The following is a 55,046-nucleotide window of genomic DNA, read 5'->3' as shown; positions in this document are numbered from 1 at the left end:
AGCGGTGTGGTCTACTTCTGGACCTCGGGCGACTGGCCGCTTGCCGTCATCGTGTTCATTGCCAGCATCATGGTGCCGATGCTCAAGCTGAGTGTGCTCGTGCTGCTGACCATTACCGCGCAGCGCCGCTCGAAGTGGCGACCGGACCAGCGCACGAAGCTCTACCGGATCGTCGAGCGCATTGGTCGCTGGTCGATGCTCGACGTGTTCGTCGTGACGCTGACCGTCGCGCTCGTCCGGTTCAACTCGCTCGCGGTGATTACCGCCGGCCCGGGTGCGCTCGCGTTCGGCTCCGTCGTGATCCTCACCATGCTCGCCTCAATGCAGTTCGATCCGCGCCTCATCTGGGATTACGTCGATGAGCGCAAAGACAGAAAAACCACAGGGATCAAACCATGAATAGCCCACAAGGACCGACTCCTCCCCAGGATCTGCCGGATCCCGATATCGAGCCGCCGCGCCGCAGCTGGCTGCCGTCGCTCGTCTGGGTGATTCCGCTGATCGCGGCGCTGATCGGCGTCGCGCTCGTCATCAAGTCGGTGTCCGGCAAGGGGCCGACGATCACGATCAGTTTCGTAAGCGCCGAAGGGCTCGAACCGGGCAAGACGAAGGTCAAGTACAAGGACGTCGATGTCGGCTCCGTGAAGACCATCACGCTCGCGAAGAATCATTCGCACGTGAGCGTCGAGGTGCAGCTCACCAAGGAAGCCGAAGACTTCGCAGTGAAGGGCTCGCGCTTCTGGGTCGTGAAGCCGCGCGTGGGCGCGAGCGGCGTGTCCGGATTGAGCACACTGCTGTCCGGCGCGTTTATCGGCGTCGACCCAGGACGCAACGAGGACACGCAGAAAGACTTCGTCGGGCTGGAGACGCCGCCGCCCATTACCGGCGACCAGAAAGGCCATCAATTCACGCTGCGCGGCGATTCGCTCGGCTCGATCGATATCGGTTCTCCCATCTTCTACCGGCGTGTGCAGGTGGGTCAGGTCGTGGGCTTTTCGCTCGACAAGGACGGCACCGGCGTGACGATGCAGGTCTTCGTCAGCGCGCCTTTCGACCAGTATGTCGGCACCAATACGCGCTGGTGGCACGCAAGCGGCGTCGACGTCCGGCTCGATTCGAGCGGCTTCAAGCTGAACACGCAGTCGCTGGCGACGCTGATCGTCGGCGGTCTTGCATTCCAGGGGCCACCAGGGCAGCCGCCCGGCGCACAGGCGCCGAACAACATGACGTTCCGCCTCGGCTCCGATCAGGCGGACGCGATGCGTGATCCGGACGGCGAACCGCTGCGCGTGGTGATGAACTTCAACCAGTCGCTGCGCGGGCTGGCGGTAGGCGCACCGATCGACTTCCGCGGCATCGTGCTCGGCGAGGTGACGGCCATTGGCATCGACTACGATCCGAAGGCGCGCAACTTCAAGATGCCGGTGACGATCAACATCTATCCGGGACGCCTGTCGCGGCGCGCGCGCGGCCCTGTGCCGGAACCGGGCACAGCGGCAAGCCACGAGTTGCTGGAGCGGCTCGTCAAGCACGGTCTGCGCGGTCAGCTGCGTACGGGCAACCTGATCACGAGCCAGTTGTACATCGCACTCGACATCTTCCCGAAGGCCGCGCCCGCGACGATCGATATCAATCAGGATCCGATGGAACTGCCGACGATCCCGAACTCGCTCGACGAACTGCAGGTTCAGGTCGCGGATATCGCGAAGAAGCTGGACGCGGTGCCGTTCGACCAGATCGGCAACAACCTGAACTCCGCGCTGAAGAACGCCGACCAGCTGTTCAGGCGGCTTGACACGGAAGTCGTGCCGGAGGCGCGCGACACGCTGGCCGCCGCGAAGCAGACGTTCGGCTCCGCTGAAGCCACCTTGCAACAGGATTCGCCGCTGCAATCGGACGTGCATCAGGCGCTGCAGGAACTGACGCGCACGCTGCAGTCGCTCAACGCGCTGTCGGACTACCTCGAACGTCACCCGGAATCGCTGCTGCGCGGCAAACAAGGAGATAAACCATGATGTTCGCCCGGCTGTTGCATCCGGCGCGCGCCGTTAGCCGTGCGGCTGTCCGTACGTTTGAACGTGCGGGCGCGCCCTCATTGACGGCAGTGGCCGTAGCCGCCGGTGTGCTGGCGCTGGCGGGCTGTGCGTCGCCGATGAGCCGCTTCTACACGCTCAACGCCAGCGATGCGCCCGCGTCCACGCGTCCTGCCGGCAGTTCGTCGATGCTGATCGAGGTGCCGCCCGTCGACGTGCCGCCGCAGGTCGCGAAGTACCAGCTGGTGGTGCAGTCGGGACCGACGCAGGTTCAGGTGCTCGAACAGGAACGCTGGGCGTCGCTGCCTGGCGACGAGATCCGTCGCGCGCTGTCGTCGAACCTCACCAGCCAGCTTGGCGCTATCGACGTCTACGGCACGCCCTATCCGGACGGCGCGCCGGTTTATCGCGTGAGCGTGAACGTCCAGCGCTTCGAGTCCTGGCCGGGCTCGCATGCGCTGATCGACGCCGTCTGGAGCGTGCGCGCGGTGCGCACGCAGGCCGTACTGACGTGCCGCAGCGTCGTGAGCGAGCCGGTCGCGGGCGGTTACGACGCGCTTGCGGACGGTCATCGTCGCGCGGTGCAGGAAATCTCGACGGAAATCGCCACCGCCGTGCAGGCGCTCGCCAGCGCGCCGCAGACGCGGGCCGCGACGCCCGCAAAGGGCGCGTCGATGGCGACCGGTGCAGGTGCTGGCGCGATCAAGGTGCCGTGTCCGGCGCCAATGTCGCCGGCTGCGCCAGCGGCCTGAGGCGGCTGGCCGGACCTGGTCATTCGGGCTTCCGCGCCGGAAGCGTCCGCCCGCAGGAAGCGCCCGTCAGGCGCGACGCGCCGCCGTCTCGCGCCCACCCGCCGACGGCCAGACGCAGCGGTGCCGGTTGACCGGACCGGCACCGCAGCCCCGGGGGCGCCCGCCGACCGCGTACAATACGGGCTTCCCTCCAGGCCTTTCGGCAACCTCAATGTCCTTCGATTTTTTCGTCCCCTGCCCACGCGGCCTTGAAGCCGCGCTCGCGTCCGAACTCGCCGGGATCGGCGCGCGCCATCTGAACGGCGCCCCGTTCGCGCCCGGCGCACAGGTCCCGGGTGGCGTGCACTTCCGCGGAGGATGGGCTGCCGGCATGGCCGCCAACCTGCATTCGCGTATCGCAAGCCGCGTGCTGCTGAAGATCGCTCATCGCCCGTATCGCAGCGAGCAGGACGTCTACGCGCTCGCACTCGAACAGCGCTGGGAACAGTGGTTCTCGGCGAACGAAACGCTGCGCGTCGACGTGACGGCAATCAAGTCGCCGCTGCGCAGCCTCGAATTCGCGACGCTACGCGTCAAGGACGCGATCTGCGACCGTCTGCGCGAAAAGAGCGGCGCGCGTCCGAGCATCGATACGGCCGAGCCCGACGTGCGCGTGTTCGCGTTTCTCACCGCCACCGACTGCACGCTGTATCTCGACACGTCCGGCGATCCGCTCTTCAAGCGCGGCTGGCGGCTCGACAAGGGCGCCGCTCCGCTGCGCGAAAACCTCGCGGCCGGCATCCTGCGTCTGACGGGCTGGACCGCCGGCACGCCGCTCTATGACCCGATGTGCGGCAGCGGCACGTTCCTCGCCGAAGCGGCGCAGGTCGCGCTCAACATCGCGCCGGGCGTCGAGCGCCGGTTCGGCTTTGAACGCCTGAAGCAATACGACGCCAGCGCATGGCAGGCGCTGAAAGCCGCGGCCGTCGACGCGAAACGCGCCGCGCGTGGCTCGCGCGCCGACCTGCAGATCTTCGGCAGCGACATTTCCGGCGACATGCTCGACAAGGCGCGCGCCAACTTCGAGCGCGCCGGCCTTAACGTGCCGCTCAAGCAGGTCGACGCGCGCGGCATGACGCCGCCGGTTGGCACGCCCGGCATCCTCGTCGCGAATCCGCCGTATGGCGAGCGTATCGAGGTGCGCGGGCGCGGTCCGCGCGGCGAAGTGCGCGAAACCGGCCGTGAAAGTCGCGAAAACCGTGAAGACGAAGGCTTCAAACGCGTCCACACGGATGCGCCGGACAGCGAGTTCTTCAAGTCGTTCGGCGATGCGCTCAAGCAGCGGTTCACCGGCTGGCACGCGTTCGTCCTCACGTCGGACCGCAAGTTGCCCGGCCAGATGCGCCTGCGCGAATCGACCAAGACGCCGCTCTTCAACGGCGCGCTCGAATGCCGTCTGTTCCGCTTCGACCTGATCGCCGGCAGCGTGCGCCAGCGGCCGGCCGCCAGTGCCGCGGACCCGGCCGGTACGGCCGAAGGCCAGAGCTAGACTGCTTCCGCGCGCCTGCCATTCAGGCGCGCGCCAGGACAACGCGGCGGCGGGCACATGCCCCGTTCGCCGCGTTTTTTCGTCCGCAGTTATTCGCGGCCGCTTCAGGCTACTGACAGGACGATGTCAGTAGCCCGGCAGCACACTCCAGTCACGCCATCCGGCATCTCGCACGGAACGGCGAACTACCAAGGAGCGTGTCATGTCAGCAGCTGATTCCCGCGTTATCGCCTGGTTTGAAATTCCGTCGACCGACTTCGATCGCGCGGTGCGTTTCTATGAAACCGTTCTCGGCAACCCGATGCGCCGCGAAGACTTCGGCCAGCCGATCGCCGTGTTCGGCTATGGCGAGCAGGCGACGGGCGGTTGCGTGGTCGGCGGCACGTCGCTGAAGCCGTCCGCGGCCGGCACGATGGTGTACCTCAACGCCACGCCCGACGTGAACACCGTGCTCGCGCGCGTCGAGAAGGCCGGCGGCAAGGTGGAAGGCCCCGCGATCCAGCTGCCGGCCGACATCGGCTACATCGCGTTCATCACCGATACCGAGGGCAACCGCATCGGCCTGCATTCGCAGCACAACGGCTGAGCGAGCGCGGAACCGGGCGGGCCGCACAGCGCGTCCCGCCCGCAGACGAGCGGAGCAGGTCATGCGGCGCTATCATCGCGGGGGCGTTTCCGCCCTGTTACCTCCACGCAGGATCACCCCGATGACGCGTCGCGCCGACCGCCTTTTCCAGATCGCCGAACTGCTGCGTGGCCGCCGGCTCACCACCGCGCAGCAGCTCGCCGAATGGCTGAAGATCTCGCCGCGTACGGTGTATCGCGATGTGCGCGACCTGCAACTCTCCGGCGTGCCGATCGAAGGCGAGCCTGGCATCGGCTACCGGCTTGCCCGCTCGGCCAGCCTGCCGCCACTCACGTTCACCGCCGAGGAACTCGCCGCGCTCGCCGCCGGCGCGCGGATGCTCGAAACGTGGGGCGGCGCGAGTTTCGCGTCGGGCGCACGCGGGGCGCTTGCGAAGATCGCATCGGCGATGCCCGCGGACAAGCGCGCGACGCTCGAACGCGCACCGTTCTTCGCGCCATCGTTTCACGTCAAGGGTGCGTTCTCGGAGAAGGTCGACCAGCTGCATCGCGCCATCGACGACCATCGTGTGGTGAGCTTTGCCTACGTCGACCGCAACGAAGCCGCGACTGAGCGGCGCGTGTGGCCGCTCGGGCTCGTCTACTGGGGCGCGCGCTGGACGATCGGCGCGTGGTGTGAACTGCGTGAAGAGTTTCGCAACTTCGACGTCGAGCGCATGCAGGACGTCACGTTGCATGAAGCGTTTCCGGATATGGAAGGCCGCCGGCTCGCGGATTTCATGCGGCATGTGAAGGCAAAGCCGCGGTGAACCGGTTCGCGTCGCGGTTTCCGCGGTTTCCCTGAACCGCGACGCGAACCGTGACATCACACGGCTTACTCCACCGACTTGACCATATCCTCGATCACCTTCTTTGCATCGCCAAAGACCATCATCGTCTTGTCCATGTAGAAGAGATCGTTGTCGAGCCCGGCGTAACCCGCTGCCATCGAGCGCTTGTTCACGATGACCGTGCGCGCCTTGTAGGCTTCGATGATCGGCATGCCCGCAATCGGCGACTTCGGATCGTTCTTCGCCGCCGGGTTCACGACGTCGTTTGCGCCGAGCACGAGCACCACATCGACCTGGCCGAACTCGCCGTTGATATCGTCCATTTCGTAGACCATGTCGTACGGCACTTCCGCTTCGGCGAGCAGCACGTTCATGTGTCCCGGCATCCGGCCGGCCACCGGGTGAATCGCATACTTCACCACGATGCCCTTCTCGACGAGCTTGTCGGTCAGCTCCTTCAGCGCATGCTGCGCACGCGCCACTGCGAGGCCGTAACCCGGCACGATCACGATGGTTTCCGCGTTGCCCATCATGAACGACGCGTCTTCAGCCGAGCCCGACTTGACCGGGCGCTGTTCCGCCGATCCGCCCGCCGCCGCCGCGCCCGGTTCATTACCGAAGCCGCCCAGCAACACGTTGAAGAACGAGCGGTTCATCGCGCGACACATGATGTACGACAGGATCGCACCTGACGAACCCACCAGCGAACCCGCGATGATCAGCATCGGATTGTTCAGCGAGAAGCCAATACCCGCCGCCGCCCAGCCCGAGTACGAGTTGAGCATCGACACGACCACCGGCATGTCCGCGCCGCCAATCGGGATGATGATCAGCACGCCCAGCGCAAATGCAATCGCCGTCATGATGATGAACGGCAGCCACGACTGCGTGAGGAAGAAGATCACGCCGAAGCCGAGCATCGCAATCGCGAGCAGCAGGTTGATCAGATGCTGGCCCGGATACACAACCGGCGCGCCCTGAAAGAGCCGGAACTTGTATTTGCCCGAGAGCTTGCCGAACGCAATCACCGAACCGGAGAACGTGATTGCACCGACGAACGTGCCGATGAACAGTTCGACGCGATTGCCGTACGGCAGGAAGCCCGCGTACGGCGCATCTTCGACGCCGAGACCGAACGCGGCCGGCTCCGACACCACCGCATACGCGATACACACCGCAGCCAGACCGATCAGCGAGTGCATGGCGGCGACGAGTTCCGGCATCTTCGTCATCTCGACGCGCGCCGCGACGAACGCACCAATTGCACCACCCACGATCAACGCCGCGAACAGCAGCCCAAGACCGAGTGCGAGATTCGAGCCGAGTCCGGCGGCCTGCTTTGTGATCAGCGCGATGGTCGTGAGAATCGCAATGGCCATCCCGACCATGCCGAACAGATTGCCGGTGCGCGCGGTCTTCGGATTCGACAGCCCCTTGAGCGCCTGAATAAAGCACACCGACGCAACGAGATACAACAGCGTGACGACGTTAAGGCTCATTACGCGTTCTCCTTCGCGGTGTTGCCAGGCGCCGCGATTTTCTTCGGCTCTTTCTTGCGGAACATCTCGAGCATTCGTCTGGTGACGAGAAATCCGCCGAACACGTTCACCGCCGCAAGGCCAACGGCAAGCGTGCCGAAGAACTTGCCGGTCGTGCCGAGCGTGAGGCCAGCGGCAAGCATCGCGCCGACGATCACGATCGCGGAGATCGCGTTCGTCACCGCCATCAGCGGCGTGTGCAGCGCGGGCGTGACGTTCCAGACCACGTGGTAGCCGACGTAGATCGCCAGCACGAAGATGATCAGGTTGATCACCGTATGGTTGATGACTTCCATGGCGGACTCCGTTATGCCTTGCGTGTCACGGCGCCATCGCGGGCCAGCAGCGTGGCCGCGACGATATCGTCCGCAAGATCGATGTTCAATGCGCCTTCCTTTGTGATGACCAGCTTCAGGAAGTCGAGCAGATTGCGCGCGTAAAGCGACGACGCGTCGGACGGCACCATCGACGCCAGATTCGTATACCCCACGATCTGCACGCCGAACTTTGTGACGACCTTGTCCGCTTCGGTGAGCGGACAGTTTCCGCCGCGCTGTCCTTCGTACTCCGGACCACGGCCCGCGGCCAGGTCGATGAGCACGGAACCCGGCTTCATCGCCTGCACGGTTTCGACGGAGATGAGTGTCGGTGCGGGACGTCCCGGAATCAGCGCCGTGCTGATGACGATGTCGGCCTGCTTCGCGCGTTCGTGAACGAGCGCGGACTGACGCGTGAGCCACGAAGCGGGCATCGGACGCGCGTAGCCGCCGACGCCCTGCGCGGCGTCGCGCTCTTCGTCGGTTTCGTACGGCACGTCGAGAAACTTCGCACCGAGCGATTCGATCTGCTCTTTCACCGCCGGACGCACATCGGACGCCTCGATGACCGCGCCGAGACGTTTGGCAGTCGCAATCGCCTGCAAGCCCGCCACGCCCGCGCCGAGAATCAGCACGCGCGCCGCCTTCACGGTGCCCGCCGCCGTCATCAGCATCGGCATGAAGCGCGGATACAACGTTGCGCTGAGGAGCACCGCTTTATAGCCCGCAATGTTGGCTTGAGACGACAGTACGTCGAGACTTTGCGCGCGTGTCGTACGCGGCGCCGCTTCGAGCGCAAATGCAGTCACGCCAGCAGTGGCGAGCTTTGATGCGTTTTCTGAATTAAAGGGGTCCAGCATCCCGACGAGCGTTGCGCCGCGTTTGAGCATCGGCAGTTCGCTATCGGTGGGTGACTGGACCTTGAGAACGAGATCGGCGCCGAACGCGGTCTGCGCGTCGACAAGTTCTGCTCCGGCGGCCGCAAAGGCTTCATCAGTAAAGCTTGCGCCGGTACCGGCACCGCTTTGAACCGTGACTCTGTGACCTTGGGAAACGTACTTTTTGACCGTCTCGGGCGTCGCGGCAACGCGGGTTTCGTACGGCCGCGTTTCGGCTGGCACTCCGATGTGCATCGTTGAATCCTCCTCGACTTCCTGTTATTTCGTACAGTTCCGCCGACGGGACACGCCGGCGTTCGTATTGCATCGGCTAACTGCCTTCACTTTAACCGAAACTTTGCGACGGACAGAAATTAGGGACGATCCGGGTATCCAAACAGTTAATCTCCGGCGGGCGGGCCGCAGAATCGCTTCTGTGCACGCTCCCGGCAGCCCCGCGCCATAGACGGTAAAATGCCGTCCCATGAAACCGGAATCCTGGGCCCCACACGTCACGGTCGCAGCGATCGTCGAGCGCGACGGGCGCTTTCTCGTCGTCGAGGAACACACGGAAGACGGGTTGCGGCTGAACCAGCCAGCGGGCCATCTGGAAGCGGGCGAAACGCTCGTCGAGGCGGTGATCCGCGAGACGCTCGAAGAGACCGCGCATCCGTTCGCGCCCGCAGCACTCGTCGGCGTTTATATGACGCATTTCGCGCGACCCGAACGTGAGGGCGTCACCTATCTGCGCTTCACGTATTGCGGCAGCGGTGGCGACCCCGATAGGGCGCGCGCGCTCGATCCCGATATCGTGCGCACGCTGTGGATGAGCGCCGATGAACTGCGCGCGTGCCCCGAACGGCATCGCACGCCGCTCGTCATGCAATGTATCGACGATTACCTCGCAGGCCGGCGCATTCCGCTCGACTTCGTGCACACGCACTCGGTCGGGCCACCCCGGTCAGTTAGCACGTAGCAGTAGCAGGCAGACAATGAGCAAGCAGAAAGTAGTAGTAGGCATGTCGGGCGGCGTCGATTCGTCGGTGACGGCGTGGCTGCTGAAAGAACAGGGATACGACGTCGTCGGTCTTTTCATGAAGAACTGGGAAGACGACGACGACGGCGAGTACTGCTCGACGCGGCAGGACTGGATCGACGTCGTCTCGGTGGCCGACCTGATCGACATCGACGTCGAGGCGGTCAACTTCGCCGCCGAATACAAGGACCGCGTGTTCGCCGAATTCCTGCGCGAATATTCGGCCGGCCGCACGCCGAACCCGGACGTGCTGTGCAACGCCGAGATCAAGTTCAAGGCCTTCCTCGATCACGCGATGTCGCTCGGCGCGCAAACCATCGCGACGGGTCACTACGCGCGCGTGCGCGAACGCGATGGCCGTTTCGAACTGCTGAAGGCGTTCGACCACACGAAAGACCAGTCGTACTTCCTGCATCGCCTGAACCAGGCGCAGCTTTCGAAAACGCTCTTCCCGCTTGGCGAGATTCCGAAAACGAAAGTGCGCGAGATCGCTGAACAGATCGGTCTGCCGAACGCGAAGAAAAAAGATTCGACCGGTATCTGCTTTATCGGCGAGCGGCCGTTTCGCGACTTCCTGAACCGCTATCTGCCGACGAAACCCGGCCCCATGAAGACGACGGATGGCAAGGTCGTCGGCGAACATATTGGCCTTGCGTTCTATACGTATGGCCAGCGCAAGGGCATTGGTCTGGGCGGCAGCAAGGATGGCAGCGGCGAGCCGTGGTTTGCGGCGGGCAAGGACATTCCGTCGAATACGCTGTATGTTGCGCAGGGGCACGACCATCCGTGGCTGCTCAGCCATACGCTGAGCGCGGGGAACACGAGCTGGGTGGCAGGCGAGGCACCCACGGAAGACTTCGCGTGCGCAGCCAAGACGCGCTATCGCCAGGCGGATGCGGCATGTACGTTCAGCACGGCGGATCTCGCCGAAGGCCAGTTCGGCCTGCACTTTGCCGACGCCCAGTGGGCTGTCACACCGGGGCAATCGGCGGTGCTCTACGATGGCGACGTGTGCCTTGGCGGCGGCATTATCGAATACGCCGCGACGGCGCAGCCGGTTACACGTGCGCCGCAGACCGCGGCGTTGCTGGGCGCGCGGCACGCGACGGCGCGCCAGATGCGGTAGCGGCTTCGCGACGGGTAACGGGTGACGGGAGTTCGCCACCCTGTGACATGTGGTACCGGCGGTTTGCTTCAACATAAGTATCAGAAAGAAAGCAGTCGTTCGCTCAACCCGCAGAGAGGGCGCATGCGCGTCGACCCCAGGCGTTGCCGGCGCCACGCCTGCTGCGGCGACATTCACTGCAACGGAGTCCTCATGTTCTCTCGACGTTATGTGGCGATGTGGTGCGCGGTCGTGCTGCTGGCCGCCTGCGCATCGCTCGCCGCGCTGCATCACATCTCGTGGTTCTGGATCGTCGTGCCGCTCGCGCTCGTCGCGCTCGGCATCTTCGATCTGAAGCAGGAGCGTCACGCGATCCTGCGCAATTACCCGTTGTGGGGACACTTCCGTTTCCTGTTCGAATTCATTCGCCCGGAAATCCGCCAGTACTTCGTCGAAGGCGACACTGAAGAGCGTCCGTTCTCGCGCGCCCAGCGCAGCATTGTCTACCAGCGCGCGAAAAACGATGTCGACAGCCGGCCGTATGGCACTGAACTCGATGTGAAAGCGGTCGCGCACGAATGGATCAGCCATTCGCTCGCGCCGACGAAGCTCGATGGCCATGACTTTCGCATCGTCGTCGGACCGGAGCGCGCTCAGCCCTATTCACTGTCGATCTTCAACGTGTCTGCGATGAGCTTCGGCTCGCTGTCGGCGAACGCGATCATGGCGCTCAATCTCGGTGCGAAGAAAGGCAACTTCGCGCACGACACCGGCGAAGGCTCGATGTCGAAATATCACCGCGAGCACGGCGGCGACATCATCTGGGAAATCGCGTCGGGCTACTTCGGCTGCCGTAACGACGACGGCACGTTCAGCGCGGAAAAATTCGCGAAGCAGGCGAACGAGCCGCAAGTGAAGATGATCGAAATCAAGCTGTCGCAAGGCGCGAAGCCGGGACACGGCGGCGTGCTGCCCGCGGCGAAGATCACGCCGGAAATCGCCGAGACGCGCGGCGTGCCGATGGGCCGCGACTGCGTATCGCCCGCCACGCATTCCGAGTTCTCGACGCCGCGTGGCCTGCTCGAATTCGTCGAGCGCCTGCGCACGCTGTCGGGCGGCAAGCCGACGGGCTTCAAGCTGTGCATCGGCCATCCGTGGGAATTTTTCGGCATCGCGAAAGCGATGCTGGAGACAGGCATCGTGCCGGACTTTATCGTCGTCGACGGCGCGGAAGGCGGCACGGGTGCGGCGCCGCTGGAGTTCACCGATCACGTCGGCGTGCCGTTGCAGGAAGGGTTGCTGCTCGTGCATAACACGCTCACCGGCATTGGACTGCGCGACAAGGTTCGCGTGGGCGCGAGCGGCAAGATGATCACCGCGTTCGATATCGCGAAGACACTTGCGATCGGCGCCGACTGGGTCAACGCCGCACGCGGCTTCATGTTCGCGGTGGGCTGCATCCAGGCGCAGACGTGTCACACCGGCCGCTGCCCGACCGGCGTCGCGACACAGGACCCGGTTCGGCAACGCGCGCTCGTCGTGCCGGACAAGTCAGACCGCGTGTTCAACTTCCATCACAACACGCTGCATGCGTTGCAGGAACTCATCCAGGCTGCCGGCCTCGACCATCCGGCCGATCTGCGCGCCCATCACATCGTACGGCGCGTGTCGTCGCATGAAGTGCGGCTGATGTCGGAGCTGCTCAAATATCTGGAACCGAACGATCTCGTCAACGGCAACTATCGCTACTCGCTGTACGAACAGTGGTGGCCGATCGCGCGAAGCGATTCGTTTTCGCCGAAGCGCGTGCCACCGGTCAAGCAACCTGCGACAGCCCCGCAGACTGCATAAAACGAAAGCAGAAAAAAAGCGCGCGTTCCGAAACCGGAATGCGCGCTTTTTTATGCCGCACAGCCAGCGTGTGGCTGCGCGAAATCCGCTAAAGATCAGACCACCGCAGGCCGCCACTTCAGAAGACGCTGCTCGACGGCTGTCAGCAGATAGTCGGCCGCGAGCGCGACGACTGCCAGCACGATCATCGCCGCGAACACACCGCTTGCGTTGAACGCGCCCTGCGCGGTCGAGATCAAAAGGCCGATGCCCTGCTTGGAGCCGAGGAATTCTCCGACCACCGCACCGACCAGCGCGAAGCCGAAGCTCACGTGCAGGCTGGCGAGAATCCAGCTGAGCGCCGAAGGAATCACCACCGACGTCGTCACCTGACGGCGCGACGCACCCAGAATCTGTGCGTTCGCGATCATGTAGCGATCGGCTTCACGCACACCCTGGAACGCGTTGGCGAACACGACGAAAAACACCATCACCACCGCGAGCGCCACCTTCGAACCCATACCGAGGCCGAGCGCGATGACGAATACCGAACCTAGCACCACGCGCGGAATCGAGTTGGCGATCTTGATGTAGAGGCTGAACACGTCCGACAGCAGCTTGTTGCGGCCGAGCACGATGCCGCAGAACACACCCGCCACCGAGCCGATGATGAAGCCAAGGCCGGTTTCCTCCAACGTGACCCAGACCTGCGTGAGGAGCGGACCTTGCGACGTGCCGTTCACGAACCAGTCGACGATCTGGTCATAGATGGCCGTCGGCATCGAGAAGAAGAACGGGTCGATCCACTTCAGGCGCGCTGACAGTTCCCAGCCGCCGAGCACGACGACCAGCACGAGGATGCGCAGCGAAATCACGAGCGCCTGACGCTGGCGGATGCGCTTTTGCGCGACGCGCTCGACCTGCGCGAGCGAAGCCGCGTCGAGGCCTGAGGGCATCATCTGTTGAGGCGTTGTAGACATGTCTCTCGTTCCTTGATTAACCGATCTGCACTTCTTCGCGCAGGTCATGCCAGATATCGCGCGAGATCTCGATGAAGCGCGGGTCGTAGCGAATCTCCGACGTGACGCGCGGACGCGGCAGGTCGATCTCATACACTTTTTTCAACGTGGCCGGACGCGCGGTCAGCACGAACACGCGGTCGGCGAGCGCAATGGCTTCTTCGAGATCGTGCGTGACGAACACGACCGAACCCGTACCCGACCACAGCTGCAGCAGTTCGTCCTGCATCAACGTGCGGGTCTGCATGTCGAGCGCGGAGAACGGCTCGTCCATCAGCAGGATTTCCGGCTTGTTGATGAAGGTCTGCGCAAGCGCAACGCGCTTTCTCATCCCGCCCGACAGCTGATGCGGATAGTGCTTGCCGAATTTCTCGAGGCCGACGCGGCGCAGCCATTCGTTCGCTTCGTCATGCGCGGCCGATTTCGAACGGCCGCGATACAGCGGGCCGGCCGCCACGTTGTCGAGCACCGAGCGCCACGGGAACACGGCGTCCGCCTGGAAAACAAAGCCGATGCGCGGATCGATGCCGTCGACGGGCGCGCCCATCACGCGCACTTCACCCGTCGTCGGCTTCAGAAGACCGGTGATCATGCTGAGCGTGGTCGACTTGCCGCAGCCCGTCGGCCCGACGATGGCGACGAACTCGCCACGCGCCACCGACATGCTGAAATCGCGCAGCGCGACCGTCGCCTTGCCGTCCGGCGAAATGAAACGGCACGACACGTTGCGCAGCTCGATGGCCGGCGTGCCGCGTGACAATGGTTGATTCATCAGCTGGTGCCTCGTGTTTACCTGGCTATTGCATGACTGTTGCGGGAGGGACTGACGCGTCGCCGCCGGGCATGCCGGCTCGCGCCTGTCCGTCCTGTGTGCGGATTACTTCGAAGCCGTCTTGACCGCTGCCGACGAAACGAAATCGTTCGTGTACGTCTTCGCGAGATCGATATGCTTGCCCTTCACCGAAGGGTTGAACGCCGACAGCACCTTCAGCACCGTATCCGGACCGTCGGCCGGCATCTTGCCGTCCTTCGTGAACATCGGCAGCGACGCCTTCAGCGCGCCCACATACAGGTCCTTGTTATTGCCGTAGTAGTCCTTCGGCATCTTCGCGGCGATTTCCTCCGCGCTATGCGTCGCGATGAAGTTCAGCGTCTTCGCGAACGCACGCGACAGCTTCGTCGCTTCGTCCTTGTGCGACTCGGCCCACGCGCGCTGCACGTAGAAGCTCGATGCCGGGTACGTGCCGCCCAACGCGGCCTTCGTGCCTTCGAGCGTGCGCATGTCGACCAGCACCTTCGCGTCGCCGGTCTTCAGCAGTTGCGAGACAGTCGGCTCCGTCGTCATGCCCGCGTCGATACGGCTTTGCCTGATCGCCGCGATGAAGCTGTTGTCGGCGCCCACCGGCAGCAGCGTGTATTGCGTCGACGGCACGCCGGCGCGCTGTGCGAGGTATTGCGTGAGGAAGCTGGTCGACGAGCCGAGGCCCGTCACGCCGAGCGTCTTGCCCTTCACGTCAGCCATGCTCTTCAACGTATCGGCAGCCTTCGTCGACACCATTTCGACTTCGCCCGGCACCTGGCCGAAAATCACGAGCGCCTGAACTTCCTTGCCCTTGCTCTGCAGGTCGATCGTGTGATCGTAAAAGCCGACCACGCCCTGCACCGCGCCCGCGAGCAGTTCGTTTTCCGCGTCGACGCCGGCCGGTTGCGACAGCACTTCAACGTCGAGGCCTTCGTCCTTGAAGTAGCCGAGCTGCTCGGTCAGCTTTGCCGGCAGATAGATGATCTTGGTGGCGCCGCCAACCATGATCGTAAGTTTCTCGGCGTGAGCCGACGCCGTAACGGCAGCGAGAGCAAACGCAACACCGGACACGGCGGCAATCTGGCGCAAGGTACGCATGAAGCAGTCTCCTGAGGTCGGGTCGCCGCTCTGTCGCGCGGCGTTTTCTGGATGAATGTGGCGGATTATAAAAAGGGGAATCCTTCTGCAAGCTTTCGGGGTCGACAGCAAATCATGAGTGTTAACCCGACAACGCGCGGACTGCCGAAGCAAATCCTGAAGGAAGCGCGCAAGGCCCGTGTTTTACGGCACAATCGACGGCCTGATTTCCGCTGTACCTGCCATGAAGCTGCTGCTCATCGAAGACAATCCGACACTCGCGCACTGGCTCGCCAGGATGCTCGAACAGGAGTCGTTCGCGCTCGACGCCGTTCAGGACGGCGACGCGGCCGACCAGCTCCTGCGCACGAATCACTACGATGTCGTGCTGCTCGACCTGAATCTGCCGAAGCTGTCGGGCAAGAACGTGCTGCGCCGTCTGCGCCAGCGCGGCGACGCGACGCCCGTGCTGATCCTGACCGCGAGCGGCTCAATCGACGAGAAAGTGGAACTGCTCGGCGCCGGTGCCGACGACTACCTCGTCAAGCCGTTCGAAGTGCGCGAGCTGGTCGCGCGCATCAAGGTGCTGATCCGCCGGCAGACGCCATCGAAAGCGACAGAAGTGGTGTGCGGCGACCTCACGTTCGACATCGACACGCGCCAGTTCATGCTGCGGGGCGCGCCGCTCAACGTGACGCCGCGCGAACGCGCGGTGCTCGAAACGCTGATCCTGCGCCTCGGCAAGACGGTGTCGAAGCCGGCACTCGTCGACGCGATCTTCACGCTCTCCGACGAGCCAAGCGAGGATGCGGTCGAGATCTATATCTCGCGGCTGCGCAAGAAGCTCGACGGCAGCTCGGCGGCCATCGTCACGCTGCGCGGGCTCGGCTACCTGCTGCGCAAGAAAGAAGATGACCAATAGCCTGCGCATGCGCCTCTTGTGGTGGCTGCTCGTGCCGCTCGCGCTGTACGTGTTCGTCACCGGCAAGTCTGAGTTCGACAACGCGCGGCACACGGCCGATCTCGTGCAGGATAACCAGCTGGTTTCGTCGGCGCGGATGATCGCGGGCGAAGTGGAATGGGTGGATGGCTTTCTGCGCGTCGACGTGCCGCCGGCCGCGCTCGAAGTGTTCGTCTCGCCGTATCGCGACCAGGTGTTCTACAGCGTGACCGTCGAAGACGGCCAGCTGCTCGCCGGCACACCGGATTTTCCGGGCAGCCCGACGGCTGCGTCGGAAAGGCCGACGTTCTACGACGCCGGCCGTGACGGCGACGCGGTGCGCGCGGTTGCCTTCGTGCGGCAAATGTACGACAACGGCGCGACACGACGCGTGCTCGTATCGGTCGGCAAGACCGTGCGTTCGCGCGACGCGATGGCGCAGCAACTGTGGCAGCCGCAACTCGTGCGGCAGATCGAGATGATCGTGCTGGCGGTGGCGCTCGTGTGCATCGGCCTCACGTTCGAGTTACGACCGCTGATGAAAGTGAAGGAAGACGTCGCCGACCGCGATCCGATGCAGCTCGCGCCGATCCGCGTCGAGCGGCTGCATACGGAACTGCGGCCGATCGTCGACGCGATCAATCAATGCATCGCACGCCTTGGCGTGCAGGTGGCCGCGCAGCGTCGCTTCATCGCGGATGCCGCGCATCAGTTACGCACCCCGCTCACGCTGCTCGGAACCCAGTTGCAGTTCGCACGCCAGCACGGCGGCATCGAGCCCGGGCTCGCCGAAGCGCTCGCGGCGATGCACCGGAGCAACAGGTCGATGGTCGGCCTCACGAACAAGCTGCTGCTGCTCGCACAGGCCGAATCGGCCGACTACGCGCGGCTCGCCAGCGAACCTGCCGATCTGGCCGCGATTGCGAAAGAAGTCGCCGAAGATCTGGCGCTCCTCGCGCAGACGCGGGAAATCGATCTGGGCGCGGAACTCGATGGACCGGCGCCGGTGACCGGCCATCCGGGATTGCTGTCGGCACTGGTCGCGAACCTCGCTGAAAACGCGATCCGCTATACGCAGGCAGGCGGCCATGTGACGGTGGCCGTCCGCACCGGCGGCACGAAGGTCACGCTGGTTGTCACCGACGACGGCCCTGGCATTGCGCCCGAAGCGCGCAGCCGGGTGTTCGAGCCGTTCTATCGCGCCTCCGCCGATACCGAAGGCACCGGCCTTGGCCTTGCGATTGTCCGCGAGATCGTACAGGCGCACCGCGGCGAGATCACACTCGGGCCGGGCGCGGGCGGGCGCGGCGTGACCGCGACCGTGACGCTGGCGGCAGCGCGAAACCCGCTGCCTCCAGCGGCATAAACCGGAATGACCGGCATGCCGCGCGCGAACTCAGTCTGACGGCACGGTATCGATGAACGACTGGCGCAGCGACAGCTTCTGGAAGTGGCGGTCGAGATCGGGATACAGCTCGCGCCAGTTCAGGGCGGGCATGCGGAAATCCAGATAGCCGAGCGCGCAGCCCACCGCGATATCCGCGAGCGTGTAGTGATTGCCGGTGCACCACGTCTTGCTGCCGAGACCACGCGCCAGTGCCGCGAGACCGTCGTCGATCTTGTGCTGCTGCCGCGCAAGCCAGGCTTCGCTGCGATGCGCTTCCGTGCGCTGCGTGCTTTCGACGCGGATCAGCACGGCGGCTTCCAGCATGCCGTCCGCCAGCGCTTCCCAGCACCGCACCTCGATGCGCTCGCGGCCCGGCTGCGGAATCAGCTTGCCAACCGGCGAGAGTGTGTCGACGTACTCGCAGATCACGCGCGAATCGAACACCGCTTCGCCGTCGTCCATCACGAGGCACGGCACCTTGCCGAGCGGGTTGAAGGTGTGGATCGTGGTGTCCGGCGCCCAGACGTTCTCGAGCACCAGTTGATAGTCGATCTTCTTTTCGGCGAGCACGATCCGCGCCTTGCGGACAAACGGACTGGCGAACGAACCAATGAGTTTCATGACACTGCCCTGTTTGGAATCCGGCGGAAGTATAACGTTGCTTTGCATCGATCCCGACGCCACCCGGCGTCTTGTGATGCGTGCCGCACGGCGCTGTGGACGGATTGCAACATTGCGCCATCGGCGCGCCGGGGTCGAGCTGGCCGGATGGCTAACGTAGCGCCCGCGTGCCGGCCTGTGCGGGCATTGGGCGCTACAATCGCACGATGAACCCGCTGACCGAACCCCAGATTGCCGTCGACGTTTACCGCAAGCGCCGCGAGCGCGTGCTCGCCACGCTGCGCGCGAACGGTGGCGGCGTCGCTATCGTCCCCACTGCGCCGGAAACGCTGCGCAACCGTGACGCCGACTATCCGTACCGGCACGACAGCTATTTCTATTACCTGACAGGCTTCACGGAGCCGGAGGCGCTGCTCGTGCTGGACGCGAGCGCCGCGCCGGACGCGCCCGCGTCGATCCTCTTCTGTCGCGCGAAGAACGTCGAGCGCGAAACATGGGAGGGCTTTCGCTTCGGGCCCGAGGGCGCGCGTGAGGCGTTCGGTTTCGATGCGGCGTTCGCCTTCGACGAGGTCGATGCACAACTGCCGCGGCTGATCGCGAACAGGCCGGCACTGCATTACGCGCTCGGCGCTTCGGCAGCGCTGGACGGCCAGGTGCGCGGCTGGCTCGAAGCCGTTCGCGCCCAGGGCCGCAGCGGCGTGAGCGCGCCTGCGGCGATTCACGACTTGCTGCCCGTACTCGACGACATGCGTCTCTTCAAGGATGCACATGAGCTCGCGATCATGCGTCGCGCTGGCCAGATTTCCGCCGAAGCACACCGCCGGGCGATGGCTGCGTGCCGGCCCGGCGTGCGCGAGTACGAACTCGAAGCGGAGCTCCTCTACACGTTTCGCCGGCACGGCGCGCAGGCGCCGGCTTATGGCTCGATCGTTGCAGCCGGCCCGAACGCGTGCGTGCTGCACTACCCCGCCGGCAACGCGATCGCGCAGGAAGACGACCTGATCCTGATCGATGCCGCGTGCGAACTCGACGGCTATGCATCCGACATCACGCGCACGTTTCCCGCGAACGGGAAATTCACGCCCGCGCAGCGCGAGCTGTATGACATCGTGCTCGCCGCACAGGAGGCCGCGATCGAAGCCACGCGCCCGGGCGCAACGTTCGACGCGCCGCATCAGGCCGCCTTGCGCGTGCTTTCGCAAGGCCTGCTGGACACGGGCATCCTTGACCGCGGGCTGTACGCGGGCGTCGACGAAGTCATCGCCGAGCGCGCCTATGCGCCGTTCTACATGCACCGCACCGGTCACTGGCTCGGCATGGACGTGCACGATTGCGGCGACTACCGGGAACGCGGGGCGCCGCCAGACGAAACCGGCGCACTGCCGTGGCGCACCCTGAAGCCCTCAATGACGCTGACGATCGAACCGGGGCTCTACATCCGCGCATCGGACGAAGTGCCCGAGCGTTACTGGAACATCGGAATCCGCATCGAAGACGACGCGGTCGTCACTGAAACCGGCTGCGAGCTGTTGACGCGCGGGGTGCCGGTCAAGCCCGATGAAATCGAAGCGCTGATGCAGGCCGCGCGGGTCAGCGCGGCATAGGACCGACATGCAAGGAAGCGGCACGAAATGAATGAAGTAGCGCAACCATCGGCGCAACCGGCAGCGGAATCGCGGTTCGATTTCGACGTCACGATTGTCGGCGCTGGGCCGGTCGGTCTCGCGCTGGCCGGCTGGCTCGCGCGGCGCAGCGCAACGCGCGCGCTTTCCGTTGCGCTGATCGACGCACGCGACCCGGACGATGCCGTGTCCGATCCGCGCGCAATCGCGGTGTCGCAAGGCAGCCGGATGATCCTCGAGCCGCTGCGCTGGCCCGGCGACGCCACGACGATCCAGCGGATTCACGTGTCGCAGCGCGGCCACTTTGGCCGTACGGTCATCGATCACGCCGAGCACGGTCTGCCCGCACTCGGCTATGTACTGCGCTATGGCTCGATCGTGCACGCGCTCGCTGAAGCAGTGCGTGAAACGCCGGTGCACTGGCTGCGCTCCACGTCGGCGCTGCCATCCACGCAGGAACACGATGGCGTCACGTTGCCACTGGAAAGCGCCCACGTGAAACGCACCGTGCGCACGCGGATCCTTGTCAACGCGGAAGGCGGCCTCTATCACGAGCAGAAGAGCGGTAGCGGCGCCACACGTGACTACGGGCAAACGGCGCTGGTCGGCACGGTGACGGTGTCAGCGCCACAGCCGCACGTCGCGTGGGAACGCTTTACGCCGGGTGGCCCGATCGCGCTGCTGCCGATGGGTGGCGTGCGCGGCGCGGATTACGCGCTCGTCTGGTGCTGCTCGCCGGATGAAGCCGCCCGCCTCGCCCAACTCGACGACGCCGCGTTCCTGCACGCGCTCTGTGCAGCCTTCGGCGATCGGATGGGCGCGTTCACGCATATCAAGGGGCGCGCGTCATTCCCGCTCGGCCTGAATGCCGTCGATACGCTCGTGAAGGGCCGCGTCGTCGCGATCGGCAACGCCGCGCAGACGCTGCATCCGGTGGCGGGGCAAGGCCTGAATCTGGGCTTGCGCGACGCGCACGCGCTTGTCGACGCGCTCGCACAGCACGGCGCCACCCCGCTTGCGCTGGCGGCCTTCGCGGCACGCCGCGCGCTCGACCGGCGTCTGACGATCGGCGCCACCGACACGCTCGCGCGACTCTTCACCGTCGACTTCCCGCCGCTCGCCACGCTGCGCGGGCTCGCGCTGACCGCACTCGAATTCCTGCCGCCGGTCAAGACCGCCCTTGCACGGCAAATGATGTTCGGTCAGCGCCGCTGAGCGCCGGCGCGGTCCTCGCGCCCGTGGGCCGAAGCCGTGCGCCGGTCTATCGCCAAGGCGCTTTCATAGAAGATTTAATGGGTTACGTCTCGGGTAAGTCGTCTGTCAGGAACCGTTAACGGTAAAATAGACGTTTTCCTACGTACTTCGCCACCGCGCAGATCGGGCCCGATCGCGCGGAGACGCTCCCGTCATGCCCATTCTCGGCTCGCACAATCTGCGCAATAACCTGTTCGTCGCCCCGATGGCCGGCGTGACGGACCGGCCGTTCCGCCAGCTGTGCAAGCGGCTGGGCGCGGGTTATGCCGTCTCCGAGATGGTGGCGTCGAACGCGCAGTTGTGGAAAAGCGAGAAAACCATGCGCCGCGCGAACCACGCGGGCGAAGTCGAACCGATTGCCGTGCAGATCGCCGGCGCCGATCCGGCCATGATGGCCGAAGCCGCGCGCTACAACGTCGCGAACGGCGCGCAGATCATCGACATCAATATGGGTTGCCCGGCCAAGAAGGTGTGCAACGTCGCCGCCGGCTCCGCGCTGCTGCAGAACGAACCGCTGGTTCAGCAGATCGTCGAGGCCGTCGTGGGCGCGGTGGGCACCGGCCCCGATGCCGTGCCCGTCACGCTGAAAATCCGCACGGGCTGGAATCGCGACAACCGGAACGCGATCGCCATCGCGCGGCTCGCCGAAAACGCCGGCATCTCGATGCTGACTGTGCATGGCCGCACGCGCGCCGATCTGTATCACGGTGACGCCGAATACGAGACCATCGCCGCCGTGAAGGCCTCGGTGCGCATTCCGGTGGTCGCGAATGGCGACATCACCACGCCGCAAAAGGCCCGCGACGTGCTCGCCGCCACCGGCGCCGATGCCATCATGATCGGCCGTGCGGCGCAGGGTCGCCCGTGGCTCTTCCGTGAGATCGAACATTTCCTGAAGACGGGCGAACTGCTGCCGCCCCCACGCATTGACGAAATCCAGCTGGTGATGAACGAACACCTCGAAGATCACTACGCGTTCTATGGCGAATTCACCGGGGTACGCACTGCGCGCAAGCATATCGGCTGGTACACTCGCGGCCTTTCTGGCGCCAACGTGTTCCGGCACCGTATGAATACGCTGGACACCACGCGCGAACAACTGCTCGCCGTCAATGATTTTTTCGACGCGCAAAAGGCGGTTTCCGACCGCCTCATCTACGTTGAAGACACTGTCGGCGAGCCGGACAATAACGACCGACTGGCAGCATGAGCAGACATAACATCGAACAATGCGTCCGCGACAGCCTGGACATGTACTTTCAGGATCTCGACGGCTCGAACCCGCATGATATTTACGACATGGTCGTATCGTGCGTAGAAAAACCGATGCTCGAGGTGGTGCTCGAGCAGGCAGGCGGCAACCAGTCGCTGGCCGCCGAGTATCTCGGCATCAACCGCAATACGCTGCGCAAGAAGCTGCAACAGCACGGTTTGCTGTAGCAGGTTTGCCGTCACTTCACGCGCCCCGTCACGTCTCTCCCCGGCTTTCTCATCATGATCAAGCAAGCGCTCATCTCCGTTTCCGACAAGACCGGCATCGTCGATTTCGCCAAATCGCTGTCGGACCTCGGCGTCAGGATCCTGTCGACCGGCGGCACCGCGAAACTGCTCGCGGACGCGGGTCTCGCAGTGACCGAAGTCGCCGATTACACCGGCTTTCCGGAAATGCTCGACGGCCGCGTGAAAACGCTGCACCCGAAGGTTCACGGCGGCATCCTCGCGCGCCGCGACCTGCCGGAACACATGGCGGCGCTTGAGAAACACGACATCCCGACGATCGACCTGCTCGTCGTGAACCTGTATCCGTTTGTGCAGACGGTGTCGAAGAGCGAGTGCTCGCTGGAAGACGCGATCGAGAACATCGACATCGGCGGTCCGACGATGCTGCGCTCGGCCGCGAAGAACCATCGTGACGTGACGGTGGTGGTCGATCCGGCGGATTACGCGGTGGTGCTCGACGAAATGCGCGCCAACGCAAATTCGGTCGGCTACAAGACGAACTTCCGGCTGGCCACCAAGGTGTTCGCGCACACCGCGCAGTACGACGGCGCGATCACGAACTACCTGACGAGCCTGACCGAAGAGCTGCAACATGCGTCGCGCAACACGTATCCGGCCACGTTCAACCTCGCGTTCGACAAGGTTCAGGATCTGCGTTACGGCGAAAACCCGCACCAGAGTGCCGCGTTCTACCGCGACCTCGTGGTGCCGGCCGGCGCGCTTGCAAACTACAACCAGCTGCAGGGCAAGGAGCTGTCCTACAACAATATCGCGGACAGCGACGCGGCATGGGAATGCGTGAAGACGTTCGACGTGCCGGCGTGCGTGATCATCAAGCACGCGAACCCGTGCGGCGTGGCGATCGGCGCGGACGCGAACGAAGCGTACGCGAAGGCGTTCCAGACCGATCCGACCTCCGCCTTCGGCGGCATCATCGCGTTTAACCGCGAAGTCGACGAAGCGACGGCGCAGGCGGTGGCGAAGCAATTCGTCGAAGTACTGATTGCGCCGGCGTTCAGCACGGCTGCGCGTCAGGTGTTCGCGGCGAAGCAGAACGTGCGTCTGCTGGAAATCGCGCTCGGCGACGGTCACAACGCGTTCGACCTGAAGCGGGTGGGCGGCGGTCTGCTCGTACAGTCGCTCGATTCGCGCAACGTGCAGCCGCACGAACTGCGCGTCGTCACGAAGCGTCATCCGACGCCGAAGGAAATGGACGATCTGCTCTTCGCATGGCGCGTCGCGAAGTACGTGAAGTCGAACGCGATCGTGTTCTGCGGCAACGGCATGACGCTGGGCGTCGGCGCCGGCCAGATGAGCCGCGTCGATTCGGCGCGCATCGCGAGCATCAAAGCGCAGAACGCCGGGCTGACGCTGGCTGGTTCGGCGGTGGCGTCCGACGCATTCTTCCCGTTCCGTGACGGCCTCGACGTAGTCGTCGCGGCGGGCGCAACATGCGTGATCCAGCCAGGCGGCTCGATGCGCGACGACGAAGTAGTCGCCGCCGCCGACGAGCACAACATCGCGATGGTGCTGACGGGCGTGCGTCACTTCCGTCATTGACGCGACTTCCGGGCCGGAGGGTCCGGCGTGGATGGCCTGATACAGTCTCATACAAGCGGCCCGCCAGGATTTCCTGGCGGGCCGTCTTGTTTTGCACGCGTGCAGATGTGCCGCTGTGAACTTCTCGCCAGGCGTCATGCCGGCTGCTTTTTCGCATAGCCTTCGCGCACGTCGGGATGCGCGCTGATGTAGGTGCTCAGCCCGCGCCCTTTCAAGGCGAGGTCTTTCATCGCTGCAAGATGCCGGGCGCCAACGCTTGCACGTGTGTACCAATAGATATCGCCCGACGGCCGGAACTGGACGGCGATAAAGTCGTCGCCGATCTCGTACGCCGATACACCTGAGTCGCCGCTGCGGTTCAAATACGTTTCCACGTCGCTTAACCCCTCCCTGCGCGCCCTGCACATTTGTCAGCACGCCGCCTCTTCACTGCCCGCTGCACAGCCGGTTCGTTGTAGTATCGCAGGCACTTAATCCGCATCGCACCTCATGAGAATTCTCGGCATCGACCCCGGTCTGCGCGTCACCGGTTTTGGCGTGATCGACCAGACCGGCCAAAAGCTGACCTACGTCGCGAGCGGCGTCATCAAGACGGCCGATGCCGATCTGCCATCGCGTCTCGGCACGATCTTCGACGGCATCTCGACGCTGATCCGTCAGCACGCACCCGATCAATCCGCGATCGAAAAGGTGTTCGTCAACGTCAACCCGCAATCGACGCTCCTGCTCGGCCAGGCGCGCGGCGCCGCCATCTGCGGGCTCGTGGCGGGCGGCGTGCCGGTCTCCGAATACACCGCGCTGCAACTGAAGCAGGCCGTAGTCGGCTACGGGCGCGCCACCAAGGAACAGATGCAGCAGATGGTGGCACGGCTCCTGAATCTCTCCGGCGTGCCGGGCACCGACGCCGCCGATGCGCTCGGCATGGCGATCTGCCACGCGCACGGCGGCAGCACGCTGAGCACGCTGGGCGGCCTCGCACCTTCGCTCGCGAAGAAGGGGCTGCGCGTGCGGCGCGGACGGCTCGTTGGTTAATCCAACAGGCCGTCACGCTGCATGTTCGCCCCTGACGCAGGCAGTCGTATCAATGCCTTCACCGGACCTTCCCCGTAGCCGTCCTGCCTGCTGACGCGCTGCGCTACACTCGCGCTTTACTTCACCATCGAACTCACCATGATCGGTCGCATTGCCGGCGTCCTGCTGGAAAAGAATCCGCCGCATCTGCTCGTCGACTGCAACGGCGTCGGCTACGAAGTCGACGTACCGATGAGCACGTTCTACAACCTGCCGGCAACCGGCGAGCGCGTGGTGCTGCTCACGCAGATGATCGTGCGTGAAGACGCGCAGCTGTTGTACGGCTTCGGCACTGCCCAGGAACGCACGACGTTCCGCGAGCTGCTGAAGATCAGCGGCATTGGCGCCCGGATGGCGCTTGCGGTGCTCTCCGGCATGAGCGTTCACGAACTCGGCCAGGCCGTCACGCTGCAGGACGCTGCGCGCCTCACTCGCGTTCCTGGCATCGGCAAGAAGACAGCGGAGCGCCTGCTGCTCGAACTGAAGGGCAAGCTGGGCGCCGATCTGGGCGCGATGGCGGGCGCGGCTTCGGCGTCCGGTCATGCCAGCGATATCCTGAATGCATTACTTGCATTGGGTTACTCCGAAAAAGAAGGGTTGGCGGCCATCAAGAACGTGCCGGCCGGCACCGGCGTTTCCGATGGCATCAAGCTCGCGCTGAAGGCGCTGTCGAAGGGCTGAGCGCGGGTTGCGGGCGCGCGTGCAGCGTGACGACGGTTAGAGATTCGCACGTCGCCGCGCGCCTGGCACCCTGGCCGTTCGGCCAGCTTTCGCGGCGGGCGTCGCGCGGTACAATGTCCGCATGATCGAAACCGATAAACTCGCCGCCGAACGCATCATCGCCGCCACGCCTACGTCGTCGAACGAAGAAGCGTTCGAACGCGCGTTGCGCCCGCGCCAGCTAGACGAGTACGTCGGGCAGGAAAAGGTGCGCGGCCAGCTCGAAATCTTTATCGAAGCGGCAAGGCGCCGCTCCGAATCGCTCGATCACGTGCTGCTGTTCGGGCCGCCGGGGCTCGGCAAGACCACGCTCGCGCACATCATCGCGCGTGAAATGGGGGTCAATCTGCGGCAAACGTCGGGCCCCGTGCTCGAACGCGCGGGCGACCTCGCAGCGCTCCTGACCAATCTCGAAGCGAACGACGTACTGTTCATCGACGAAATCCACCGGCTCTCGCCGGTCGTCGAGGAAATCCTGTATCCGGCACTCGAGGACTATCAGATCGACATCATGATCGGCGAAGGTCCGGCCGCACGTAGCGTGAAGCTCGATCTTCAGCCGTTCACACTGGTGGGCGCCACGACGCGCGCCGGCATGCTGACGAACCCGCTGCGCGACCGTTTCGGTATCGTCGCGCGGCTGGAGTTCTACAACTCGGAAGAGCTTGCTCGCATCGTGAGCCGCTCGGCATCGCTGCTCGGCGCGCAGATACATCCTGATGGCGCGTTCGAAATCGCCAAACGCGCACGCGGCACGCCACGGATCGCGAACCGCCTGCTGCGTCGCGTGCGCGATTTCGCGGAAGTGAAGGCGGACGGCAACATCACCGCGAAGGTTGCCGACGCGGCACTCGCCATGCTCGATGTCGATCCAGTCGGCTTCGATCTGATGGACCGCAAGCTGCTCGAAGCGATTCTGCACAAATTCGACGGCGGCCCCGTGGGCGTCGACAACCTGGCCGCCGCAATCGGCGAAGAGCGCGATACGATCGAAGACGTGCTCGAGCCGTACCTGATCCAGCAGGGCTACCTGCAACGCACGCCTCGCGGCCGTGTCGCGACGTTGCTGACGTACCGGCATTTCGGTCTTGCCGCGCCGGAATCGTCGAGCCCGGTGCGCGACATCTGGGATTCGGGCACGTCCTGACCCTCAGGGCGCGCAGACAGTGTCCCGGGCAGGAGTTATCGGACGAATCGGACGATGTCAGATCAAGCCAGGCAGCCGGATAACCGCGCCAGTTTCGCCACGCTGGTGGCAAAACGTGTGCGCTCACGGCTTGCGGCAGGCGTTACCCATCTGACAAGCGGCGGCGGCCCGTCGCTCGACTACTCGTCGCCGCCCGGAGATCCTGGGCTCTTCGGCCCCGACGCGGTCTGCTGGAAAGTCCACGCGGACTTCACGTCGATGATGACGGGTGGCATCAGCGCCTTGTTGTTGCAGGCGCTGCATCCGCTAGCGCTTGCCGGCGTATGGGATCACTCGTCGTTTCGCACTGACATTCTCGGCCGCCTGCGCCGCACCGCGACGTTCATCGCGGGCACGACTTACGGCAATCAACGTGATGCGCTGGCGTTGATCGAGCGCGTGAAGCAGATCCATCTCGGTGTGAGCGGCACCGCGCCGGACGGCCGTCCGTATTGCGCAAGCGATCCCGCGCTGTTGACCTGGGTGCACGTCGCGGAAGTATCGAGCTTCCTCACCGCTCACCTGTATTACGTGAACCCGGCGTTGTCGGGCGAGGCGCAAGACCAGTATCTCGCCGAAACCGCACGCATCGCCGACATGCTCGGCGCTACTGGCATTCCCCGCTCGCGGGCCGAAATCGATGCGTATCTGATCGCGATGCAGCCCGAGCTCGAAGCGAGTTCCCGCACGCTTGAAGTCGTCAAAATCCTCATGAACGCCCGGCCACCGGGCGCGATGATGCGGCCAGCGGGAACGCTGATGCTCAACGCCGGTGTCGACCTCCTGCCGCCGTGGGCAAAATCGATGCTCGGGTTCGACACGTTCGCTGGCGTGCGCCGTGCGCTGGTGCGACCGGGCGTGAGACTCGTCGCGCCGGTGATGCGCTGGGCGCTGGTGAATGGTGTATCGAAGCGCGCTCGCCGGCGCGTCGCGACGCCACATGGATGAGCCTGCTTGCAAGCGGCGCGGTCAACTCCCGCACCCAAACGCGCGTTACAGCACCCGTCTGAAACCATCGTCGTCGCTATGGCCGCCGAGATGTTCTACGTCGGCCCACGATACGACCGTCGCCGCGCCGCCATCGAAGTCCACAACGTTCAGGCTCGTATTGAGCAGCGCATAGCTGCGCGGCGCATCGAGCGGCAGGCTGTTCGCGAACCGGTAGACGCAGTCAAGCACGCCGCCGTGCGCGACGCACGCGATGCGGCCATGGGGGTGCGCCGCGACAAGCGGTTCGATCGCGTGCACGACACGATGATAGAACATGCGCATCGATTCGCCGCGCGGCGGCGCGAAGCCGGGATCGCGGGTCTGCCAATGCGCGTATTCGTCCGGAAAACGCACGGCGATCTCATCGCTGTCGTGTCCCTGGAATGCGCCATACGAGCGCTCGCGCAAACTGTCGCGCAGTTCGATCTGCATGCCGAGCGCATCGGCGACCGGCTGCGCGGTTTGCTGCGCACGCATCAGGTCGCTCGAATAGATCGCGTCCAGTCGCGCACCCTGCGCTGCCTCGCGCGCAAGCCGCTGCGCCAGCTTCTGCGCCTGCTCGATACCACCCGCTGCCAGCGGAATGTCGATGTGCCCCTGGATGCGCTTGATGCGATTCCAGTCGGTCTCGCCGTGCCGGATGAAGAGAACCTGCGTGGTCATGGGATGCGCGCCTCGGTCGGATGCAGAAGGATCATTGTCGCAAAAAGCGACAACGCACGACGTCGCGCTGCGTTTTCAGGGACGCGTCTGAAGCCAGAATGTGACCGGCCCGTCGTTGACGAGCGACACCTGCATGTCGGCGCCAAACTCGCCCGTCTCGACGACCGGATGTCTGCCACGCGCTGCGGCGACAAAATAGTCGAAGAGACGCCGGCCTTCGTCGGGCGGCGCAGCGGGCGTGAAACTCGGGCGCAGGCCGCTGTTGGTATCGGCCGCGAGCGTGAACTGCGAGACGAGCAGCAGGCCGCCCGCGCCACCTGCTCCATCGATGTTCTGCACGGACAGATTCATCTTGCCGGCGGCATCGCTGAACACGCGGTAGCCGAGCAGCTTCGCGAGCAGCTTGTCCGCGACGGCATCGGTATCGCCGCGCTCCGCACAGACGAGCGCGAGCAGACCCGCGCCGATCTCACCCGTGACACGGTCGCCCACGCGCACGTCGGCGCGGCGCACGCGTTGAATCAGCGCAATCACGCCGGACCTGCCGGGTGTGCCGGCAAGGCCACCTGCGTGAACCCGGCCATGACGCGCAAATGCAAGAAGCTCATCAGGCCGTCAACGTCACGCGCGCAAAGCGGCGCTTGCCGACCTGCACGACGAATTCGCCTGCCTCGACCTTGAGGCCCTTGTCGGACACCGTCGTGCCGTCGATCTTCACGCCGCCCTGCTCGATGTTGCGCAGTGCCTCGCTCGTCGATGGCACAAGGCCTGCCTGCTTCAGCAACTGCCCGATCGCAAGCGGCGCGCCGGCGAGTGTGACCACGGGAATATCGTCGGGTACGCCGCCCTTCGCGCGATGATTGAAGTCTTCGAGCGCGCGTTCGGCATCGGCCGACGAATGAAAGCGGGCGACGATTTCCTGCGCGAGCATCACCTTGAAGTCGCGCGGGTTACGGCCGCCTTCGATCTCGCGTTTGAAGCCCGCGATTTCGTCCATCGGACGGAACGACAGCAATTCGAAGTAACGCCACATGAGCACATCGGAGATGCTCATGAGCTTGCCGAACATATCCGTCGGCTTTTCGCTGATGCCGACGTAGTTATGCTTCGACTTCGACATCTTCTCGACGCCGTCGAGGCCTTCGAGCAGCGGCATGGTCAGGATGCACTGCTGTTCCTGGCCGTATTGCTTCTGCAGCTCACGGCCGACGAGCAGGTTGAACTTCTGGTCCGTGCCGCCCAGTTCGAGGTCGGCGTTCAGCGCGACTGAGTCGTAACCCTGCATCAGCGGATACAGGAATTCGTGGATCGAGATGGGCACGCCGCCCTGGAAGCGCTTCGTGAAATCCTCGCGCTCCAGAATGCGCGCGACCGTGTAGCGCGACGCGAGCTTGATCATGCCGTCGGCGCCGAGCGGCATCGACCATTCGCTGTTGTAGCGGATCTCGGTCTTCTCGCGGTCGAGCACGAGCGCGGCCTGATCGAAATATGTCCGGGCGTTCGACTCGATCTGTTCGCGCGTGAGCGGCGGACGGGTGGCGTTGCGCCCCGACGGATCGCCGATCAGCGACGTGAAATCGCCGATCAGGAAAATCACCGTGTGCCCGAGATCCTGCAACTGGCGCATCTTGTTCAGCACGACCGTGTGGCCAATGTGGATGTCAGGCGCGGTCGGATCGAGGCCCAGCTTGATGCGCAGCGGCGTGCCCGTGGCCGCGCTCTTCGCGAGCTTTTGCGCGAACTCGTCTTCGATCAGCAGTTCGTCGACGCCGCGTTTGGTGACGGCGAGCGCGTGACGGACCTCGTCGGTGATCGGGAAGGCGGGAGTGGGCTTTGAAGTGGACTCGGAGCTCATGCTGGAACGTGACGTCGAAAAAGGAGATTGTCCCATAGTTGGCGCGGGCGGCCGGCGCCGGGACGGACACCGGATTTTACGTGATTCGCCCGCCACGGCCGATCTTTCGCGACACACGCGCCTTTCCTCGCGGCCCGTTGCGCTGTTAATCTGTCAAAACAGTTCGCAATAAACGGCAAGGAGCACAAGGTGGCGCGAGGCACGGCGGATGGCGTGTATATCGGATTGATGTCCGGCACGAGCATGGATGGCGTTGATGGCGTCGCGGTCGAATTCACCGAGGGCAAGCCGCCCGTGGTCAAGGCCGAAGCGTTCGTCGGCTTTTCGGAAGGCTTGCGCGACGCGCTCTTCGCCCTGCAACAACCCGGCGAAAACGAAATCGAGCGCGAAGCGCTGGCCGCCAACGCGCTCGCCACGCGCTACATGGTGTGCTGCCACGAGCTGATGCGCTGCGGCAACCTGTCGGCCAGCCAGATCCGCGCGGTCGGTGTGCATGGTCAAACGGTGCGGCATCGCCCGGAAAAAGGCTACACGCGCCAGATCAACAACCCGTCGCTGCTCGCGGAAATGACGCATGTGGACGTGGTTGCCGATTTCCGTTCGCGCGACGTCGCCGCCGGCGGCCAGGGCGCACCGCTCGTGCCGGCATTCCACGCCACGGTATTCGGCAAGAAAGGCGAGACGCGCGTCGTCTGTAATCTCGGCGGCATCAGCAACATCACGATTCTTGGCGCGGCAGGCGGCGTACGCGGCTTCGATTGCGGGCCAGCGAACGCGTTGCTCGACGAATGGGCGCACCGTCATCTCGGCAAGCCGTTCGACGAAGGCGGCGCGTTCGCCGCCAGCGGCCAGGTGCATCGGCCCCTCCTCAATGCGCTGCTCAATGAGCCGTTCTTCGAACAGCAACCGCCGAAGAGCACCGGACGCGACCTGTTCAACGCCGAATGGATGGACGCGAAGCTCGCGCCCTTCGCCGACGTGGCGCCGGCCGACGTGCAGGCGACGCTCACTGCGCTCACCGCAATCACGATTGCGCGCGAAATCGAACGCCATGCGTCCGATAGCCGGGCGGTTTATGTATGTGGCGGTGGAGCGCGCAATCCTGAGCTGCTGAAGGCCCTGCAGACGGCGCTGGAGGAAAGCGGTGTGAGCGGCGTACCGGTGATGACCACCGAGGCGCTCGGTGTGCCGCCCAACCAGGTGGAACCGCTGGCGTTCGCGTGGCTCGCGATGCGGTGTATCGCGCGCGAACCGGGCAACCTGCCGGCCGTCACGGGAGCAGCCAGCGAGCGTGTGCTCGGGGCAATCTATCCGCGTTGAGCGGCCTGCGCGCCGCGTTTGGCTGAAAAACTGAAAAACTGAAAGGCAACAAAAAACGGAGCTTTTCAGCCCCGTTTTTTGTCCATCTCCGGCGTAACGCCGATCGGCTATCAGACCGAGAACGACGAGCCGCAACCGCAGGTCGTCGACGCGTTCGGATTCTTGATCACGAACTGCGCGCCGTTGATGTCGTCCTTGTAATCGATCTCGGCGCCCACCAGGTACTGGTAGCTCATCGAGTCGATCAGCAGCTGGACGCCGCTCTTGTTCATCACGGTGTCGTCTTCGTTGACGGCTTCGTCGAACGTAAAGCCATACTGAAAGCCCGAGCAGCCGCCACCCTGCACGAATACGCGCAGCTTCAGCTCCGGGTTGCCTTCTTCGTCGATCAGCTGCTTGACCTTGTCAGCCGCTGCGTCGGTGAAAACGAAGGGGCTGGGCATCTCGGTCACGGGGGTGTCGGTGACTGCGTTCATTCGAACTCTCCAAATAAGCTTCTAGCCGCTATTGTAGGGCCGATCTCGATATCGTGCTGAAGCCCTGTGAAATCAAGGGCTTCGTGTAGGGGTATTCGTCGCGCCGGCTTCGCAACAGGCGGATTGCAGAACGCCCGCTTACGCACCTCAAACCCATGAAAAAAGCCGCCGACGCATACGCGAAAGCGGCTTTTTTGCAGCAGATTCGCCCGAGGGCGAACCTGACCCAAAGCGATTAACGCTTCGAGAATTGCTTCCTGCGGCGTGCCTTGTGGAAGCCGACCTTCTTACGTTCGACTTCACGTGCATCACGCGTCACGAAGCCAGCGCTCGACAGAGCCGGCTTCAGCGTTGCGTCGTAGTCCATCAGCGCGCGGGTGATGCCGTGGCGAACTGCACCGGCCTGACCCGTTTCACCGCCGCCCGACACGTTGACCTTGATGTCGAACGTGGTGGCGTGGCTCGTCAGTTCGAGCGGCTGGCGCACGATCATCAGCGACGTTTCGCGCGAGAAGTAATCGGCGATGGGCTTGCCGTTCACAATGATGTCGCCCTTGCCTGCCTTGATGAAGACACGTGCAACGGCGCTCTTGCGGCGGCCCGTACCGTAATTCCAGTTACCGATCATGTGGGCTCCCCTTAGATCTCGAGCGCTTTCGGCTGTTGTGCCGAATGCGGATGCGTTGCGTCAGCGTAGACCTTCAGCTTCTTGATCATCGCGTAGCCGAGCGGGCCCTTCGGCAGCATGCCTTTGACCGCTTTCTCGAGCGCGCGGCCCGGGAAGCGTTCCTGCATCTTGCCGAACGTCGTTTCATAGATACCGCCCGGGTAACCCGAGTGACGGTAGTACTTCTTGTCAGTAGCCTTGTTGCCCGTGACGCGAAGCTTGCCGGCGTTGATAACGATGATGAAATCACCGGTGTCGACGTGCGGAGTGAATTCAGGCTTGTGCTTGCCGCGAAGACGGTGTGCCACTTCGCTGGCGACACGCCCGAGAACCTTATCCGTCGCGTCAATCACGTACCATTCACGCGTAACCTCATGGGCTTTTGCGGAAAACGTCTTCATGATCGATCCAAAAAAATTGCTGCGCCCAATGTATTTTTTCCTGCTTGTAGTGTGCGCATCGAGGCGCGTGCAGGCTCTCCCTGGTTCTTCCTCCGCGGGCGCGGATGCGGAAAAGCCCTGAATTATAAAGGAAATTGGTACGCCGCGTCAAAGATTGCGGCAAAAATCAGAAGCGCGCGCCCCAAACAGGGAATGAACACGCAAGAGACAGGCGAAAAAAAGCCCGAACATTTGGCTCGGGCTTAATCCACCAAAGGAGGAGGTGGAGGAGACAGCGGAGATTGCCGGACTGCGACAACCAATGGAACAGATTATATAAGTCGACCTTGTGCGACGCAAGAATATTTGCATTGTGAAATCTGTTTTCATGATGTAAAACGACAACATCACTCGCCTTAATAGGTATAAACCCTTGATAATCGGCGCTCGTCGGCACAGCAGAACATCCACGTCGTGCGGCGTCTAGAGTAAAACCCCTAACTTGATCGGGGCATCCCGAAGCGGTGTGCCATGGCGCACCGCAACATGCAAGGCGTTTGCGCCGCCGTCCGGCGGCACCGACAGGCGCCAACATCCCTTGAACCGACGGGCTACAATGCCCATCTTGAATTCAAGCGGAACGCGCTGGAGCACGGGTATGGAATGCAAAGTAAGCTGGATGGGGCAGGACGGGATGGCTTTTGCGGCCGAAACGGGTAGCGGCCATCTGGCCATGATGGACGGCGCACCGGAGGGCGGTGGACGTAATCTGGCGCCGCGTCCGATGGAAATGGTGCTGCTCGGCACGGGCGGCTGCACGGCGTACGACGTCGTGATGATCCTGAAGAAGAGCCGTCAGGAAATCGCCGGTTGCTCGGTCACGCTGAAGGCGGAGCGCGCCAGCGAAGACCCGAAGGTGTTCACGAAGATCCACTTCCACTTCACCGTGACGGGCAAGAACCTGAATCCAGCGACCGTGGAACGTGCCATCAACCTGTCGCACGACAAGTATTGCTCGGCGTCGATCATGCTCGCCCGATCGGCCGAGTTGACGCATTCGTTCGATATCGTCGCGAGCTGATCCGGATTCAACGCAGTCAGCCGCACGTACCACGCGTGCCGCAAAAGCAAAATGCCGGCGTCGATCACTCGACGCCGGCATTTTTTGTTCAGGTCGCAAAGCAGGCCGATAAGCCGGATTCTGTGCACGCACGGCGCCCGAAGACGCAATGCGCGTGGCAGCCATTCCTCTAGACGCGCCATTGCTGACGCGCTCAAGCTTCCTACCCGCAGACGAGACGGGGGCCCCATCCTGCATCTCGAAGATGCGCGCCTGCCTACTTGGAATTGCTCCGGGTGGAGGTTACCGTGCCGGTCTGTGTCGCCACAGCCGCGGTGCGCTCTTACCGCACCGTTTCACCCTTACCTGATCCCGGCTTGCGCCGGGCCATCGGCGGTCTGTTCTCTGTTGCCCTGTTCCGCGTGTCACCACGGATGGCCGTTAGCCATCACCCTGCCCTGTGGAGTCCGGACTTTCCTCGCCCTCTCTGGTCGAAACCGCGGAGGCCGCGACTGCCTGGCCTGCTTTGCTGGCGCCGATTCTAACATCGTGCGGCAGGACGCCCGTTTATCGGGCGCGACGGCCGGATCGAAACACAGCGGTGTCGTCGTAGAACGTGGGGGTTTCGTTTGCCGGCCACCAGCCTGGAATGCCCAGCACCGGAAGCGGCGCGAATACGCGTCCGTTCAGTTCGCCCGCCGCCGAAAGCGCCTCGCTCACGGCGCCGTCCAGCCACGCGTCGCGCGCGGCGACGGTCCATGCGAACCAGTCGGCCGGTACGTCGACGATCCATGCATGGGCCGTGCACGCCTTATAGGGTGCAACCAGCTTCTCGAGCAGCGCGTGACCAAAGCATCGCACCTCGCACCTTGAGCCCCACGCCGCGCGATCCGCGACGAACAGCGTGCGCCAGTCAAACGCGCGTAACGCTGTGCCGAGCGATGGATCGGTGCACGCAAACAGCACTGCGTTTTCGTCGAAGAGCGTCAGCGCGTCGCGCGTGCCGCCGCGCGTCGGGCCGACGCCGAGCACGTCGATCGCGGCCGATTGCTTCGCGTTCAGCGTCGCCTTGATCCGCGGAAACTGGAACCAGATGAGCGCGTTGAAGAAGTCGTGAAGATTGTGCCGGGTCGGCACCCCGCCGGTGGACGCGATATGCGCTTCATATGCAGCGCCGGCCGGCAGATCGTCCTGCGCGATGAAGGCAAGCGGCTGGCCGCGGCCGGTCGTCTGTTGTGTGCTGCTGGCATCCGCATTCATCGCGGCGAGCAGCGCGCGTTCGCCGACTAGCGCGGCCTGCTGCCAACGCTCGCCACGCGCGACGAATTGCGCGAACCACGGCATGCGCCAGTCGATCCGCGGGAACGTTGAGTCCGCATTCAGAAGATGGTCAGGCAATGTCACGTCGGATACGGCGTTCACCGCTGGCACAACCTCGTTCGCCGCGTGGGTCGTGAGTGCCGTAGTACACGCCGGACCCAGCGCGGCCGAACGCCAGACGGCGTCCGCGCGCGTCACATCCGACTCACCTCGCCCCGAGCTCACCCGCCCTGCTCCCGCACCGCCAGCGCGACGCTCAGGCGAGACGCCAGCCGATCGATTCGCCGCCACGCAGCGGCACGACCGGTGTATCGCCCGCGACGACTTCAGCCGGCAGCGTCCACTGCTCGCGCTTTAGCGTCACCGTTTCGGCGCTTCGCGGCAGACCGTAAAAGTCCGCGCCAAAGAAGCTCGCGAAATCTTCGAGGCGATCGAGCGCGCCGGCGTTATCGAACGCCTCGGTATACAGCTCCAGCGCGTGAAGCGCCGTGTAGCAGCCCGCACAACCGCACGCATGTTCCTTCAGCCCCTTCGGATGCGGCGCGCTATCCGTGCCGAGGAAGAAGCGCGGATTGCCCGAAGTCGCGGCCTCGACGAGCGCGACGCGATGCGTCTCGCGCTTTAACACCGGCAGGCAGTAGTAATGCGGACGGATACCGCCCTGAAAGATCGCGTTGCGGTTGTACAGCAGATGGTGCGCCGTGATTGTCGCGCCGAGCAGGTCGGGTGCGGCGCCGGCATCGCGGATGTAGTCGACGGCGTCTTTCGTCGTGATGTGCTCGAACACCACCTTCAGCGCCGGAAACGCGCGACGCAGCGGCGTCATCACGCGATCGATGAACACCTTCTCGCGATCGAACAGATCGATCGACGCATCCGTCACCTCGCCGTGCACCAGCAGCGGCATGCCCGTTTCCTGCATGACTTCGAGCGTTTTCGCGCACTTCATGATGTCGGTGACGCCCGCGTCCGAGTTCGTCGTTGCGCCCGCCGGATAGAGCTTTACGCCATGCACGAAACCACTTTCGCGCGCGCGGCGGATTTCGTCGGGCGGCGTGTTGTCGGTGAGATACAGCGTCATCAGCGGTTCGAACGTCACGCCTGCGGGAATCGCGGCCACGATGCGCTCGCGATACGCTGCAGCCTGCGCGGTGGTCGTGACCGGCGGCTTCAGGTTCGGCATGATGATCGCGCGGCCGAACTGGCGCGCGGTGTGCGGCAGCACGGCTGCGAGCATCGCGCCGTCGCGCACGTGAAGGTGCCAGTCGTCCGGGCGGGCGATCGTCAGGGAAGCGGGGGTAACGTTGGAGGCTGTCATGGCGAAAGAGGTGACGAGCGTCGCGAAACAGTGCAATCGACGTCGGCAAACCGCAACATTGCGGCCTGAACACCCGTCAATTTCACTATTTGCCGCTTCTGGCTCGGTGATATGCTTGGAAAGTCATCATTGTAACGGCTCACCCCGTTCACCCGCGGCTTTCGCAACATGTGCCAATTACTCGGAATGAACTGCGCCGCGCCGACGGACGTCACGTTTTCGTTCACCGGCTTTGCAGCGCGCGGCGGCGTCACCGATCACCATGCGGACGGCTGGGGCATCGCCTTCTTCGAAGACAAGGCGTGCCGGCTCTTCATCGATCACCAGTCGTCGGCCACGTCGCCGATTGCCGAGATGGTCAAGCGCTATCCGATCAAGTCGAAGAACACGATCGCGCACATCCGCAAGGCAACGCAAGGTCATATCCAGCTCGAAAACTGCCACCCGTTCATGCGTGAACTGTGGGGACGGCACTGGATCTTCGCGCACAACGGCGATCTGCAGGACTACAACCCGTTCCTGACCGGCGTCTATCAGCCGGTTGGCACCACCGACAGCGAACTCGCGTTCTGCGCGCTGCTGCAAGGTCTGCGCAAGGAATTTCCCGGCTCGCAGCCAGGGCTCGACGAACTGTTCGCGGCACTCGAAAAACTGACGCGCGAGATCACGCAGGCCGGCGTGTTCAACTTCCTGATGTCGAACGGACAGGCGCTCTTCGCACACTGCTCGACGCGTCTCTACTACCTCGTGCGACGCTGGCCGTTTTCGACGGCGCATCTGGTCGACGCCGACGTATCGATCGACTTCGCCAAGTACACGACGCCGGAAGATCGCGTCGCGGTGATCGCAACGCAACCGCTCACCGACAACGAAGTGTGGACCGCGTTCGAACCCGGCGATCTGCTGATGTTCCAGCATGGCGAAGTGGTCGCGCGCACGAACGTGCCGGTGCCGCCCGTCGTGCTCGAAAAGCTGCGCAATCCCGCGAGCGACCCATCGGCTTCGGTGCCGATGCCGGTCGCCCACGAGCAGACAGCCGAAACGCTCGATCTCGAATCCGACGACGCCGCCGCGTTCGAATCCTGAGTCGCGCGCGACTCCATCGCGCTTAGCAACGCCCGCGATCAATAAAAAAGCCGCTTCTTTCGAAGCGGCTTTTTTTGCACCTGGAACAACCGGCGCCGGACACTCAGTGCAGGATCTTCGCCAGAAAATCTTTCGCGCGATCCGACTTCGGATTCGCGAAGAACTCTTCCTTGCGATCGTCTTCGACGATCAGGCCGCGATCCATGAAGATCACGCGGTGCGCGACCTTCTTCGCAAAGCCCATTTCGTGCGTCACGCACATCATCGTCATGCCTTCCTGCGCGAGCTCGACCATCACGTCGAGCACTTCGTTGATCATTTCCGGATCGAGCGCGGAAGTGGGTTCGTCGAACAGCATCGCGATCGGATCCATCGAAAGCGCACGGGCAATCGCCACCCGTTGCTGCTGACCGCCAGACAGTTGCCCCGGATATTTGTCGGCATGCGCACGCAGGCCCACGCGATCCAGCAGCTTCAGGCCCTTCGCGTTCGCTTCATCTTTCGAACGGCCGAGCACCTTGATCTGCGCCAGCGTCAGATTCTCGGTGATCGACAGATGCGGGAACAGTTCGAAGTGCTGGAACACCATGCCGACTTTTGCGCGCAGCTTCGACAGGTTCGTCTTCTTGTCGCCAAGTGACTGGCCGTTGATGACGATCTCACCTTTCTGGAACGGCTCGAGGCCGTTCACGGTTTTGATGAGCGTCGACTTGCCCGAACCCGACGGGCCGCACACGACCACCACTTCGCCCTTTTTCACTTCCGTCGTGCAGTCGGTCAGCACCTGGAACTGGCCGTACCACTTCGAAACATTCTTGATAGAGATCATCTTGCGACCTTTTTCTGAAGACCTTTGACAAGGCTCGACGCGAGCACGCAAATCACGAAATAGCATGCGCCGGCGAACAGTACCATCTCGACGTTGGTGCCGTCGCGATCGCCAATATTCGTTGCCGTGCGGAAGAAATCCGCGAGACTGATCACGTACACGAGCGACGTATCCTGGAACAGCACGATGGCCTGCGTCAGCAGCAGCGGCACCATCGCGCGGAACGCCTGCGGCAGCACGATGAGCCGCATCGCCGTGCCGTACGTCATACCGAGCGCGAACGCCGCGTTGATCTGGCCACGCGCCACCGCCTGAATGCCGGCGCGTATGATCTCTGAATAGTACGCCGCTTCAAAAAGCGAAAACGCGACCATCGCCGATGCAAGACGGATGTCGATATCGGCCGAAAGGCCAAGCACGTTCTGCAGCAACTGCGGCACGATCAGGAAGAACCACAGCAGCACCATCACGAGCGGAATCGAACGGAAAACGGTGACGTAACCTTTCGCGAACCACTCGAACGGCTTGAACGACGAAAGCCGCATCATGGCGAGCACGGTGCCCCACACAATGCCGATGACGATCGCGATCAGCGTGATCTTGAACGTGACGATGGCGCCGGTCCACAACGTAGGCAGTGCGCCCGGAATACCACTCCAGTCGAAATGATGCATCACTTGCCTCCGATGTAGCCAGGTAGCCGCGTTCTGCGCTCGATTACGCGCATCAGCTGCATGACAACCAGGTTGATCAGCACGTACGCGAGCGTGACCGCGATGAACGACTCATACGTCTGTGCCGTGTAATCGACGAGCTGTCGCGCCTGCGCCGACAGATCGAGCAGCCCGATCGTGGACGCCACTGCCGAGTTCTTGAAGATGTTCAGGAACTCCGACGTGATCGGCGGCACGATGATCCGGTATGCGACCGGCAGCAGCACGTAGCGGTATGTCTGCCATTGCGTGAAGCCCATCGCGAGACCCGCTGCGCGCTGGCCGCGCGGCAGCGCGTTGATGCCCGAGCGTACCTGCTCGCACACGCGTGCGGCGGTGAACAACCCGAGACACAAAATGGACGACGAGAAGAACTGCGCACCCGGCGGCAGCTGCTTGTACCACGTGCCGATCGAGACCGGCAGCAGCTCGGGTATCACGAGATACCAGATGAAAAACTGGACGATCAGCGGAATGTTCCGAAAAATCGCGACATACACTGTGCCGATACCGGCGAGCAGTCTGTTCGGCACCGTACGCAGCACACCGAAGAACGATCCGACGATCAGCGCAATGACCCACGCCGACAGCGACACCGTGATCGTCACCCAGAAGCCGGACAGCAGCCAGCCCAGATAGGTGGTCGGCTCGCCCGTCGATACCGGACTTAGCAGAATGCCCCAGTTCCAGTGATAAGACATGAGGAAGACTCCAGCAAAAAGAAACGGAAGAAGCGCGTGGCCCCTTCCGTTTCGTCAGACGCAGAAACCTGCGACGGTTAGTCGATTGCCTTGTCGTTCGGGCTCTTGAAGAGCGCCTTGATGTCGTCGCTTTCCGGAAAGGCCAGGTTCAGGCCCTTCGGCGGGATCGGCGATTCAAACCACTTCTTGTAGATCTTGTCGGCGTCGCCCGAGGTTTCGACCTTCGCGATCGCGTCGTCGACGACCTTCTTGAACTCCGGATCGTTCTTGCGCAGCATGCAGCCGTACGCTTCGTGCGATTGCGGTGCAGCAACGATCACGAAATCGTTCGGCGTGTTCGACTTCGCGCGCTCGCCTGCGAGCAGCGCGTCGTCCATCATGAATGCGACAGCGCGGCCGGTCGACAGTGTCAGGAACGACTCGCCGTGATCCTTCGCGCTGATGATGTTCATGCCCATGCTCTTGTCCTGGTTCATCTTGCGAAGCAGGCGCTCGGACGTCGTGCCGGCCGTCGTGACGACCGTCTTGCCCTTCAGGTCAGCCCAGTCCTTGATGCCCGAATCTTTCTTCGTCATCAGGCGCGTGCCGATCACGAAAATCGTGTTCGAGAAGGCGACCTGCTGCTGGCGCTCAGCGTTGTTTGTAGTCGAGCCGCATTCCAGGTCGATCGTGCCGTTCTGCACGAGCGGAATTCGGTTTTGCGACGTAACCGGCGTGAGCTTGACCTTCAGGTCCGGCATGTTCAGCTTCTGCTTGACCGCGTCCACGACCTTCAGGGCGAATTCCTGCGAGTAACCGACGACATTCTGCTTGTCATCGTAGTAGGAAAACGGAATCGACGATTCGCGATGACCCAGCGAAATCACGCCCGTATCCTTGATTTTCTTTAGTGTGCCAGCGTCCTGCGCATGCGCGCCAACGGTGAACAGACCCAGAGTGGCGAGAAGCAGCGCAGCGTTTTTAAACTTCATTTTGTGATCTCCTTTCAAGTACCGGCGCCAGTTTAGCAAAGTAATTATTCTGAAAGTAATGGTTGTTAACCATGTTCCGGCTTGCGCGGTGCATCAACCCGACAACCGTCCACACCGCACAGATGCGAAAGCGGGCAGCATCGAATCGATGCCGCCCGTTCCCTGGCGGACGCGCGGCGCAAGCCGCGCTTTAACCCACACTCATCAGGGGTACAGGCCGCGCATTTCACGCGCCTGAAGGATGCGCTTACAGGCAACGATAAAGGCAGCCGTACGCACCGACACACTCTGTTCGCTCGACACCTGCCAGACCGCTGCAAAAGCTTCGCGCATTACGCGTTCGAGGCGCTGGTTGATCTCGTCTTCCGTCCAGAAGAAGCTCGAGAAATCCTGTACCCATTCGAAGTATGACACCGTCACGCCGCCCGCGTTGGCTACGACGTCCGGAATCACGAGGATGCCCCTGTCGTGCAGGATGTCGTCCGCAGCCGTGGTGGTCGGGCCGTTCGCGCCTTCCACGATGATCTTCGTGCGGATTTTGCCGGCGTTCTTTTCGGTGATCTGGTTTTCCAGCGCGGCCGGGATCAGGATGTCCGATTCGACCGTCCAGAAGTCCTCGTTCGCAATGGTGTCGGCTTCCGGGAAACCGCCCACGCCGCCCGTCTTCGCCACGTGTTCCAGCAATGCGCCGGCGTCGATACCGGTGGATTTGTACAGCGTGCTGGTGTGATCCTGCACGGCGACGACCTTCGCGCCGGCTTCCTGGAAAAGACGCGCGGCAATGCCGCCGACGTTGCCGAAGCCCTGCACCGCGATACGCGCGCCTTCGATATCGAAGCCGATACGGCGGGCGGCCTCGCAACCGACGACAAAGACGCCGCGGCCCGTGGCCTCTCGACGGCCGAGCGAGCCGCCGAGCGTGATCGGCTTGCCGGTCACGACGCCCGTCGCCGTTTGCCCCTGGTTCATCGAATACGTGTCCATCATCCACGCCATGATCTGCTCGTTCGTGTTCACGTCCGGCGCGGGAATGTCGGTATTCGGTCCGATGATGATGCCGATTTCGCTTGTGTAGCGGCGCGTCATGCGCTCCAGCTCACCACGCGACAGCGTGCGCGGATCGACGCGGATACCGCCCTTCGCGCCGCCGTACGGCACGTTGACGGCCGCGTTCTTGACCGACATCCACGCTGAGAGCGCCATCACTTCCGAAAGCGTCACGTCCTGGTGATAACGCACGCCGCCCTTGCCCGGACCGCGCGACACGTTGTGCTGTACGCGATAGCCTTCGAAGTGCGCGACCGTGCCGTTATCGAGTTCGATAGGCACATCGACGATCAGAATGCGCTTCGGGCGCTTCAGCGTTTCGAGCCAGCGCGACAGGGAACCGAGGTAAGGCGCGACGCGGTCGACCTGACGAAGATAGTTGCCCCAGGGGCCGAGGTCGTCGCTGTGAAGGTAGGACGGGATGGACTGCGAGGTTGATGCGGACTGCACTTGGGATGACATGAACGCTCCGGCGTCGATCAAATGAGTGCATTGTCGAAAAAGGGCTTCACGAAATCCAATGCCGTTTGATCATTGCGTTATGTTTTTCTTGCATAACGTCAATTATTCGAAAAAGACTGTCGCATTTGCTGTGGGTATCGATCGTTCAATCGTGCTCAGGATCGTGTCACGCAAACGTCATGCGGCGTCCTGCGCGAGTTCTGCCGTCACCACATCCCAAAGCTGGCGCACCAGCACCTGCCGGGGGTCGTCGCCCTGTGCCGCGAGCTTGTCACGATAGAGGCGAATTTCCATCGTCAGCGTGAACTGGCCTTCCGCGACCCCGCGCGACGCGCGATCGAGGCGAATCAGGCTGCCGTCGGCCACTGCGTCCTCGACGGCGCTGTGCGGCAGGAACGCGAGGCCGTGGCCGGCGAGCGTCATCGCCTTCAGCCCTTCGGCCATGTCGGTTTCGTACACGCGATCGAGATGCAGGCGCGTCGGCGCATTGGCGACGATCACCTCCGTCATGCGGCCAAGATAGGCGTTCGGCGTGTACGACAGATACGGCGCGGGGGCCTCCGGCGTGCCAGGCAGCGTGTGACGCGGCCGGCCCGCGCGCAGCGGCGCCGAGAACGGGCTGATCGACTCGACGCCTAACGTCAGCATGTCGTAGCGCGCAGGATCGAGCGCGACCGGATGGCTCGGATGGTGATAGCCCATCACGAGATCGCAGCCCCCTTCGACGAGCGAAAGCACGGCGTCATGCACATTGAGCGCGCGCAAGCGCGTATGGATCGGACCGAGTTGCGCCTCGATACGCTGCAGCCAGCGCGGAAAATACGTCAGCGACAGCGTGTGCGGCACCGCGAATTCGATCGTCGCGGCGGGCGTTGCGGTGTGGCCGCGCAGCAGCGTACGGGCTTCGTGAAACTGCGAAAGCATCGCGAGCGCCTGCTCGTAGAACACCTGGCCTGCGGATGTGAGACGCGTCGGGTAAACCGAACGGTCGATCAGTTCCGTGCCAAGCCACGCTTCGAGCGCCTGGATGCGGCGCGAGAACGCGGGCTGCGTCACATGCCTCAACTCAGCCGAACGGCTGAAGCTGCGGGTTTCCGCGAGCGAAACGAAGTCTTCGAGCCATTTCAGTTCCATGCGGACCCTGGTCGCCGTGCAGCATATGGAGAAGTCAGCATTCTAGCGGCGCACCGCTGCGGCTGCTTCGGCGGCTCCTTCATGCGGGTCTGCGGGCACGCAGCGGGCTCCCGCGGCCGCCAGTGGTAAAATTCCGGGTTCTCCCCGATTCTGTTCCTCACCTTCCGTCCCCGCCTCCATCATGTCCGATACCCGTCCCGACACCCTCTTCGCGCTGAACGCGCTCTCACCGCTCGACGGCCGCTACGCCGCGAAAACCGAAGCCCTGCGCGACTGGCTCTCGGAAGCCGCGTTCATGCGCAATCGCGTGACGGTGGAAATTCACTGGCTGATCGCGCTGTCGCGCGCCGGTTTCGCTGAAGTGCCGCGTTTCTCCGAAGCGTCGGAGCAGTTCCTGCTGCAGCTCGTCGAGCACTTCACCGCGCACGACGCCGCGCGCATCAAGGAAATCGAGCGCGTGACGAACCACGACGTGAAGGCGGTCGAATACTGGCTGAAGGAATCGGTGAAGGGCCAGGCGGAACTGGAACGCGCAAGCGAGTTCATTCACTTCGCGTGCACGTCGGAAGACATCAACAACACGTCGCACGGGCTGATGCTCGCGGGCGCACGTGAGCACGTGATCCTGCCGGCACTGCGCTCGGTGCACCAGCGCCTTGTTACGCTCGCGCACGCTCAGGCGGAACAGCCGATGCTCTCGCGCACGCACGGACAGCCGGCCAGCCCGACGACGCTCGGCAAGGAAATCGCCAATGTCGCCGCGCGTCTCGAACGCGCGATCGAGCGCGTCGCGAAGGTCGAACTGCTCGGCAAGATGAACGGCGCGGTCGGCAACTTCAATGCGCACCTGTCGGCGTATCCGGAGTTCGACTGGGAAGCGTTCTCGCGTGAAGTGGTCGAACAGCGTCTGAAGCTCACGTTCAATCCGTACACGATCCAGATCGAGCCGCACGACTACATGGCCGAACTGTTCGATGCTGTCTCGCGCGCGAACATCATCCTGCTCGACCTCGACCGCGACGTGTGGGGCTACATCTCGCTGGGTTACTTCAAGCAGCGTCTGAAGGCCGGCGAAATCGGTTCGTCGACGATGCCGCACAAGGTCAACCCGATCGACTTCGAAAATTCGGAAGGCAACCTGGGTCTCGCGAATGCGACGCTGCGCCATCTGGCCGACAAGCTGCCGGTTTCGCGCTGGCAACGTGACCTGACCGATTCGACGGTGCTGCGCAATATCGGCGTCGCGTTTGGTTATTCGCTGCTCGCGTATGACTCGCTGATTCGCGGCCTCGACAAGCTCGAAGTGAACGCGGCGCGTCTGAACGAAGACCTGGATAACTGCTGGGAAGTGCTGGCTGAGCCGGTACAAACCGTGATGCGCCGTTACGGCATCGAGAATCCGTACGAACAGCTGAAGGAACTGACGCGCGGCAAGGGCATCACGCGCGAAGGGCTGCAGACGTTCATCGGCGGCCTGAATATTCCCGCCGACGCGAAGCAACGTCTGCTCGCGATGACGCCGGCTTCGTATGTCGGCAAGGCGGTTGAGCTGGCGAAGCGGATTAAGTAAGTCTGCTGTTCGCTGGTTAAGATGCATCGGAAGGCGCTCCACGGAGCGCCTTTTTTTGTCTGTCGTTTCGTGCATCTACTTACGCGTTTGCGTGTTCGCACCGCACGCGATATGCCGGCTCGCTGGAAGCGTAATACGATCGCCTGCCGTCGCGGTCATAGAATTTTCGGCTGAAGTCCAGCTATCTCGGACTTTTCGGATTTTTATGCTTTTGCATCGTCGATATGGTTGCGGGTTACGGCTGCGACAGGACGCTGAATGCAACGACCGCTTTTTTCCCACGAACTTGAGCTTCTGGAGTTCCTGCTGTTTGTCAATGAACCGGTTTACGGCGATGTCATATCGCAGTGGATTGCCGGACTGGATACTTCGAGCGTGAGTGAATACTTTTCGCCATACTCCCTCACATTCGATGAGGGACCGAAAATGCCGCGAATGCGGTTTGAATCGTTCACGCTTCAACGCGAACTGATTGCAATCGACGAAGGCGTCGCGGTACTGGTGTACGCGCTAGCGAGCAAAACACCAGCGGGAAATATGCTCGACAGTTTTAGCGTCGACCGGCTGGACGGCGAGCCACTTCAGTCGTACCCGAAGGCTGGCAGCAGTCTCATGATCATGGAGCGCGGAAGACGTATCGGCGGTGCCGACCTGCGTGCTGTGTACCACGCATCTGATGCACCACTCTTTCCTGTCGGGGATTGAACCGCATCGGAAACGACGCGGTTGCGGAGTGCGAATAATGGCGACAACTGGCTCGTTTTGGACAGCACATGCATCGATTCAAAGAGTCGAGGAGAGGCCTGGCCGGCGAACCGGTTATCGTCCTGCTGTTTGCGGATTCGGCTGACTGACGAAAAAGGCGCTCACACGGAGCACCTTTTTCACATCCACATACACGCCCAAAAATCAGCGCGCCTCAACCTGCTTCAGCACCTCATCGACGATCTGTTCCGGCGTGAGTTCGATACTCACCGTGATCGCCTCTTCCGCAGCGGGTTCTTCAAGCGTATCGAGCTGACTCTGTAACAGCGATGGATCGAAGAAGTGCCCGGTTCGCGTCTGCAACCGCTCCTCCAGCACTTCGCGCGAGCCCTTCAGATAGACGAAGCACACATCCTTGTCACCCGCACGCAGGATGTCGCGATACGAGCGCTTCAGCGACGAGCACGTGAACACCGCATCCACGCCCGCACGCTGCTCTTTCTCGATCGCCTCGCGGATCGTGCGCAACCACGGCCAGCGGTCTTCGTCCGTCAACGGGATGCCGTGATGCATCTTCTCCTTGTTGGCTTCGCTGTGAAACGCGTCGCCATCCGTGAAGTCGCAGTGCAGGCGCTCGGCGAGCAGCTCGCCGATGCGCGTCTTGCCCGCGCCCGACACACCCATCGCTATCAGAATCATCGAAAACTCCTTACTTACAGTACCGCCGCCAGCGCGAACGTCAAACCAAGACCCATCAGCGAAATGATGGTTTCGCACAGCGACCACGTCTTGAACGTCTGGCCCACCGTCATGCCGAAATATTCCTTCACGAGCCAGAAGCCGCCGTCATTCACGTGCGAAAAGATCAGCGACCCGGAACCTGTCGCCAGCACCAGGAGTTCGGGCCGGACCTGCACGGCGCCCGCCGCCGCGATCGGCGCGACGATGCCGCAGGCGGTCGTCATCGCAACGGTTGCCGAACCCGTCGCGAGACGGATCAGCGCCGCGACAAACCAGCCAAGCAGCAAGGGCGACAAATGTGCCGATGTCGCCGTCTCGACGATCTGCTTCGAGATGCCGCTATCCATCAGCACACGGCCAAAGCCACCACCCGCACCGACGATCAGCGTGATACCGGCGATCGGCGCCAGACAGTCGCCGCAGAACTTCTGGATCTGCTCACGGTTGAAGCCTCGCTTCGCACCGAACGTCCAGAAGCTGACGAGCACCGAAATCAGCAGCGCGACGTCCGACGTGCCGACAAAACGCAGCAGGTCGTTCGGCACGGTCTTCGGCGCGAACACGAGATCGGCCCAGCTGCCGATCAGCATCAGGATCACCGGCAGCAGGATCGTGAAGAGCGTGATGCCGAAGCCCGGCAGGTCACGCTTTTTCTCATCCTTGTCAGCGGCGTGGACGAACTGCGCGGCCAGCGGATTGTTTTCCGGCAGCTTGATGTATTTGTGAATCAGAAGCGCGAACAACGGACCCGCGACGATCGCCGTCGGCACGCCAACGATCAGACCATATGCAATCGTCTTGCCGATGTCGGCGTGATACGCCTGCACGGCGAGCAGTGCGGCCGGGTGCGGCGGAATCAGACCGTGTACTACCGACAGACCGGCAACCATCGGCAGGCCGATCAGCAGCAGCGATTTGCCCGTGCGCTTCGCGACGTTGAACGCAATCGGAATCAGCAGCACGAAGCCGACTTCGAAGAACACCGGCAAGCCGACGATGATCGCGACGACCATCATTGCCCAGTGAATGTTCTTCTCACCGAACTTGTCGATCAGCGTAGTCGCGATGCGTTCCGCGCCGCCCGACTCAGCCATCATCTTGCCGAGCATCGTGCCAAGGCCGACGACAATCGCGATGTGACCGAGCGTGTTGCCGTTACCGGTCTCGAACGACTTGACGATCGTACTCATCGGCATGCCGACCGCGAGGCCAAGCAGCAGGGAAACGATGATCAGGACGAGAAACGGATAGACCTTGAAACGCGTGATCATCAGGATCAGTACCGCAATCGCGATGAGCGCGTAAATCAGCAGCATGCTGCCATGAACAGCTTCCATGAAGCTCCTCCCTGTTGTTTATTCGTATGGATGCATCATGCCGCTGGCACCCGGGTTGATAGCCAGACGCAGCGCCGGTCGGGCCGGCAATCCGCGCGGACGCTGAATTCTACTGTCAGTTGAGGTTATCTGTAATGGACTGTAGTAGATGACGCGCGCGACAGGAAATTCTGAGGATAAAAAAGAAGCCTCCTTGTCGCGGCCACCAGACCGTTTCAACGAGGCTTCTTTGGCAAAACCCATGCGTGCATCCGCATCGCACGTTCAGCGCAGGCTTTTGTGCACTGCGGCGTGAATCAGGCTATCCGGCTGGACACGTGATACCCAATGCCCGACGCAGCACTGCGCGGCCACCCGCCAACGAGACTCAGTGCGACGGCGCCGCCAGCTGGCTTGCCGCACGCGCGAGGCGCGTGACTTCGTCCCAGTTTTGCGCGGCGAGTGCCGACTTCGGCGTGAGCCACGAACCGCCGACGCACACCACGTTCGGCAGCGACAGGAAATGCGTCGCGGTTTCCGCGGTGATGCCACCGGTCGGGCAGAACTTCAGTGTCGGGAACGGACCGCTGAACGCCTGCAGCATCGGCACGCCCCCGGCCTGTTGCGCCGGGAAGAACTTGACGATTTCATAGCCGAGTTCCAGCGCGGCGATGATGTCCGTCGGGGTCATCACGCCCGGCAGCAACGGCAAACCGGCGTCCTGCGCGGCCTGGTGCATTGCTTTCGTGAGACCCGGCGAGACGCCGAACGTCGCACCGGCTTTTTTCGCCTGCGCGCATTGTTCCGGCCGCGTAATCGTGCCCACGCCGACGACGATGTCCTCGGCCAGCTGGCTCGCGCGCTCGATCGCTTTCAGGCCGGCGTCCGTGCGCAGCGTGATTTCGAGCACCTTGACGCCGCCCGCATGCAGCGCACGCGACACGTTCTCGCCCTGTTCGACCGAGTCGAACGCCAGAACCGGAATGACCGGACCCAGGCGGACGATTTCGCTCACTGTCTTTTGCGTCATGTTCATGCTCCCTGTTTCTGCAATGCGTGGATTTCGCCGACCATCGGGCCGAATACCGATGCGCCATGCTCCGCCGGCGCCGCCGAAGCCCGGAAGACACCGAACAGTTCGCGGCCAAAGCCGACTTCGTTTTCCGCCTGATGCGCCGGCAGGGCGACTTCGCGCGCCGCCCAGGTGGCCGCATCGATCTCGACGTCGAGCACGCCCGCTTCTGCATCGATGACGATCGTGTCGCCCGTCTGCACCTTGCCGATCGGCCCTTGAAGCAGCGCTTCCGGCGAAATGTGGATCACCGCCGGCACCTTGCCCGACGCGCCGGACATCCGTCCGTCGGTGACGAGCGCGACGTGGAAACCCTGATCCTGCAACACGCCGAGCAGCGGCGTCAAACGATGCAGTTCGGGCATGCCGTTTGCCCGCGCGCCCTGGAAGCGCACGACAGCCACGAAATCGCGCTTCAACTCGCCTTTGTCGAACGCTTCCTGCACGGCTTCCTGCGAATCGAACACGATGGCCGGCGCCTTCACCTTGCGATGCTGCGCTGCGACGGCCGAAATCTTGATGACACCGCGGCCGAGCTTGCCCTGCATCAGACGCAGGCCGCCATCCGGCTGGAACGGCTCCTTGATGCTGCGCAGCACCTTGGTGTCATGGCTTTCGGCAGCGCCCGGCGCCCACGTCAGCTTGCCGTCGATCAGCTTCGGCTCTTCGGTGTAATGCGACAGGCCGCGACCGGCAACCGTATTGACGTCTTCATGCATCAAGCCGTCTTCGAGCAGGTTGCGGATCAGAAACGCCATGCCGCCCGCCGCGTGGAAGTGGTTCACGTCGGCCTTGCCGTTCGGATAGACCTTGGCGAGGAGCGGCACAGCCTGCGACAGCGTGTCGAAGTCGTCCCAGTCGATCACGATGCCCGCAGCACGCGCGATCGCGACCAGATGCAGCGTATGGTTGGTCGAACCGCCCGTGGCCAGCAGACCGACGATGCCGTTGACGATCGCCTTCTCGTCGATCACATGGCCGATCGGCGTGTAGTTGCCACGCTCAGCCGTAAGATCGAGCACGCGGCGCGCGGCCTGCGCGGTCAGCGCGTCGCGCAGCGGCGTGTGCGGATGGACGAACGCCGAACCCGGCAGATGCAGGCCCATCACTTCCATCAACATCTGGTTGCTGTTCGCCGTGCCGTAGAACGTGCACGTGCCGTGGCTGTGATACGCCTGCGCTTCCGCCTCGAGCAGCGCATCGCGGCCGACTTCGCCGCATGCGAACTGCTGGCGGATCTTCGCCTTGTCGTCGTTGGAGAGGCCGCTCGTCATCGGGCCGGCCGGCACGAAGATTGTCGGCAGATGGCCGAACTGGAGTGCACCGATCAGGAGGCCCGGCACGATCTTGTCGCACACGCCAAGACAGAGCGCCGCGTCGAACATGTTGTGCGTAAGCGCGACGGCCGTGCTCATCGCGATCACTTCGCGCGAGAAGAGCGACAGTTCCATGCCCGCGTTGCCTTGCGTCACGCCATCGCACATGGCCGGCACGCCGCCCGCGAACTGCGCCACGCCGCCGTTTTCGCGCGCGGCCACCTTGATGATGTCGGGGAAATTCTTGTACGGCGCATGCGCCGACAGCATCTCGTTGTACGACGAAACGATGCCGATGTTCGGTTCGCGGATCGTCTTGATCGCGAGCTTTTCCTTGCCTTCGAGGCCGGCGAAGCCGTGAGCGAGGTTTGCGCACGACAGCGCGCCGCGCGCCGGAAACTTGCCCTGCGCGCGGTCGATGCGCGCCAGATAGGCATCGCGGCTGGGCTTGCTGCGTTCGATCACGCGCTGCGTGACCTTCGTCAATTGCGGATGCGGGGAAACCATCGAAGCTCCTTCGTCGCTGGCTGCGCGGGACTAGTACGCGGCGCCAGATTGATATCGCGGGGGGACGGCTTTCGCAGCCGACCACGTGATGTTAGTAGAAAAACTACACAACCGCAACGTTCTGACGACGCCCGTCTCGACACACCGCGATCGCGCTGAAAGCCTTTCCATACGGCGCTTAAGACAAAATCACAATAAACCCAGGGATTACACCTACAGTCCGATATGTAGTTTTTGTACATCTCGATGTGATCGGCTATAGTCCACGCATTCTTCAGCATAGTGCGAGTTTTCCGATGATGCTGTCCCAGGTGGAGGCAATGCGGGACCAGCTGCGCCCGTCCGAGCGCAAGCTGGCCGACTACGTGATCGAGGCGCCGCGCGAGGTGCTCGATCTGTCGATGACGGAAGTCGCCGCGCGCGCGGGCGTGAGCCAGCCGACGATCGCGCGCTTCTGTCACGCGCTCGGTTTTTCGGGTTTCCGGGAATTCAAGATCCGCCTCGCGCAGGGCATTGCGGCCGAAGTGCCCGCGGTCTACCGCGACGTGCGCGCGGACGAACCGGCGCCGGGCGTCGCCGCCAAGGTGCTCGACCGGACGATCGGCGCGCTGATCCAGGTGCGCAACAACCTGTCGTCGGACAGCGTTGCCTCGGCGATCGCCCTTTTAGCCGAAGCGCGGCGCATCGAGTTCTACGGCGCGGGCGGCTCGGGCATCGCGGCGCTCGACGTGCAGCACAAGTTCTTCCGCCTCGGCGTGCCGAGCGTTGCCTATTCGGATCCGCATACGTTCCTGATGTCGGCTGCGCTGCTGGGCAAGGGCGACGTCGTGGTCGCGATTTCGAATACGGGCCGCACGCGCGACATCGTCGACGCGGCGCGATCGGCGCTGGCCGCCGGCGCAAAGGTGATCGCGATCACGCACGGCAACTCGCCGCTTGCGCGGCTTGCCACGATCGGGCTCTATGCAAACGTCGATGAAGACACGGATATTTTTTCGCCGATGACGTCGCGCGTCTCGCATCTCGCGATCGGCGACATTCTGGCGGTGGGTGTGGCCCTCAGGCTTGGGCCGGAACTGCTCGGCAAGCTCGCCGAGGCGAAAGACATATTGCGGCGCCGCCGGATCGAAGACGCCGCCACGAGCGCCGACAAGCCCGCGGCGAATACACCGGCCACGGCGAAGCGCTGATCAGAACGGTTTGATCACGACGAGCGCGACAGCGGCGAGCATGCCGAGGACCGGGAGTTCGTTGAACATCCGGTACCACCTGTCCGAGCGCCTGTTCTGGCCGCGCTCGAACGTGCGCAGCAGGACGCCGCAATACGCGTGATAGATGATGAGCAGCACGACCACGCCGACCTTCGCGTGAATCCAGCCCTGCCCGCTTCCGATGCCGACCGCGAGCCACAGCCACAGTCCGCACGCGAGCGCGGGCACGGCGATCAGCGTCATGAAGCGGAACAGCTTGCGCGCCATGAACAGGAGCCGTTTGACTGCGGCGGGTTCCGTTTCCATCGCCAGATTCACGAAGATGCGGGGCAGATAGAACAGCCCGGCAAACCAGGAAGCAACCAGTACGATGTGAAACGTCTTCACCCAGAGCATCGGCGGTCCTTAGATCAAGTTTAGCGCGTGGACGACGTCACGTTCGAAACGCCTGAAAGAGTCGAGATCTCGTAGATGCGCAAAGCTCGAAGTCAATTCGGCGACCCGCGCGCGGCAACGACGTTCATCGATCGGTCTTCGCGCGGGACGGTCGGCCGCAGTGCGCAGCAGGCCGAACAATGTTTCCTTAGGATCCGGGAGGCCTTCACATCGCGCGTTCACCGGGAGTGGTAACGGAACTCTGCCTCTCGGATTTTCCGCGGCGCGGCGAATCGCCTCCTCGTCACCCAACAACCAGGCTTCTGTCATTCGAACCGGAATGACAGGCACCCAACTGGTTCCAAGTCCAACTAGCGCTTCATCCAGCTCGCGGCGACGGACGGCGTAAGGTTCGCGCTCCGCATCACGGTGAACGAACAGTAAATCGCAGTTGTAAAGTGCAATCGCGGCATCGACTCGTCGACGTAGCCCCTCTGACGGCGGCGGAATTCCGTCGAGCGCAAACGCCGACTGCGTCGCAAAATCCTGAAAATTCTCTTCAACAACCCACTGAATAATAGGCAACAGACTCGAATCAGAACGTCCATCTGCAAGGAGCGTGTAACGAATCAAACGCACTGAAGCTCCCTGTGTTCAATGAAATAGATCAAGCTGCTCTCGAAGGAGCATACCGACGGTTGGCAGCGAGCCTTGCGGAGACGCTTCGTCCGTATTCAGGTACGCCAGGAGCGTGCTGAGAGAAGTGGCGGGCTGCTCTGACTGCAAGGCAGTTCGCCATGTCTTTGACAAAAAACCAAACATGCTGAACGCGGCTCCTTTATGGCGATACTGCTGACACACGATGAGATCTTCTGCGCTCAACTCTTGCACGACAAGCGGCGAGTGAGTGTTGATGACGACCTGTCGCAGTGGATTATTGTCACTAATAGCCTCCTGCGGATCGACTGCCATGTCGCGCAGCAAGCTGGTCATGGCCCGTACGCGAGACGGATGAATACCGTTTTCCGGCTCCTCCAGACAAATGAGACCACCTGCTTGCGGGTCGGCGTGAATGATGGCCAGCGCGAGAAATCGCAGCGTTCCATCGGACAATGCCTTCGCGGGGTATTTGATACGATCCCGGTTAGTGAGAAATAACGTCTTTAACTCACGCTTGTCGTCGACTTCAACAGACAACTCAGCGACGTCTGGAATCAGCTCCGAAAGTCGATTGGCTACCTCCGCGTCCCTCCCAAGGTTCTTCAGTGTTGCCGGCATGTGGGCACCCGACGGCGCCACGTGAATGTCCGCAGGAGTCGAGAAGTCATCCGGCTGCCTCAAAGCTGACGGTTCCAGCTGAAGCAGCGACCACGAGCGCATCTCCCTGCGAGCGGCAAGTGCAGTGGGGCGATCAATGGTATTAATCCCGCTGAGTGCGGTCCGCTCCATCCCGAGCGCCGGAATTCGCTCCGGCCTACCGCTACCCGTATCCTGGTGGATATTGACGATGGGCTTGCTTTCCGACTCGCTCACGTCAGTGGAGATAAAATCGGAAGTCTTAGTCCCGCCTTTTACAGTCTCCCAAAACGCATCACTATGGGGGAACAGGTTTCTTCGAAAATCACGCTTCGGAATGTATTTGAGGGACTCGTCCATCAGAACGATACGTTCACTGCCAAACTGCTCGTCCAGCACGTACTTAAGCACAATCCGGTATCGCAGATGAGTTACACGAGGTGCGCCTTGCCGCCCAAAGTCGTCAACAACCGTATTTGGAACCAGAAATTCCGCTTCCAACTCCATCGTATCGGCGCTCGCACCACGAAAGCGGGTGAAGATGGATGCCACGGATCCAGACTTCTTTCCATCGCGGTCGCGAATCCGGTTTGCGGCCGCGATAATTGGAATATCCGCAAGATCCCTCAAGAACACAATCGCATCAAACAGATTTGACTTGCCTGCTCCGTTTGCGCCCGCAATGCACGTAAACGGACCAAAATGAACCGTAATATCCTCAAGACTCTTGAATCCCTTGACCCTAAGCTTGGTA

56 protein-coding genes and 1 other RNA gene (2 of these 57 cut by a window edge) are annotated in these 55,046 nt (G+C 63.1%); 26 read left to right on the top strand and 31 right to left on the bottom strand.

Features of this window, described 5'->3' with window-relative positions; translation table 11 throughout:
- From LPA36_RS00810 to LPA36_RS00785, 6 genes are all read left to right on the top strand, one after another.
- Positions 1-399, top strand: the 3' portion of a protein-coding gene (locus tag LPA36_RS00810) for a paraquat-inducible protein A (RefSeq protein WP_228874231.1). The gene continues 252 nt to the left of window position 1, outside the view; the window shows 399 of its 651 coding nt (coding positions 253-651); the start codon falls outside the window, past its left edge; it ends in the stop codon at positions 397-399.
- On the top strand, positions 396-2,015 hold the full coding sequence (locus LPA36_RS00805; RefSeq protein WP_228874230.1) for a PqiB family protein: 1,620 nt from the start codon (positions 396-398) through the stop codon (positions 2,013-2,015). Before LPA36_RS00810 ends, LPA36_RS00805 begins: the two co-directional genes overlap by 4 nt.
- The gene (locus LPA36_RS00800; protein WP_228874229.1) at positions 2,012-2,785 is read left to right on the top strand and encodes a PqiC family protein; all 774 of its coding nucleotides are present in this window, start codon (positions 2,012-2,014) and stop codon (positions 2,783-2,785) included. The genes LPA36_RS00805 and LPA36_RS00800 overlap by 4 nt, the downstream gene beginning before the upstream one ends.
- 211 nt (positions 2,786-2,996) lie before the next feature.
- Positions 2,997-4,313 (top strand): THUMP domain-containing class I SAM-dependent RNA methyltransferase, encoded by a 1,317-nt coding sequence (locus tag LPA36_RS00795; protein ID WP_228874228.1) that lies wholly within the window; start codon positions 2,997-2,999, stop codon positions 4,311-4,313.
- 202 nt (positions 4,314-4,515) lie between these two features.
- The gene (locus LPA36_RS00790; protein ID WP_228874227.1) at positions 4,516-4,899 is read left to right on the top strand and encodes a VOC family protein; all 384 of its coding nucleotides are present in this window, start codon (positions 4,516-4,518) and stop codon (positions 4,897-4,899) included.
- Between the two features lie 61 nt (positions 4,900-4,960).
- Positions 4,961-5,707: a helix-turn-helix transcriptional regulator gene (locus LPA36_RS00785; protein ID WP_228874226.1), complete on the top strand. Its 747-nt coding sequence runs from the start codon at positions 4,961-4,963 to the stop codon at positions 5,705-5,707.
- A 65-nt stretch (positions 5,708-5,772) separates the two neighbouring features.
- Here LPA36_RS00785 and LPA36_RS00780 read toward each other — a convergent pair whose 3' ends face one another.
- From LPA36_RS00780 to LPA36_RS00770, 3 genes are read right to left on the bottom strand one after another with little or no spacing between them, the layout of a single operon-like run.
- On the bottom strand, positions 5,773-7,227 hold the full coding sequence (locus LPA36_RS00780; RefSeq protein ID WP_228874225.1) for an NAD(P)(+) transhydrogenase (Re/Si-specific) subunit beta: 1,455 nt from the start codon (positions 7,225-7,227) through the stop codon (positions 5,773-5,775).
- Entirely contained in the window at positions 7,227-7,562 is a 336-nt protein-coding gene (locus LPA36_RS00775) for an NAD(P) transhydrogenase subunit alpha (RefSeq protein WP_228874224.1), read from the bottom strand. Before LPA36_RS00775 ends, LPA36_RS00780 begins: the two co-directional genes overlap by 1 nt.
- A gap of 11 nt (positions 7,563-7,573) precedes the next feature.
- Positions 7,574-8,716, bottom strand: a complete 1,143-nt coding sequence (locus tag LPA36_RS00770) for a Re/Si-specific NAD(P)(+) transhydrogenase subunit alpha (RefSeq protein WP_228874223.1) — start codon at positions 8,714-8,716, stop codon at positions 7,574-7,576.
- Positions 8,717-8,945: 229 nt separating this feature from the next.
- Here LPA36_RS00770 and LPA36_RS00765 point away from each other — a divergent pair, with 229 nt between their 5' ends.
- The 3 genes from LPA36_RS00765 (at position 8,946) to LPA36_RS00755 (ending at position 12,453) form a co-directional block, all read left to right on the top strand.
- Positions 8,946-9,437 carry an NUDIX hydrolase gene (locus LPA36_RS00765; protein ID WP_228874222.1) on the top strand — a complete coding sequence of 164 codons (492 nt, stop codon included), beginning with the start codon at positions 8,946-8,948 and terminating at the stop codon, positions 9,435-9,437.
- Positions 9,438-9,453: 16 nt separating this feature from the next.
- Positions 9,454-10,623: a tRNA 2-thiouridine(34) synthase MnmA gene (mnmA, locus tag LPA36_RS00760; protein WP_228874221.1), complete on the top strand. Its 1,170-nt coding sequence runs from the start codon at positions 9,454-9,456 to the stop codon at positions 10,621-10,623.
- Between the two features lie 192 nt (positions 10,624-10,815).
- A complete protein-coding gene (locus LPA36_RS00755) occupies positions 10,816-12,453 on the top strand; it encodes an FMN-binding glutamate synthase family protein (protein WP_228874220.1) in 1,638 nt (545 codons plus the stop codon).
- Between the two features lie 95 nt (positions 12,454-12,548).
- Here LPA36_RS00755 and LPA36_RS00750 read toward each other — a convergent pair whose 3' ends face one another.
- The 3 genes from LPA36_RS00750 to LPA36_RS00740 form a co-directional block, all read right to left on the bottom strand.
- Positions 12,549-13,412, bottom strand: a complete 864-nt coding sequence (locus LPA36_RS00750) for an ABC transporter permease (RefSeq protein ID WP_228874219.1) — start codon at positions 13,410-13,412, stop codon at positions 12,549-12,551.
- 16 nt (positions 13,413-13,428) lie between these two features.
- Positions 13,429-14,223 carry an ABC transporter ATP-binding protein gene (locus LPA36_RS00745; protein ID WP_228874218.1) on the bottom strand — a complete coding sequence of 265 codons (795 nt, stop codon included), beginning with the start codon at positions 14,221-14,223 and terminating at the stop codon, positions 13,429-13,431.
- 105 nt (positions 14,224-14,328) lie between these two features.
- Positions 14,329-15,351: an ABC transporter substrate-binding protein gene (locus tag LPA36_RS00740; protein ID WP_228874217.1), complete on the bottom strand. Its 1,023-nt coding sequence runs from the start codon at positions 15,349-15,351 to the stop codon at positions 14,329-14,331.
- Positions 15,352-15,574: 223 nt separating this feature from the next.
- Between LPA36_RS00740 and LPA36_RS00735 the strand changes: the two genes are divergently transcribed.
- Both LPA36_RS00735 and LPA36_RS00730 read left to right on the top strand, forming a co-directional pair.
- On the top strand, positions 15,575-16,252 hold the full coding sequence (locus tag LPA36_RS00735) for a response regulator (protein ID WP_228874862.1): 678 nt from the start codon (positions 15,575-15,577) through the stop codon (positions 16,250-16,252).
- On the top strand, positions 16,242-17,636 hold the full coding sequence (locus tag LPA36_RS00730; RefSeq protein WP_228874216.1) for a sensor histidine kinase: 1,395 nt from the start codon (positions 16,242-16,244) through the stop codon (positions 17,634-17,636). Before LPA36_RS00735 ends, LPA36_RS00730 begins: the two co-directional genes overlap by 11 nt.
- A 30-nt stretch (positions 17,637-17,666) precedes the next feature.
- Here LPA36_RS00730 and LPA36_RS00725 read toward each other — a convergent pair whose 3' ends face one another.
- Positions 17,667-18,278: a glutathione S-transferase C-terminal domain-containing protein gene (locus tag LPA36_RS00725; protein ID WP_228874215.1), complete on the bottom strand. Its 612-nt coding sequence runs from the start codon at positions 18,276-18,278 to the stop codon at positions 17,667-17,669.
- A gap of 206 nt (positions 18,279-18,484) precedes the next feature.
- On the opposite strand from LPA36_RS00725, the gene pepP reads away from it, so the two are divergent.
- The 5 genes from pepP (at position 18,485) to purH (ending at position 24,214) form a co-directional block, all read left to right on the top strand.
- A complete protein-coding gene (gene pepP / locus LPA36_RS00720) occupies positions 18,485-19,882 on the top strand; it encodes a Xaa-Pro aminopeptidase (protein WP_228874214.1) in 1,398 nt (465 codons plus the stop codon).
- A gap of 27 nt (positions 19,883-19,909) precedes the next feature.
- Positions 19,910-21,115, top strand: coding sequence for a UbiH/UbiF/VisC/COQ6 family ubiquinone biosynthesis hydroxylase (locus LPA36_RS00715; protein WP_228874213.1), 1,206 nt, complete (start codon positions 19,910-19,912; stop codon positions 21,113-21,115).
- A gap of 193 nt (positions 21,116-21,308) precedes the next feature.
- Positions 21,309-22,364, top strand: a complete 1,056-nt coding sequence (dusB, locus tag LPA36_RS00710; protein WP_228874212.1) for a tRNA dihydrouridine synthase DusB — start codon at positions 21,309-21,311, stop codon at positions 22,362-22,364.
- A complete protein-coding gene (locus LPA36_RS00705; protein WP_228874211.1) occupies positions 22,361-22,594 on the top strand; it encodes a Fis family transcriptional regulator in 234 nt (77 codons plus the stop codon). Before dusB ends, LPA36_RS00705 begins: the two co-directional genes overlap by 4 nt.
- A gap of 54 nt (positions 22,595-22,648) precedes the next feature.
- Positions 22,649-24,214 (top strand): bifunctional phosphoribosylaminoimidazolecarboxamide formyltransferase/IMP cyclohydrolase, encoded by a 1,566-nt coding sequence (purH, locus tag LPA36_RS00700; protein WP_228874210.1) that lies wholly within the window; start codon positions 22,649-22,651, stop codon positions 24,212-24,214.
- A gap of 134 nt (positions 24,215-24,348) precedes the next feature.
- On the opposite strand, the gene LPA36_RS00695 is transcribed toward purH, so the two are convergent.
- Positions 24,349-24,588: a hypothetical protein gene (locus LPA36_RS00695; RefSeq protein ID WP_228874209.1), complete on the bottom strand. Its 240-nt coding sequence runs from the start codon at positions 24,586-24,588 to the stop codon at positions 24,349-24,351.
- A 115-nt stretch (positions 24,589-24,703) separates the two neighbouring features.
- Here LPA36_RS00695 and ruvC point away from each other — a divergent pair, with 115 nt between their 5' ends.
- The 4 genes from ruvC (at position 24,704) to LPA36_RS00675 (ending at position 28,139) form a co-directional block, all read left to right on the top strand.
- Entirely contained in the window at positions 24,704-25,246 is a 543-nt protein-coding gene (ruvC, locus tag LPA36_RS00690; protein WP_228874208.1) for a crossover junction endodeoxyribonuclease RuvC, read from the top strand.
- A 138-nt stretch (positions 25,247-25,384) separates the two neighbouring features.
- Positions 25,385-25,966 carry a Holliday junction branch migration protein RuvA gene (gene ruvA / locus LPA36_RS00685; protein ID WP_228874207.1) on the top strand — a complete coding sequence of 194 codons (582 nt, stop codon included), beginning with the start codon at positions 25,385-25,387 and terminating at the stop codon, positions 25,964-25,966.
- A 121-nt stretch (positions 25,967-26,087) separates the two neighbouring features.
- Positions 26,088-27,152: a Holliday junction branch migration DNA helicase RuvB gene (gene ruvB / locus LPA36_RS00680; RefSeq protein ID WP_228874206.1), complete on the top strand. Its 1,065-nt coding sequence runs from the start codon at positions 26,088-26,090 to the stop codon at positions 27,150-27,152.
- Between the two features lie 54 nt (positions 27,153-27,206).
- Positions 27,207-28,139, top strand: coding sequence for an oxygenase MpaB family protein (locus tag LPA36_RS00675; RefSeq protein ID WP_228874205.1), 933 nt, complete (start codon positions 27,207-27,209; stop codon positions 28,137-28,139).
- Positions 28,140-28,184: 45 nt separating this feature from the next.
- Here LPA36_RS00675 and LPA36_RS00670 read toward each other — a convergent pair whose 3' ends face one another.
- The 3 genes from LPA36_RS00670 to tyrS all read right to left on the bottom strand — a co-directional run bounded on the left by LPA36_RS00670 (position 28,185) and on the right by tyrS (position 30,699).
- Positions 28,185-28,844 (bottom strand): histidine phosphatase family protein, encoded by a 660-nt coding sequence (locus LPA36_RS00670; RefSeq protein ID WP_228874204.1) that lies wholly within the window; start codon positions 28,842-28,844, stop codon positions 28,185-28,187.
- 75 nt (positions 28,845-28,919) lie between these two features.
- Positions 28,920-29,378, bottom strand: a complete 459-nt coding sequence (dtd, locus tag LPA36_RS00665; protein WP_228874203.1) for a D-aminoacyl-tRNA deacylase — start codon at positions 29,376-29,378, stop codon at positions 28,920-28,922.
- 73 nt (positions 29,379-29,451) lie between these two features.
- Positions 29,452-30,699 carry a tyrosine--tRNA ligase gene (tyrS, locus tag LPA36_RS00660; protein ID WP_228874202.1) on the bottom strand — a complete coding sequence of 416 codons (1,248 nt, stop codon included), beginning with the start codon at positions 30,697-30,699 and terminating at the stop codon, positions 29,452-29,454.
- 189 nt (positions 30,700-30,888) lie between these two features.
- On the opposite strand from tyrS, the gene LPA36_RS00655 reads away from it, so the two are divergent.
- Positions 30,889-32,019 carry an anhydro-N-acetylmuramic acid kinase gene (locus LPA36_RS00655; RefSeq protein ID WP_228874201.1) on the top strand — a complete coding sequence of 377 codons (1,131 nt, stop codon included), beginning with the start codon at positions 30,889-30,891 and terminating at the stop codon, positions 32,017-32,019.
- A gap of 110 nt (positions 32,020-32,129) precedes the next feature.
- Here the strand turns inward: LPA36_RS00655 and erpA are convergent, their stop codons facing one another.
- From erpA to rplM, 3 genes are all read right to left on the bottom strand, one after another.
- Positions 32,130-32,495: an iron-sulfur cluster insertion protein ErpA gene (erpA, locus tag LPA36_RS00650; RefSeq protein WP_228874200.1), complete on the bottom strand. Its 366-nt coding sequence runs from the start codon at positions 32,493-32,495 to the stop codon at positions 32,130-32,132.
- 235 nt (positions 32,496-32,730) lie between these two features.
- Complete coding sequence (gene rpsI, locus LPA36_RS00645) at positions 32,731-33,123, bottom strand: 30S ribosomal protein S9 (RefSeq protein ID WP_090532672.1); 393 nt, start codon at positions 33,121-33,123, stop codon at positions 32,731-32,733.
- Between the two features lie 11 nt (positions 33,124-33,134).
- Positions 33,135-33,563, bottom strand: a complete 429-nt coding sequence (rplM, locus tag LPA36_RS00640; RefSeq protein WP_095418259.1) for a 50S ribosomal protein L13 — start codon at positions 33,561-33,563, stop codon at positions 33,135-33,137.
- A 637-nt stretch (positions 33,564-34,200) separates the two neighbouring features.
- Here rplM and LPA36_RS00635 point away from each other — a divergent pair.
- Positions 34,201-34,623 (top strand): OsmC family protein, encoded by a 423-nt coding sequence (locus tag LPA36_RS00635; protein WP_228874199.1) that lies wholly within the window; start codon positions 34,201-34,203, stop codon positions 34,621-34,623.
- A 93-nt stretch (positions 34,624-34,716) separates the two neighbouring features.
- On the opposite strand, the gene rnpB is transcribed toward LPA36_RS00635, so the two are convergent.
- The 3 genes from rnpB to pyrC form a co-directional block, all read right to left on the bottom strand.
- An RNA gene (gene rnpB / locus LPA36_RS00630) (RNase P RNA component class A) lies at positions 34,717-35,130 on the bottom strand.
- A gap of 39 nt (positions 35,131-35,169) precedes the next feature.
- Positions 35,170-35,946, bottom strand: a complete 777-nt coding sequence (locus LPA36_RS00625; protein WP_407674208.1) for a DUF3025 domain-containing protein — start codon at positions 35,944-35,946, stop codon at positions 35,170-35,172.
- 232 nt (positions 35,947-36,178) lie between these two features.
- Positions 36,179-37,240, bottom strand: coding sequence for a dihydroorotase (gene pyrC / locus LPA36_RS00620; RefSeq protein ID WP_228874198.1), 1,062 nt, complete (start codon positions 37,238-37,240; stop codon positions 36,179-36,181).
- Positions 37,241-37,408: 168 nt separating this feature from the next.
- On the opposite strand from pyrC, the gene LPA36_RS00615 reads away from it, so the two are divergent.
- Positions 37,409-38,326, top strand: coding sequence for a class II glutamine amidotransferase (locus LPA36_RS00615; RefSeq protein WP_228874197.1), 918 nt, complete (start codon positions 37,409-37,411; stop codon positions 38,324-38,326).
- A 103-nt stretch (positions 38,327-38,429) separates the two neighbouring features.
- Here LPA36_RS00615 and LPA36_RS00610 read toward each other — a convergent pair whose 3' ends face one another.
- The 6 genes from LPA36_RS00610 to LPA36_RS00585 all read right to left on the bottom strand — a co-directional run bounded on the left by LPA36_RS00610 (position 38,430) and on the right by LPA36_RS00585 (position 44,183).
- Positions 38,430-39,155: an amino acid ABC transporter ATP-binding protein gene (locus tag LPA36_RS00610; RefSeq protein WP_228874196.1), complete on the bottom strand. Its 726-nt coding sequence runs from the start codon at positions 39,153-39,155 to the stop codon at positions 38,430-38,432.
- Positions 39,152-39,829 carry a glutamate/aspartate ABC transporter permease GltK gene (gene gltK, locus LPA36_RS00605; protein ID WP_228874195.1) on the bottom strand — a complete coding sequence of 226 codons (678 nt, stop codon included), beginning with the start codon at positions 39,827-39,829 and terminating at the stop codon, positions 39,152-39,154. Before gltK ends, LPA36_RS00610 begins: the two co-directional genes overlap by 4 nt.
- Positions 39,829-40,569, bottom strand: a complete 741-nt coding sequence (locus LPA36_RS00600; protein ID WP_228874194.1) for an amino acid ABC transporter permease — start codon at positions 40,567-40,569, stop codon at positions 39,829-39,831. Before LPA36_RS00600 ends, gltK begins: the two co-directional genes overlap by 1 nt.
- Before the next feature lie 77 nt (positions 40,570-40,646).
- Positions 40,647-41,540, bottom strand: a complete 894-nt coding sequence (locus LPA36_RS00595; RefSeq protein WP_228874193.1) for a glutamate/aspartate ABC transporter substrate-binding protein — start codon at positions 41,538-41,540, stop codon at positions 40,647-40,649.
- Between the two features lie 204 nt (positions 41,541-41,744).
- Positions 41,745-43,049: a Glu/Leu/Phe/Val family dehydrogenase gene (locus LPA36_RS00590; protein WP_228874192.1), complete on the bottom strand. Its 1,305-nt coding sequence runs from the start codon at positions 43,047-43,049 to the stop codon at positions 41,745-41,747.
- 177 nt (positions 43,050-43,226) lie between these two features.
- Positions 43,227-44,183, bottom strand: a complete 957-nt coding sequence (locus tag LPA36_RS00585) for a LysR family transcriptional regulator (RefSeq protein ID WP_228874191.1) — start codon at positions 44,181-44,183, stop codon at positions 43,227-43,229.
- A 181-nt stretch (positions 44,184-44,364) separates the two neighbouring features.
- Here LPA36_RS00585 and purB point away from each other — a divergent pair, with 181 nt between their 5' ends.
- A complete protein-coding gene (purB, locus tag LPA36_RS00580; protein WP_228874190.1) occupies positions 44,365-45,753 on the top strand; it encodes an adenylosuccinate lyase in 1,389 nt (462 codons plus the stop codon).
- 258 nt (positions 45,754-46,011) lie between these two features.
- Entirely contained in the window at positions 46,012-46,458 is a 447-nt protein-coding gene (locus LPA36_RS00575) for a hypothetical protein (RefSeq protein ID WP_228874189.1), read from the top strand.
- A gap of 204 nt (positions 46,459-46,662) precedes the next feature.
- Here the strand turns inward: LPA36_RS00575 and LPA36_RS00570 are convergent, their stop codons facing one another.
- The 5 genes from LPA36_RS00570 to edd form a co-directional block, all read right to left on the bottom strand.
- Positions 46,663-47,157: a gluconokinase gene (locus LPA36_RS00570; RefSeq protein ID WP_228874188.1), complete on the bottom strand. Its 495-nt coding sequence runs from the start codon at positions 47,155-47,157 to the stop codon at positions 46,663-46,665.
- Between the two features lie 14 nt (positions 47,158-47,171).
- Entirely contained in the window at positions 47,172-48,536 is a 1,365-nt protein-coding gene (locus LPA36_RS00565; protein ID WP_228874187.1) for a GntP family permease, read from the bottom strand.
- Positions 48,537-48,554: 18 nt separating this feature from the next.
- Positions 48,555-48,779 carry a hypothetical protein gene (locus tag LPA36_RS00560; protein WP_228874186.1) on the bottom strand — a complete coding sequence of 75 codons (225 nt, stop codon included), beginning with the start codon at positions 48,777-48,779 and terminating at the stop codon, positions 48,555-48,557.
- Between the two features lie 124 nt (positions 48,780-48,903).
- Positions 48,904-49,545, bottom strand: a complete 642-nt coding sequence (gene eda / locus LPA36_RS00555) for a bifunctional 4-hydroxy-2-oxoglutarate aldolase/2-dehydro-3-deoxy-phosphogluconate aldolase (RefSeq protein WP_228874185.1) — start codon at positions 49,543-49,545, stop codon at positions 48,904-48,906.
- Between the two features lie 2 nt (positions 49,546-49,547).
- Positions 49,548-51,410 (bottom strand): phosphogluconate dehydratase, encoded by a 1,863-nt coding sequence (edd, locus tag LPA36_RS00550; protein WP_228874184.1) that lies wholly within the window; start codon positions 51,408-51,410, stop codon positions 49,548-49,550.
- Positions 51,411-51,706: 296 nt separating this feature from the next.
- On the opposite strand from edd, the gene LPA36_RS00545 reads away from it, so the two are divergent.
- Positions 51,707-52,600 carry a MurR/RpiR family transcriptional regulator gene (locus LPA36_RS00545; protein ID WP_228874183.1) on the top strand — a complete coding sequence of 298 codons (894 nt, stop codon included), beginning with the start codon at positions 51,707-51,709 and terminating at the stop codon, positions 52,598-52,600.
- On the opposite strand, the gene LPA36_RS00540 is transcribed toward LPA36_RS00545, so the two are convergent.
- The 3 genes in view from LPA36_RS00540 to LPA36_RS00530 are tightly spaced (at most 15 nt apart) and all read right to left on the bottom strand, a layout consistent with a single transcriptional unit that may run on beyond the window.
- Positions 52,601-53,017, bottom strand: coding sequence for a CopD family protein (locus tag LPA36_RS00540; protein ID WP_228874182.1), 417 nt, complete (start codon positions 53,015-53,017; stop codon positions 52,601-52,603).
- A 9-nt stretch (positions 53,018-53,026) separates the two neighbouring features.
- On the bottom strand, positions 53,027-53,635 hold the full coding sequence (locus tag LPA36_RS00535) for a hypothetical protein (protein WP_228874181.1): 609 nt from the start codon (positions 53,633-53,635) through the stop codon (positions 53,027-53,029).
- 15 nt (positions 53,636-53,650) lie between these two features.
- On the bottom strand, positions 53,651-55,046 hold the 3' portion of the coding sequence (locus LPA36_RS00530; protein WP_228874180.1) for an AAA family ATPase. The gene runs 5 nt beyond the window's last position; the window shows 1,396 of its 1,401 coding nt (coding positions 6-1,401); its start codon lies beyond the right edge, outside the window; it ends in the stop codon at positions 53,651-53,653.

This window comes from Paraburkholderia saeva, from assembly GCF_907164555.1.
Lineage (GTDB): Bacteria > Pseudomonadota > Gammaproteobacteria > Burkholderiales > Burkholderiaceae > Paraburkholderia > Paraburkholderia saeva.
This window is presented reverse-complemented; position numbering and strand designations above follow the sequence as displayed.

What these genes read in the sequence shown, in the direction of transcription:
- LPA36_RS00805 (WP_228874230.1), top strand. Translation starts at nt 396, where the DNA reads ATGAATAGCCCACAAGGACCGACTCCTCCCCAGGATCTGCCGGATCCC.
- LPA36_RS00800 (WP_228874229.1), top strand. Translation starts at nt 2,012, where the DNA reads ATGATGTTCGCCCGGCTGTTGCATCCGGCGCGCGCCGTTAGCCGTGCG.
- LPA36_RS00795 (WP_228874228.1), top strand. Translation starts at nt 2,997, where the DNA reads ATGTCCTTCGATTTTTTCGTCCCCTGCCCACGCGGCCTTGAAGCCGCG.
- LPA36_RS00790 (WP_228874227.1), top strand. Translation starts at nt 4,516, where the DNA reads ATGTCAGCAGCTGATTCCCGCGTTATCGCCTGGTTTGAAATTCCGTCG.
- LPA36_RS00785 (WP_228874226.1), top strand. Translation starts at nt 4,961, where the DNA reads ATGCGGCGCTATCATCGCGGGGGCGTTTCCGCCCTGTTACCTCCACGC.
- LPA36_RS00780 (WP_228874225.1), bottom strand. Translation starts at nt 7,227, where the DNA reads ATGAGCCTTAACGTCGTCACGCTGTTGTATCTCGTTGCGTCGGTGTGC.
- LPA36_RS00775 (WP_228874224.1), bottom strand. Translation starts at nt 7,562, where the DNA reads ATGGAAGTCATCAACCATACGGTGATCAACCTGATCATCTTCGTGCTG.
- LPA36_RS00770 (WP_228874223.1), bottom strand. Translation starts at nt 8,716, where the DNA reads ATGCACATCGGAGTGCCAGCCGAAACGCGGCCGTACGAAACCCGCGTT.
- LPA36_RS00765 (WP_228874222.1), top strand. Translation starts at nt 8,946, where the DNA reads ATGAAACCGGAATCCTGGGCCCCACACGTCACGGTCGCAGCGATCGTC.
- mnmA (WP_228874221.1), top strand. Translation starts at nt 9,454, where the DNA reads ATGAGCAAGCAGAAAGTAGTAGTAGGCATGTCGGGCGGCGTCGATTCG.
- LPA36_RS00755 (WP_228874220.1), top strand. Translation starts at nt 10,816, where the DNA reads ATGTTCTCTCGACGTTATGTGGCGATGTGGTGCGCGGTCGTGCTGCTG.
- LPA36_RS00750 (WP_228874219.1), bottom strand. Translation starts at nt 13,412, where the DNA reads ATGTCTACAACGCCTCAACAGATGATGCCCTCAGGCCTCGACGCGGCT.
- LPA36_RS00745 (WP_228874218.1), bottom strand. Translation starts at nt 14,223, where the DNA reads ATGAATCAACCATTGTCACGCGGCACGCCGGCCATCGAGCTGCGCAAC.
- LPA36_RS00740 (WP_228874217.1), bottom strand. Translation starts at nt 15,351, where the DNA reads ATGCGTACCTTGCGCCAGATTGCCGCCGTGTCCGGTGTTGCGTTTGCT.
- LPA36_RS00735 (WP_228874862.1), top strand. Translation starts at nt 15,575, where the DNA reads ATGAAGCTGCTGCTCATCGAAGACAATCCGACACTCGCGCACTGGCTC.
- LPA36_RS00730 (WP_228874216.1), top strand. Translation starts at nt 16,242, where the DNA reads ATGACCAATAGCCTGCGCATGCGCCTCTTGTGGTGGCTGCTCGTGCCG.
- LPA36_RS00725 (WP_228874215.1), bottom strand. Translation starts at nt 18,278, where the DNA reads ATGAAACTCATTGGTTCGTTCGCCAGTCCGTTTGTCCGCAAGGCGCGG.
- pepP (WP_228874214.1), top strand. Translation starts at nt 18,485, where the DNA reads ATGAACCCGCTGACCGAACCCCAGATTGCCGTCGACGTTTACCGCAAG.
- LPA36_RS00715 (WP_228874213.1), top strand. Translation starts at nt 19,910, where the DNA reads ATGAATGAAGTAGCGCAACCATCGGCGCAACCGGCAGCGGAATCGCGG.
- dusB (WP_228874212.1), top strand. Translation starts at nt 21,309, where the DNA reads ATGCCCATTCTCGGCTCGCACAATCTGCGCAATAACCTGTTCGTCGCC.
- LPA36_RS00705 (WP_228874211.1), top strand. Translation starts at nt 22,361, where the DNA reads ATGAGCAGACATAACATCGAACAATGCGTCCGCGACAGCCTGGACATG.
- purH (WP_228874210.1), top strand. Translation starts at nt 22,649, where the DNA reads ATGATCAAGCAAGCGCTCATCTCCGTTTCCGACAAGACCGGCATCGTC.
- ruvC (WP_228874208.1), top strand. Translation starts at nt 24,704, where the DNA reads ATGAGAATTCTCGGCATCGACCCCGGTCTGCGCGTCACCGGTTTTGGC.
- ruvA (WP_228874207.1), top strand. Translation starts at nt 25,385, where the DNA reads ATGATCGGTCGCATTGCCGGCGTCCTGCTGGAAAAGAATCCGCCGCAT.
- ruvB (WP_228874206.1), top strand. Translation starts at nt 26,088, where the DNA reads ATGATCGAAACCGATAAACTCGCCGCCGAACGCATCATCGCCGCCACG.
- LPA36_RS00675 (WP_228874205.1), top strand. Translation starts at nt 27,207, where the DNA reads ATGTCAGATCAAGCCAGGCAGCCGGATAACCGCGCCAGTTTCGCCACG.
- LPA36_RS00670 (WP_228874204.1), bottom strand. Translation starts at nt 28,844, where the DNA reads ATGACCACGCAGGTTCTCTTCATCCGGCACGGCGAGACCGACTGGAAT.
- tyrS (WP_228874202.1), bottom strand. Translation starts at nt 30,699, where the DNA reads ATGAGCTCCGAGTCCACTTCAAAGCCCACTCCCGCCTTCCCGATCACC.
- erpA (WP_228874200.1), bottom strand. Translation starts at nt 32,495, where the DNA reads ATGAACGCAGTCACCGACACCCCCGTGACCGAGATGCCCAGCCCCTTC.
- rpsI (WP_090532672.1), bottom strand. Translation starts at nt 33,123, where the DNA reads ATGATCGGTAACTGGAATTACGGTACGGGCCGCCGCAAGAGCGCCGTT.
- rplM (WP_095418259.1), bottom strand. Translation starts at nt 33,563, where the DNA reads ATGAAGACGTTTTCCGCAAAAGCCCATGAGGTTACGCGTGAATGGTAC.
- LPA36_RS00635 (WP_228874199.1), top strand. Translation starts at nt 34,201, where the DNA reads ATGGAATGCAAAGTAAGCTGGATGGGGCAGGACGGGATGGCTTTTGCG.
- LPA36_RS00625 (WP_407674208.1), bottom strand. Translation starts at nt 35,946, where the DNA reads ATGCCGTGGTTCGCGCAATTCGTCGCGCGTGGCGAGCGTTGGCAGCAG.
- pyrC (WP_228874198.1), bottom strand. Translation starts at nt 37,240, where the DNA reads ATGACAGCCTCCAACGTTACCCCCGCTTCCCTGACGATCGCCCGCCCG.
- LPA36_RS00615 (WP_228874197.1), top strand. Translation starts at nt 37,409, where the DNA reads ATGTGCCAATTACTCGGAATGAACTGCGCCGCGCCGACGGACGTCACG.
- LPA36_RS00610 (WP_228874196.1), bottom strand. Translation starts at nt 39,155, where the DNA reads ATGATCTCTATCAAGAATGTTTCGAAGTGGTACGGCCAGTTCCAGGTG.
- gltK (WP_228874195.1), bottom strand. Translation starts at nt 39,829, where the DNA reads ATGCATCATTTCGACTGGAGTGGTATTCCGGGCGCACTGCCTACGTTG.
- LPA36_RS00600 (WP_228874194.1), bottom strand. Translation starts at nt 40,569, where the DNA reads ATGTCTTATCACTGGAACTGGGGCATTCTGCTAAGTCCGGTATCGACG.
- LPA36_RS00595 (WP_228874193.1), bottom strand. Translation starts at nt 41,540, where the DNA reads ATGAAGTTTAAAAACGCTGCGCTGCTTCTCGCCACTCTGGGTCTGTTC.
- LPA36_RS00590 (WP_228874192.1), bottom strand. Translation starts at nt 43,049, where the DNA reads ATGTCATCCCAAGTGCAGTCCGCATCAACCTCGCAGTCCATCCCGTCC.
- LPA36_RS00585 (WP_228874191.1), bottom strand. Translation starts at nt 44,183, where the DNA reads ATGGAACTGAAATGGCTCGAAGACTTCGTTTCGCTCGCGGAAACCCGC.
- purB (WP_228874190.1), top strand. Translation starts at nt 44,365, where the DNA reads ATGTCCGATACCCGTCCCGACACCCTCTTCGCGCTGAACGCGCTCTCA.
- LPA36_RS00575 (WP_228874189.1), top strand. Translation starts at nt 46,012, where the DNA reads ATGCAACGACCGCTTTTTTCCCACGAACTTGAGCTTCTGGAGTTCCTG.
- LPA36_RS00570 (WP_228874188.1), bottom strand. Translation starts at nt 47,157, where the DNA reads ATGATTCTGATAGCGATGGGTGTGTCGGGCGCGGGCAAGACGCGCATC.
- LPA36_RS00565 (WP_228874187.1), bottom strand. Translation starts at nt 48,536, where the DNA reads ATGGAAGCTGTTCATGGCAGCATGCTGCTGATTTACGCGCTCATCGCG.
- LPA36_RS00560 (WP_228874186.1), bottom strand. Translation starts at nt 48,779, where the DNA reads ATGGGTTTTGCCAAAGAAGCCTCGTTGAAACGGTCTGGTGGCCGCGAC.
- eda (WP_228874185.1), bottom strand. Translation starts at nt 49,545, where the DNA reads ATGACGCAAAAGACAGTGAGCGAAATCGTCCGCCTGGGTCCGGTCATT.
- edd (WP_228874184.1), bottom strand. Translation starts at nt 51,410, where the DNA reads ATGGTTTCCCCGCATCCGCAATTGACGAAGGTCACGCAGCGCGTGATC.
- LPA36_RS00545 (WP_228874183.1), top strand. Translation starts at nt 51,707, where the DNA reads ATGATGCTGTCCCAGGTGGAGGCAATGCGGGACCAGCTGCGCCCGTCC.
- LPA36_RS00540 (WP_228874182.1), bottom strand. Translation starts at nt 53,017, where the DNA reads ATGCTCTGGGTGAAGACGTTTCACATCGTACTGGTTGCTTCCTGGTTT.